A 48800-nucleotide genomic window follows, 5' to 3' on the forward strand; every position below is an offset into this window, starting at 1 on the left:
GTCAACTGACTTTCCCTAATCTATTTCGAAAGCCGAGTTTGCGTATTTGGAATTACTCTTTTCATTACCCCAAAGAAATCCCTTTTGAATTTGTCGTCCTAAATAAACCTTTTCAAGCTGTTGCGGGAGAAAACACAGAATTTCTCATTGAATTAAAAGGCAAAAATTTACCAAGTGAAGTGATTTTGCATTGGGAGGGAGAGCGAATACCTTTAAATCCCACCGAGAAAGTCAATCAATTTCGAGGACTAATTCCTGCCGTTCAAGTGGAGAAATGGCTACAGTTTGAGGCGGGGGGATATTTTTCTGAGCCTCAGCTTTTGCCCCTGGTGCACCGGCCAGGTTTAAAAGAAATGACCATGCAGTTGATTTATCCTAGTTATTTAAAGAAGCCAAGCGAAACGATACATCAAGCCATACCCTTGAAAATTCCTGAGGGAACTACCGTCCATTGGGAAATGACATCATCTGGTGCGGAGGAATTAGGAATACAGTTTCAAAATAAACTCTTGGTAGATTGGGCAAGTCCTAATTTGTTAAGAACAAGGTATCAATTGACCCGAATAATCAGCCAAAGTAGCGGCTATCAAGTTGTGGCAAAAAATGCCCAGATGCCTGTTCAAAAAAGTGTTATGCAAGCTATTGAGGTGATTTTGGATCAAAGACCGAGCCTGCAGACTCAGTGGCTGGATGATACGTTGTATTATCGTTTTAGGGTGTTGAATGCCTTGATAGAAGATGATTATGCTTTGGGTCAAATGCGGCTAGCTTATCAGATCAAGAGAAAAAGTGCCAAAGGTCTTTCTGTCAAAAAGACCCAATGGATTCCAATTCAGAAAGGAGCTAAGCGCTTGGAAGTGGAGTATATCTGGCGAATAGATTCATTGGCTTTACAACCAGGAGATCAGGTTCATTATCGAGTAGAGGTTTCAGATCAAGATGGGTTGCATGGACCTAAGTGGACACAGACTGGCCTCCAAATTTGGGAATATCCTGAGCTACAGCGTTTGGAAAAGAAAATGGATCAACAAGTGGATCAGGCTGAAAAACAAGTGTTGAATTCGCTTCAAAAGGCTCAAAATATGAAACAAGAAATCAACGAATTGACCAAACGAGTTCAGTTGGGGAAAGAAGTTGATTTGAAAGCTTTACAAGAAGTATTGGATAAAGAGGCGGCTTTGAAAAAGACTATTGAAGAGCTTAAAAAGATGCAAGAACAATGGATGGGTCAACAAATGAGTTTTCAGCAGGTGGACCAAGCATGGATGAAAAAGATGGAAAACTTGCAGAAAATGATTTCTCAGCTATGGGATCCTGACATGGAAAAACGACGAGACGCCTTGTTGAAAAACTGGGAAAAAGAATCGGCAACCCTATGGCAAAAACATTTGGATCAAATGCGTAACCAAGGGAAGAATATGGAGCGGGAATTGGAGAGATTGCAGCAGTTTTATCAGGAATTGAAAGTGGAAAAAATGATGGATGAATCCATTTCTCGTTGGAAGGAATTGGCTAAAAAGCAGGAGGAATTAAGTGAAAAGAACAATGGAAAAAATGAGCAAGAATTAGCTAAACAGCAAGAAGCCCTGAATAAGGAGGTGGCAGAGGAAAGGAAAAAATTGGACGAGATTGCTCAAGAGAAAAAGGAGATTCCCGGTGAACAGGATTTGGATAAGGAAGAGAAATTGCAGGAGGAGATGGAGGAAAATTTGGATAATGCAGAAGAAAATTTAAAGAATAAGCAGTCTAAACAAGCGGAAACCAATCAAAAGAAAGCGGCTGAGAAAATGAAAAAATTAGCCAAGAAATTGGAAGAGCAACAAGAGCAACAAGAATCCATGGAAGTGGCATTAAATTTAGCTCAACTTCGCTTGTTGATGGAGGATTTATTGCAACTTTCTTTTGATCAGGAACGCATCATGAAGGCCTATAAAAAGATTCCTACAGGGGACCTGGCCGTAAGACAAATTTCACAGGAACAAAACAAGTTGGGTGAGATGGCTACTATCTTGGAAGATAGTTTGATTTCATTGGGGAAAAAATTGATGCCTTTGTCCCAGACGATCACCAAGGAAACAACTAACATGAAACAAAGGATGCAAGAGGCTTCCCGAATGATGAAGGAGCGTAAATGGGATATTGTTCCGGTAAGGCAACAAGAAGCCATGGCAGCGACAAACCAGCTGGCAGTTTTGTTGTCAGATTTATTAAGACAAGTTCAAGATCAAGCAGCACAAGCCAAATCTGGAAAGAAAGGCAAGTCGAAAGGAAACTCAAAGGGGAATTGGGGGCAAAGGCAGCAGCAATTGAATCAAAAAGCCAGAAAAATGGGGGCGCAGTCCATGATGATTACCAATGAGGAATTGATTAAAATGGCAGAGGAGCAAGCGCAGATTCGCCAAGAAATGGAGCAGAAGATGAACGAATTACAAGGGCAGCCTGGTAGTCAAGGGTTGCAGAAATCCTTGTCAGACTTAATCAAGGACATGGACAAAAATGAGTCCGACTTGGTGAATAAACGCTTGAATAATTCGTTGCAGCAGCGTCAGGATCAAATGCTACCGCGATTGATGGAAGCAGAAAAGGCATTAAAAGAACAAGGGGAAGACCCTAAACGGGAATCAAAAACGGCCTTGCAAAAATGGAAGGAAAACCCTCCTCCCAACTTAGTTCCTTTCCTAAAAAGGCAGAAAGAGAATCGAGATTTATTTCAACAAGTACCAGTGGATCTTTTGCCTTATTATCAGCAAAAAGTGATGCAATATATGGAGAAGATTAAGCAAAAAATGAAGTGATTTTTTCCTAACGCTGGCAAGGTTCTAAACCTTGACAGCGTTGTCAAAACGAATAAGATTTTATACTTATTGTCCAATAAGTTGATATTCAAAAAGCAGGTAAATCTGACAGGAAATTTTATGATTTCTTTTTAAAAAGAGGCACCGTACTGCAAGGTTCACCAAAGAATAGGCTTTTCACCAAAGGCTGTAGTTTATGGGCAATTTGTACATAAGCATCGGTTGGAACCGATTCTTTCGAACAGCCTTTAATCACCACTCTGGCCCCTTCTAGATCTTGAGTGACTAATTCATCAATACTTTGTTTGAACAGAATTTTCTCTAAATCTTCCAAAGTGCCAAAAACAATGGTTTTGGCATACGGACTTAGGTGAATACTTAATAGCATAAAAGCCCATGTTGGTATAATGGCATCATTACTACACCCAACAGCCACATGTTTACCTTGATAGCTTGCCCAGTCATGTTCAGCAAGGAAATGACGAAAGTCTTTTTCTTTTAAAACTAGCTCCATGAATAACTGTGGCTTCATGTCCAAAAAGATTCGTTCACCCGGAATTCGCATTTCTTCTAGGTCCAATTGAATTAAACCACTTTGCTTTACTCGATTGACGATTTCCTCTTCCATTATACTACTTTATTTCTAGGCTGAGTGCCCATGAATTCTTTCAAATAATCAGGTTCTAAGCTAACCAAATCTTGGAAGTTTTTGTTCAAATATTCTTGAAAGGCTAAAGACCCCATGAATTGTGCTTCAGGAAATAATGGTTCTTTAACAAATTGAACATCAGGATGCTGGCAGATGCTTTGCCATTTTTCTGCACCATTACCAAAGGTAATTAAAAGCGTTTCTTGTAATTCAGCAAAGGAATGTTCATCCAAAATGACGGCTTTTGAAGCTTGTACCTCTTGCAAATCGTCTAGTTCATAGCAGGCCGCATAAACCTCCATTCTTCGGGCATCTAGCATAGGAAGTAGTCGGACTTGAGAATTGCTCCTTTGGGTCTGACGGAAACCTTGGGCTAATATTTTTAAAGTAGGTAGTGCTATTAATGGTATGTCCAATCCAAAACATAATCCTTTGGCTGTTGCTAAACCAATTCTTAAACCGGTATAAGAACCTGGTCCCATAGAAACAGCTATGGCTTCTACATGGGATAAATTCAATCCATTTTCTTGTAATAGTGATTCAATTAAAACCGTTAATTGTTTGGAATGACCACCCTCTTCTACAATTAATTTTTGAGCTACTAACTCTCCGTTTTGATGGATCGCCACGGAACATGTAGGGGTAGAAGTTTCTATACTAAGAATCAAATTCATATTATTTTCCTGCCAAAATCGATTGAAAACGATTATTCTGTTCAAATAATTTTAAAGCTTCGCGAATGGAAGGGTCCTTAGAAAAAGACCATTCATTCATACCTTTTTGTAGGTAATAATGTTGGACAATCTCCTGTTCCAATAAAGTACTTATGTCTGATTGGTAGGCCGTCAATTCACGGTCTATATTGGAAGACCAATCTTTTCTAAAATTCTGAAGTGCGGGTTCCATGCTAGCGTAGGATTTGTCCTTTTTGGCTAATTCACTGATCACATGGAATTGCTTCTCAATCTGACTTTCAAATTTGAAATTTTGTTTTTTCAACCAAGTACAAAAGGCTTGATATTCGCTTGGACTTAAACTGAAATGTTTCGCTGCTGAAATACTTGGATGTGTACTCCGGAAATAACAAGCATACAAGAATATCATGTGTTGCTTTTGGAGGGCATTGGTAAATGGCGAAGTACTGATTTTGTCCACCGTGATATCTGGAGTAATTCCACCTCCATCCACCACTTTACGGTGATTTTTGGTGAAAAATGTTTTACTATTTGAATCTTTTAAGGCCACTGCACTGCCATCCGGATTTCGATGTTGGTAGTCTATGGCTTGGATGCAACGACCGCTCGGAATATAATATTTAGCCGTGGTGATCTTCATTTTGGTTCTGAAAGGTAAATCTCGAGTTACTTGAACAAGACCTTTTCCAAAGCTTTTTTGACCAATTAAAACAGCCCGGTCATAATCTTGCATCACACCGGCTACAATTTCGGAGGCAGAAGCAGAATGATTATTGATCAAAATGATTAAGGGTAATTCAGGCTCCGTGCTCGGGTTGAGGGCATTGTACGTTTTATTCCATTCTTCCACTTTTCCACGAGTTGAAACCACTTCTGAGTCTTTAGGCAGGAATAAATTGCAAATGTCAACCGCCTGGGTCAACAGTCCACCAGGGTTTTCTCTCAAGTCCAAGATTAGTTTTTTCATACCCGCTTGCTTCAAGCTTTGCAAAGCATTTTTTAATTCTTTGGCCGCGGACGCATTAAAATCTTCTAATAAAATATACCCAACTCCTGATTGAATAATACCTGAATAAACGACATTTTTGATTTGAACTGTCTCTCGACTGACACTTATTTCTTGCGAAGTACTTTGGCCATTTTTTAAAACCTTGACTTGAATTTTTGTTCCAGCCTGTCCTCGCAACAGTTTAGAGGGATCGGCCTCAGGCTTGTCAGAAAGAGCGATACCATTTACTGCTATGATTTGATCCCCAATGCCCAACCCTGCTTTTAATGCGGGGCTATTTTCTTCAATGAAGGAGATGCGAAAAGTTTGATTGATTTCCGCAAGAATGATACCAATTCCTTGGTATTTTCCAGTAGTCATGGTTAAAAAATCCTCTAATTCATCTTCAGGATAGAAGACAGTATACGGGTCAAAGCTTTTTAGTAAGGCATCTATGGAAGTCTTTACTGCTTGATTAGGATTCACCTCATCCACATAAAACTTATTCAATTCCTTGAAAACAGAAGCGTAGATATCTAGGTTTTTGGCAATTTCAAAGAAACGATCTCCGGGGGTGCTAAATGCTAAGATGCATACGATACTGATTCCTGAAAGGGAGGCAATGAGCCATTTTTTAATGGACTTAGGAGATTTTTGTGGCATCTTTTTTGGTATTGCTAAATTCTTGCAAGACTTGCTGCATTTTCTTATTAATCCGATCAAAAGGCTCAATTGTAGAAGCAATATAAACAAAAGCCAGAAAATCTGGTAATTTCTCTTTCCCTTCTCCTAGATGAGAGGCTTTGTTCAGTCGATAAGCCTCTCGGATTCTTCTTTTGATGAGGTTCCTATCTACCGCTTTTTTAAACTTACGCTTAGGAACAGAAATGAGAATTTGAGGAAATTCCAATGGCTGTGGGCCAAATTGATATAAAACTCGAAAAGGATAGACAAACCGTTGTGCTACGATTTGACTATCCTTTTGGAATAGTGAATCTATGATTTTGACTTGCGTAAGCCGCTCGGATTTTTGAAAAGTAAACTTCACGTCATGAAACTTGTTGTACAACTAAGCTAACCTGAAATCTTCTTTCCTAAGATCTAAGGCTTATTTTCCTCTCTTCTCGTCAGAAACTGAAAGTTTGTGACGACCTTTAGCGCGACGTGCTGTTAACACACGACGACCATTAGCTGTAGACATACGCTCACGGAATCCGTGCTTATTTTTTCTTTTTTTAACCGAAGGTTGAAAAGTTCTTTTCATTTCTTTAACATTTACATATTCGAAACTGATTCGAATTGGGTTTGCAAAGGTACAAAAAAAATATTTTTAACAAAGCATTCGGTTTAAAAAATTAGAAAGAGTTTTTGAGTAGAGGGGCTGATGTATGTTTTATGAGCAAATAGATACAGAGATTAATGCCAAATGACCCAAAACCTCAGCTCACCCATGATATGTTTAGGAGAAATGTTATATTTGAGTTTACGCTGTGCAGTAGCGTCATTGCAACCATTGTTAGGTAGAGTTATCGCTATTATGTAGAGGGTATATATTAGTTATAGCTAAACTTTAAATGAAATCAGTTTAAAATATGGAAATTAAAGTAAATCATCAAAGTATTGAGGGAAATTGGATTAATCCTAATTCAATTAAAAATCCTCAGACTCTTGTATTAGGATCCTTTAACCCTTTTGAAAACCATTCTAAGTTAGTTGACTACTATTATGGTAGAAGTTCAAACCATTTTTGGAGGACCATAGCAATTAGCATCAATAAAAATGAAGATTATTTCTTTCAAAAGGGATCAGGATTTCAACGAAAAAAAGAAATCATGGATGATAGATTTTGCTGTCTTGACGTTATTAATTCAATCACTTTTTCCGCAACGAACAAACAAGTATTAGATTCTTATTTAAAAAAAGAAATATATTTCAATTTTAAAGACCAAAAAATATGGGCAGGATATACAGATTTTCAAAGAAAGGATAGAATACATCTTGTAAGAGAATATAATCAGAGTATTTTAGAATTTTTAAAAGAAAATAATTCAATAAAAAGGATTATTCACACTATGGGAGCAAACAGAGTTAACTCCAAAGGAGTTAAGCCAAGGGAAAAAAGACTAAATAATTATGGATTTGATGACTTTTTTAATGAACTAAAATCAATCTGCAATAAAAAGCAAATTACTATAAACTATGAATCATGGAGCCCAAGTGATTATGCGATTAAAAGGGGTAGCACTCCTAAGGGGAACCTCAAGAATTGGCTAGAATTAAATTTATATTTGACAGATTAGAAAACCAATTCCGCTGTTCCACACATTCTAAAGGATCAAGTAGAACCAAAGATTTACCAAATCTTCAAATTTGACAAATCTGTTTTTTTGATAAAAAGAGTCAGGTTTTTTTTATCAGTTAATCGATACAAATAATTCATTTTATCATAATTGAGAAGTAAACAAACCGCTAATTTGCTATTGAACAAGTTTTGCCTTTTAGTTAGATTCGTTGAAACGAAAAAATGTTGTTATTTTCATGGTATTAAATGCTATTAAACTGTTTGTTTCATCTGAGAGAAAATCCCCAAGATAGTTGTGAAAACACCTGACGGCATAGAAGAAATTATTTCATCTCGGAACAGCTCCCCAGAAGAAGATTTTTTGGGATATTCCCCTAATGAAATGGAGTATTTACTTTATGATGCATTAGGAGAAAATTCACCTGTTCAATTTCTTGATGATATTGATGATCGTACTCTAAATAAAATGCCCCTTTTTCGAATTGTGGAAGCATATATAAAAATCATTCAACGGGAAAAGCAAATTAAATTAACGCCACTGGGAGCCTTGCCCCGGAAGGTAATCACAGAACTTTATGATTTACGATTTTTACTGGACGATTTTATTGAAATCGGTTTATACAAGTTGTGGAAAGAGGAAGATTGTATTTCTATAAGAAGTGCAAGGCTAACCGCAGAATTGGCGGGGCTAGTTAGAAAAACAAATGGGAAATTGTCTCTGACTAAAGTGGCAATTAAATTATTAGAGACGAATAATCGGCAACAATTATTTCAATTTTTTTTTAAAGCTTTTGTTAATAAGTTTCCATGGAGCTATAATGATGGTTATCCAGAAGTGCCAGTTGGACAATTTGGTTGGGCATTTTCAGTTATTTTACTCGGCAAGTTTGGCAATGAGGTTCAAACCGGTAAGTTTTATGCAGATCTTTATGGTAAAGCTTTTCCGAATCTGTATACATTTTTTCAAGATGATTCTTCCAATGAAGATAGGCAGTTTAATCGTTGTTATTCTATTAGAACCTTCAATCGTTTTATGCTTTGGTTTGGATTTATAACCATGGAGAAAAAAGAGATAATCAGCACATGCAATGAGCCAATTCAAAGTACATACATTTTATCCAGTGTATTTAAAATTACAAGTTAAGAATTCACAATATGCCATGTATTAATTTCTTGCTGATTACCCTATTACTCTAAATCAGGTTGAAATAAATAAATGGATGAACCTCCATACGATTAAATTGATTCATTTCTGGTAGTGGCTTGAATAAATTCCGATTATTCTCTCCCCAATCCCAATTATTCCCAATTTCTTCCGACAATCTCTATCTTTGTGAAATCTATGAATTCACCTAAGGTTTCCATCATTACCGTTTGTTATCAGTCTGCGGCTACACTCCGACAAACCATCGAGAGTGTACTAGCTCAAGATTATCCTAATCTAGAATATTGGGTTATTGATGGCGGTTCCAAAGATGACAGCCTCTCCATTTTAAAGGACTACGAAGGTCGAATTTATTACATTTCAGAAAAAGATCAAGGCATATACGACGCCATGAATAAAGGCTTGGCGCGCGTATCGGGAGATATTATCGGTATGATTGGATCAGATGATTTTTATCCTGCTAACGATATTATTTCCTCTGTAGTTACTCGTTTTCAAGAAAAAGGCACGGACACAGTATATGGGGATATTCAGTTTGTGGATCCAATCAGTGGAGCTTTAGTTCGGTTTTGGTCGGCTGGTGAATATCAACGCAACAATTGGCTTTGGGGTTGGATGCCTCCGCATTTGTCCTTTTATGCCAAAAAATCGGTATATGATGAAATTGGGCCTTTTCGGACCGACTTCACTTGTGCCGGCGACTATGATTGGATGTTACGAGCTTTATATAAAGCCAAAAAAACGGCAGCATATTTGCCCAAAACGCTCATGACCATGCGCAATGGAGGTACTAGTACAGCCTCTTGGAAGCATCGGTTGGTGGCTAATCGGGAAGATCGACAAGCCTGGAAAGACAATGGACTTCAACCTTACTTTTTTACTTTATTCCTAAAGCCCGTTCGAAAGATTTTTCAATTGTTCAATTCAGAGAAAAAAGCAGGTAGAGAATTGTAAGTTATAATTTATAAATTATAGAAATGTGTATTATTTTTGAAAATGAAATGGCCTGTACAATCATTCATAATTTATCATTTATAAATTATAATTATAAAAAAAGGTCTTTGCATTGCTACAAAGACCTTTTTTTGTGGAATTCGAAATCATTAAACTTTGATTTCAACATCAACTCCTGATGGTAATTCCAATTTCATCAACGCGTCCACAGTCTTAGCTGAAGAAGAGAAAATGTCAATTAAACGCTTGTAAGTGCATAACTGGAATTGCTCACGCGCTTTTTTGTTCACGTGTGGTGAACGCAAAACAGTGAATTTCTCAATCTTAGTAGGAAGTGGGATAGGGCCAGAAACAACTGCTCCTGTAGCTTTAACCGCCTTAACGATTTTTTCAGCTGACTTGTCAACCAATGAATGGTCGAAAGATTTCAACTTGATGCGAATTTTTTGATTCATGTTGTTTGGTTCATTAAGTGAATAGGAAGCGAAAGAACCATTTACTCCGTTCCCCATAATATTCTTCGCAAAGGTAAGTCAAATTTTTAAACTAGCCAAGAGAGGTTAATGTAGAATGTAAAGTGTAGAATTAAGAATGAATGGAAGCAAAATCTATTCTAAATTCTTCATTCTATATTGACTAAAACTTCTGCCTATTGACCGCCTTTTCCTTAGCCATCGAGAATGCAGTAGCATGGGTTTGGTATAAAGCTGGATCTAATTTTTTCAAACGAGTCATTGCTTCTTCTGCATAGCTTATTTCCCCTTGTTGATATGCCTCCTGTATATACAAAGGATAAAATGCTGCTAAATCTTCGTTCCATTGTACCGCTGCCAAACTAGCCTGATAGGCTTCTTGGTGCCTATTGGCTTGATGCAATAACGGAAGGGCTTGCTGTAAAATGCCCACGCTAAATGGATAAGATTGAATAGCCGATCTAGCTTGTGAGACGTTTTCCAGTCGGACCTTGGCTTTTACCTCTAATAGTTCCTGTTTCCAATGCTGTAATATGAGGCGGTACTCTTGTGCCTTCGTTTCATTTTCCTTTTGAACTAGCAAATCCAACTTATTTAAAGCACGTAAGGGCTGTTGGTGATAATAATCCTGCCAAGCATCTAGGAATGCTATTTCTGGAAATTTCTGTAACCAATTCGGGTCCTTTATCCATTCTTGAATGGGGTAACTGGTCGACTGACCTTTAAAATACAGACTACTATTGTAAACTAAAGCAAAATCCCTTACATCCAGTTGAACATCAAATGCTTCTTGTGGGTATTGGGTCGGTAATTCATGTTTATTCTGCCAAAATAGGGCTAGTAAATTACTTTTGACTGCATGGTCTGAGCTAGTTGACCAGCTGGCTATTTCATCCTTTTTGCCTATTTGACTACCATGACGAACATCAAAATACAGTAGATTGGCCCAGGTAATCGGACTTGTGGAAGCCAATTCTTTGGCCATGACAACATAGTAAGCGGCGGAATCAATCTGCTTTAATTGCTCATAAACTCGACTTAATTGAGTGGAGATTTGCGGGCTTTCAGGAAATAATTGATGGGCTTTTTTGAGCGTAAATAAAGATTCAAACCATTGGTTTTCATTTCCATAGATGTTGGCTAGGGCTACAAAGTTTTTCTCCTTTGGATTTTTGATTTGACTGGTTTGTAAATAATAGGCTTGTTTCTCTATATCACCGGCAGCCTGTGACATACGAGCCAAACTCAAATTGCTTTTTTGATTCAGTTTGCTGTGAATCATGGCATTCTTATAGGACATTTGCTCCAGCATTCGATCGCCTACAAAATGCTCTACATCTCCTTGTTCATTATAATAAGCAGCCACGATTTGATGCCAGGCTGTTCCTTGTCGAGCGAAAACCCAAGAAACACATACAATAAATACCCCAATTTGTATTAAATAGATAGGGATGAAATGCGCCTTATGAATGACTTTATAGATGGCCAAGTTTTGTTGGATAGGCTCTTTGAAATTGGACCAAAGAAAAACGGGGAATAGCAGTGTCATGGCGATGTGCGTCATGAACCCCCAGCTTTCTAAAGCTCGAATGCCCACTTCATTATTATTCCATAAAAAGGGTATTAGAATGGAATGACTTAGCAAAAACAAGGCAGCATATAATCTTTGTTGGGGTTTTTCATCCAAACGAAGACGTCGAAACATACCTATAGCAAAACTAATTTCTAGGATGATAAAAGCAGGGACATACAAGGTGGAGGTCCAAAATCCCCACAGATTCCCCATACTTAAGATGAGATTGATCAAATAAAACAGCATGAAGCCCATAAATTTCTTCTGACTGGATGTTTTGTCTGGACTATGTGAAATTTCTAGGATTATAGAAGGAATAGCTGAGCTGCTTAAAATGCATAGCCATCCAGCGGAAATACAAGCAATAATCACCCATGGGCTATGCAAAAAGCTGAACCATTCCATGGCGCTTAATTGGACATTTCTCCAAAAGATAATGCCACACCACACAAGAAGACCTAACACAATTTGTCGCCATGAGACTTTGGCCCAGGACTGAACAAATTGTCCAAGGAGAGTTAAACCCAAAATAGCTAACAAGGCACCGAGTAACATGGGCCAAAATACAGGGGCTACTGATTGTACATAGTAATGCTGACGTACCAAAAATATGGAGGACTGGGGGGAGGTATTTGATTCTGGGAATAAAGAGATGCTTTGAGGGATTAATTCACTGACTTCTTTCCAAGCCAAACCTTCTATTCCTCCCCAAACGTATATTCCTAGGCAAAAGAGACTAAGTAGGGAAGAAAAGATAAACCAGATGGCAGGTATTTGATCAATTCGCTGTTTCATGCATGGGATAAAAATAGGCAGTGGGTATATAACGTAAATTTCTGCATAAACTTTAATTCATTCAAAGAAAAGGGCGGATATCGACAAAAAATAGCAAAAAAATACAAACTTCGGTTTTGCTAATTGGAATTTACCGACTAATTTTGCAATCCGAATGTCAATAGCATTCGATTCAATAACAATTCTTAGTTTTTAAGCTAACAAATTTATTTTTCAAATGGCAAACGCAGTTAATAAAGGAAAAGTAGCTCAGGTAATTGGCCCAGTAGTCGATGTAAGCTTTGAAGGTGAAGGCTCTCACTTACCAGCTATCCTAAATGCACTTTCTGTTACCAAAACCAATGGACAGGAACTTATCTTAGAAGTTCAACAACACTTAGGAGAAGATCGAGTAAGAACCATTGCGATGGAAGGTACAGAAGGACTTCAACGTGGACAAGAGGTAATTGACAAAGGAACACCGATGACAATGCCAACTGGCGATGGAATTAAAGGCCGTTTGTTTAATGTAGTAGGAGAGGCAATTGATGGTATTACACAGCCAAAATCAGCTGGAGGATTACCAATTCACCGTTCTGCTCCGAAATTTGACGAGTTAGCAACTACTACAGAGGTTTTATTTACAGGTATCAAGGTTATCGACTTATTAGCTCCATATGTAAAGGGAGGTAAAATCGGTTTGTTTGGTGGTGCCGGTGTAGGTAAAACAGTATTGATTATGGAGTTGATCAACAACATTGCGAAGGCATACGAAGGTTTGTCCGTATTTGCAGGTGTTGGAGAGCGTACTCGTGAAGGAAATGACTTATTACGTGAGATGATTGAATCTGGCGTTATTAAATATGGTGAAGAATTCAAGCACGCGATGGAAGCTGGTGAGTGGGATTTGACTAAGGTTGATGAAAACGAATTAGTAAAATCACAAGCTACTTTAGTGTTTGGTCAAATGAACGAACCTCCAGGAGCACGTGCTCGTGTGGCTTTGTCAGGTTTGACTGTTGCGGAACACTTCCGTGATGGAGATGGTGAAGGCCAAGGTCGTGATATCTTATTCTTCATTGACAACATTTTCCGTTTTACGCAAGCAGGTTCTGAGGTATCGGCTTTATTAGGTCGTATGCCATCAGCGGTAGGTTACCAACCTACTTTAGCAACAGAGATGGGAGCTATGCAAGAGCGTATTACTTCAACAAAACGTGGATCAATTACATCTGTACAAGCGGTTTACGTACCTGCAGATGACTTAACTGACCCAGCTCCAGCAACTACCTTTGCTCACTTAGATGCTACTACGGTACTTTCTCGTAAAATTGCCGAGTTAGGTATTTATCCAGCGGTGGATCCATTAGATTCTTCTTCTCGTATCCTATCGGCTGAAGTATTAGGAGAGTCTCATTACAATACAGCGCAACGTGTGAAAGAAATTTTACAACGTTACAAAGAGTTACAAGATATCATCGCGATCCTTGGATTGGATGAATTATCTGAAGAGGATAAATTAGTTGTATCTCGTGCTCGTCGTGTTCAACGTTTCTTGTCTCAACCATTTTTTGTGGCTGAACAATTTACAGGCTTAAAAGGCGTTTTGGTAGACATCAACGATACCATCAAAGGTTTTAATGCCATCATCGACGGTGCTTACGATCACTTGCCAGAGGCAGCGTTCAACTTAGTAGGTAGTATTGAAGATGCCATAGAAAAAGGTGAAAGATTGTTGGCAGAAGCTGCTAAATAAAAAATAGATATGTTTGTAGAAATTATTACACCCGACCGTAAAGTGTTTTCCGCAGAAGCTTCTGTGGTGACTTTACCTGGCGTTAATGGTTCCTTTCAAATTTTGAATGATCACGCAGCTTTAGTAAGTACTTTGAAAAAAGGTTTACTAACTGCTGATAAAGAATCATTTGAAATTGAGGGAGGAGTTGTGGAAGTATTAAATAATAAAGTGCTTATCCTTGCAGAAGGCGTTAATTAATTCCATGAAAAACTTAGCCATTGTATTGTTTGCTGTTTTCCTTTTAAGTAGTTGTTCTCAACAAGCTTATTTGACAGGGTCTTTGATGACTTTAATCAAAGAAAACCAACTTCCCCTAGAGAAGATTCAGTTTTACAATGACAATGCCCTTTTTCTGGAAAGAGAATTAAATGCCTCCGATGCCAATGTTAAATCGGGTAAGATTATTTTAATCAATGGTAAGTCAATTAACCGTGTGACACTAGAACAACAGACTCCTGGTGTGTTAGTGAAACAAGCCAATGATCAATTACTAATCTCCTTTGAAGCAGGAGCTGGTGAAGAAAAAAGTTTGCATTTCGGCCCAGTAGTAGGTGAAAGAGGAGAATATTATTATCAATTGGTGGATGATGCAGGAAGTCCTACTTTCTCTCGATTGAATTATGATGGAAATAAATACCTGCTTTATAATAAAAAGAAAGTACGTCTGATGATTATGAAGTCTTCATTCTCTGGTTTGAAGGTGAATAGCAAAAGAATGCGAGGTAATCGTGTGAGATAATCAGAAATATTTAGGAATTTTGAAAATAGGATGCTTGCATCCTATTTTTTTTTGTCTCATTTTTACATAATGGTATGCTTGCATACTAAATTAACTCCTTGATCATGAAAGCAGAAAGTACCTTTGATTTCCAAATTAAATCAGCTTGGTATGCCATCAGCCGGATGTATAATACCTATGCCGCACAATTTGATATGTCCATGGCCATAGGTTATGTGTTGCTGCATATTGATAAAGACGGAACTCCTGCTACCAAAATAGCACCTGCGCTGGGTCTAGAAGCCAGAAGTTTGACGCGCATGCTGAAAACATTAGAAGATAAAAAATGGATACGCCGAGAGACTAATTATGCCGATAAGCGCGTTGTTAAGATATTCTTAACTGATTTAGGTAAGAAAAAAAGAGATGTGGCTAAGCAAGGAGTTATATTATTTAATGAAAAGCTATTTGAACGAATTGGTGCCGAACAGTCCCATGAGTTCTTTAAAGTGATACAATCCATTAATCAGTTTTTGGAAGAAGATGCTACTGAAATTCTACAAACGCTGAATCAAAAGTCTTAAATACACTCATCAACAAATTTCAAAAAGTTATTACATTCATCAACATTTTAAACCCAATACCATGTCTACGAACAAAACAATGAAAGGGGGAGAGTTTTTAATTCGCCCACTCTTACCAGAGGAATTATTTATTCCCGAGGAGTTTTCAGAGGAGCAGAAGATGATAGGTCAGACTTGCATTGACTTTATCAAAACGGAGATTCAACCTCGTTTGGAAGAAATGGATGGGGCTAAGGACGGTTCTGTCATGGTGGACATGATGGATAAGGCAGGAAACCTAGGTTTATTGGGAACTTCTGTCCCCGAAGAGTATGGTGGATTTGGAATGGACTTTAATACCTCCATGTTAGTAGCAGAGGCTTGTGGTTCAGGTCATTCATTTGCTGTGGCATTATCTGCCCATACGGGCATTGGAACGCTCCCTATTTTGTATTATGGTACTGAGGATCAAAAACAACGCTATTTGCCTAAGCTAGCTTCTGGTGAATGGAAAGCTGCCTATTGTTTGACCGAACCAGATTCAGGTTCAGACGCTAATGCTGCCAAATCCAAAGCCGTTTTATCGAAAGAAGGAAAACATTATTTGATTACTGGTCAAAAAATGTGGATCACCAACGGCGGATTTGCAGATGTCTTTATTGTTTTTGCGAAAATAGCTGACGATAAAAACCTAACGGCCTTCATTGTGGAGAAAAGTTTTGGGGGCATTACCATGAATGAAGAAGAACGTAAAATGGGAATTAAAGGTAGTTCTACTCGTCAAATCTTCTTTAATGACTGTCCAGTACCAGTGGAGAATTTATTATTCAAACGCGAAGGTGGGTTTAAAATAGCGGTTAATATTTTGAATATCGGTCGAATTAAATTAGCTGCAGCCGTGATTGGAGCAGGTAAACGCGTCATCGATCAGGCTGTTCAATATGCCAATGACCGTAAACAATTTGGGCAATCCTTGCATCAGTTTGGTGCCATCAAATTTAAGATTGCTGAAATGATTGTAAAAAATTATGCCTGTGAATCAGCTTGTTATCGAGTAGGACAAAACATTGACGATACCATATCCGAGTTAAAAGCAGCCGGGATGAATGATTCCGAAGCGAAGTTAAAAGGAGTAGAGCAATTTGCGATTGAATGTGCTTTGTTAAAAGTACATGGTTCAGAAACGTTGGATTATTCGGTGGATGAAGGTGTTCAAATTTACGGAGGTATGGGATTTTCTGCCGAAGCTCCTATGGATAGAGCTTATCGGGACTCAAGAATCAACCGTATTTTTGAAGGAACCAACGAGATAAATCGATTATTGGCAGTAGGTACCGTCATCAAGCGTGCGATGAAAGGCGAGCTGGATATCATGACAGCAGCTATGGCCGTTGGGAAGGAGATATTAGGAGTGCCTGATTTTTCCTCATCGGTGCCAGAAGGTATTTTTGGAAAAGAATATAAAGTGATAGCCAACTTAAAAAAGGCTTTACTAATGTCCGCAGGAGGGGCCTTGCAGAAGTACACCACAGAAATCGAACAAGAGCAAGAAATCTTGATGTCTTTGGCTGATATGATGATCGAAATTTATGTGGCCGAGTCAGTTTTGGTACGAGTAGACAAATTAATTCTGCAATCAGGTGAAGCGGCAAATGAAATTGCTAAAGAATGTGCATTGGTTTATTTACATGAAGCTGTTGATAAAATTCATCATCATGGCAAGGAGGTAATTACTGGTTTTGCTACTGGAGATGAGTTAAACGTTATGTTAATGGGATTGAAGCGCTTTACGAAAATTGATCCTAAAAACTTGAAAGAGGCTCGACGTAAAATTGCGGAGGCTGCCATTCTTAAAATGGGCTATATTTTTTAAAAAAAAATGGTAATAAGGACAAGATTTAGCGATTTCATTCATACTTTTGTGGCAATTATATTTTAAACATTGAGTCATTAACCCCCAAACCGAATCATCATTATGAAAAAATTACTTTTAGTAATCGCTCTGATGCCGTTTTTCTTTTCTTGCGCAAGCAAAAAGAAAATTGCTGATTTGCAATCACGTTTAACAGAACTACAAGCTAGTAGTGACCAATCGCTTGCTAAATCAAGGGCTGATCTTGCTGATTGTCAATCTTTAACAGCTAGTTTACAAGCTGAGATTAAGAAGAGAGATGCTGAATTAGAAGCAAGAACTACTTCTTTGAAGAATTTACAAGAGCAATTGGATTACATGAAAAGAACTAATACCAATTTGTTAGATCGTTTGTCTGATTTGTCAATAATCAATAAATCAGGTGCTGAAAGTATCCGTAAGTCATTGGATGCCTTGAATGAGCAAGGTAAGTACATCAAAGATTTGAACTCTACTATCCAACGTAAAGATTCTATTAATTTATCATTAGTGATGAACTTGAAGCGTTCACTAGCTGATGTGAATGATGAAGATGTAACGGTAGAAGTGAAGAAAGGTGTAGTTTATATTTCTATTTCTGATAAGTTAATGTTTGCTTCTGGTAGCTCAGTCATTAATACAAAAGCGGAAGCTGTGTTGGCTAAAGTAGCTAAAGTAGTAAATGACCATAAAGATTTGGATATCTTAGTTGAAGGCCATACAGATAGTGTACCTATTTCTACAGATTGTATCAAAGATAACTGGGATTTAAGTGCTAAGCGTGCTACTTCGGTTGTTCGTTTATTACAAACTAAATTCTCAGTAGATCCTGAGCGTATGACTGCTGGTGGACGTGGAGAGTTTGAGCCACAAGCTGAGAACAAGAGCAAGTCTGGACGTAAGATGAATCGTCGTACTGAAATCATCGTTACCCCTAAATTGGATCAATTCTTTAATTTGTTAGCTCCTCCTTCTGGAAAGTAATCAAATGATATATAATTGAAAAGGGCCTCATGCGAGGCCCTTTTTTTATGCGAAATGTTTTTTGACTAAGTCGAGCTTTCGACGAGAAATGGGGATTTCATTACCCAGAATGGTAGTTAGCGTATTGGTGCCTTGGAAATTTTGTCCAGAAATATTTTCTCTATTTACTAAGTAAGATTTATGTGCCCGCAAAAACGGGTTCATACGTAATTGAGATTCAAATTTCTTTAGCGTTTTGGCTATGGTGATTTGTTTTTTGTTTTTTAGGAATACGATGCTGTAATTTCCTTTTCCTTCAATGAACACAATGTCGTCCACCGGGCATTGGTCAATGCTCGGCAATTTAATGTCTTTTTTCATAGGTTTATTATAGTTAAAATAGGTTTGCAAACTTACTCAACAAACTGTGATTATCTGTCCTGCATTTATCAAACGGTAAATAATCATTTTGAGTGGTTATCAAATTAAATTATAGAAAAGGATGATCATATTTTTCTGAATCGATTTTTATTAAGTGCTGACTATGAGTTAGATATAGGCAAATTGCCGATTTTTCCATAAACTAAACGCCTTTGATCCTTGAACCATCTTTTTATTATTTATATGTATTGAGGTCTTATCTATTCATCCTCTTATGCTTTCTTTCATAAGATAAAATGGTGCTTTGAATTTGGATCAAAATAACTCTTTATAAACGAGCAAATTAGGCAATTTTATATCTCTACTGACGGAAAATATATTATTCGATAATGAATGCTGAGAAATGGATGTATATTCCATAATTTGAAATGAAATATACATGAGGAAGAAATAGATAGAATCACTGCCTTTTGGATTGGCTATTGGAGATGCATTGGGAGTTCCAGTTGAGTTGATGAAATGGGAGGATATACGGAAAAATCCTGTTCAAGATATGCTAGGTAATGGAACGCATCTTCAAGCTCCAGCGACATTTTCTGTTGATGGTTCTTTGGCTTTTCATTGTGAGAAGCAAGTTGAATGATGGAGAAGAGAGAAAAAGAGGCATGAATTCATGGCGATAATAATTTATTACCAGAATTGGCGATTGCATATCGTGATCTGTAAGTCCGGTTGCCTTCGAGAGCCTAAGGCACCGGTTGAAAATAAATCGCAGCGGAAGCTATTTTTTCTAAGGTGGCTGAGGCTCTCTGAGTCGTTTGAGATTTTCTAAGGTGGCTGAGGTTCTCTGAGTCGGTTGAAACTTTCTAAGGTGGCTGAGACTCTCTGAGTTGTTTGAGATTTTCTAAGGTGGCTGAGGTTCTCGAAGCCACCTCAAATAAAAAAAGACAAACCATAAAGATCTGCCTTTTTACTTGTAGCGGGGGCCAGACTCGAACTGACGACCTTTGGGTTATGAGCCCAACGAGCTACCAACTGCTCCACCCCGCGATATATCGGAGTGCAAAGATGCAGGGTTTTGTCGAGAAAAACAAGTATCTTTGTATTTTAATATTCATTCCCTACTAACAGGGCATGTTTTTTCTTATGGCATCTCCTCACAAATCTGGATTTATTAGTATTATTGGTAAACCGAATGTCGGTAAAAGTACCCTAATGAATGCATTGGTAGGTGAGCGTTTGTCTATTGTTAGTTCCAAGGCCCAAACCACCAGACATCGTATTTTAGGGATGTTGAATGGAGAATTTGAAGGGACACCTTATCAAATTGTATATTCAGATACACCTGGAGTTTTGATGCCCAAGTATGAATTGCATAAATCGATGATGCAATTTGTAAAAAGTTCCTTGGAAGATGCAGACGTCGTATTATATGTGACGGATGTATTTGATGAATATGAAGATTTAGAATTTCTTACAAATTGGAAGGATCATACCGATACGCCCATTTTAGTTTTATTGAATAAAATTGATTTAGTCGGAACTGAAAAGCTTCAGGAGCGGTTGGATTATTGGCGACAAATATTTCCAGATAAGCCTATTTTGCCAATTTCTGCTTTGGAGGCTGTGCATTTAGATCAAATATTTGAACATATAGTGGCCAAATTACCTGTTCATCCTCCGTTTTTTGATCCGGAAGAATTAACAGACAAACCAGAAAAGTTTTTTGCTTCGGAGATTATCCGAGAAAAAATATTCATGAATTACAAGAAGGAGATTCCTTATTCTTGTGAAGTAGTAGTTACTTCTTTTAAAGATGAGCCTACTATTTTACGAATCGCCACGGAGATTTATGTAGAACGCGTCTCACAGCGTGCCATTTTAATTGGGCATAAGGGAGAGAGTATCAAAAAAGTAGGGATAGAAGCCCGCCAAGATTTGGAGAAATTTTTTGGTAAAAAAGTATTTTTAGAGCAATTTATCAAAGTGGAGCCAGATTGGCGTGCAAAGGCTGATAAATTGCGTTCATTCGGGTATTCGCTCGATTAATTTTAATAACATGTCAAATATAGTAGCAATTGTTGGGCGTCCCAATGTAGGAAAGTCGACCTTGTTTAATCGATTGATTGAACAAAAAAAGGCCATCATGGACAATGTGTCTGGGGTTACTCGGGATCGCCATTATGGCTATGGTCAATGGACGGGTAAGTTTTTTACTGTGATAGATACCGGTGGTTATGTGCATGGTTCTGACGATATGTTTGAAGGGGCCATTCGTGAGCAAGTTGAAATGGCTATGGAAGAAGCAGATGTTCTTCTATTTGTTGTCGACTGTCAAGTAGGTTTAACCGATTTAGATAAGGATTTTGCCAAAGTATTGCGTAAATCAAAAAAGCCCGTAATTATTGTAGCCAATAAAGCGGATACACATGATAAGGCATTTGTAGCGGCAGAATTTTATGAGTTAGGTCTAGGTGATCCTTATGCTATCGCGGCAGAAAGTGGTAGTGGAACTGGGGACATGTTGGATTTAATGGTTTCGCATTTTAAAGAAGAGGGTGTAGAAAACCCAGAAGCAGGTGTTCCCCGTGTGGCCATCTTAGGTAGACCTAATGTGGGAAAATCTTCATTCCTAAATGCATTGCTTGGACGTGAACGCTCCATTGTAACCGACTTGGCTGGTACAACCCGCGACGCCATTCAGAATCGCTATACCTTGTATGGAAAGGATTTCATCATCACAGACACAGCAGGTATTCGTAGAAAAGCAAAGATTGACGATAATATTGAATATTATTCTGTATTGCGCTCAATCAAGGCCATGGAAGAATGTGATTTGGCCATTATTTTAGTAGATGCCACGACCATTGATTTCAATACAGGCTTAGAAGCTCAGGATATGAACATCATTAGTATGGCAGATAAAGCTAAGAAAGGGATTGTTTTGATGGTTAATAAATGGGATTTAGTAGCCAAGGATACCAATACCGCTATCAAGCTGGAGAATGCAATTAAAGAGCGTTTAGCGCCGATTAATTATATGCCGATTATATTCACTTCGGTGATGGAAAAGAAGCGTATTTTCCAGGTGGTTGAAAAGATGTTAGAAGTGTTTGAGAATCGTTCTCAGAAAATTGCTACTTCTAAATTGAATGATGTGATGTTGGAAGTAATCAACAATTATCCCCCACCAGCATGGAAAGGTAAATACATCAAAATCAAGTATTGTACGCAAGTTTCAACACCTTATCCGACTTTCATCTTTTTCTGTAACTTACCTCAGTATATTAAAGAAAGTTATGAGCGCTATTTGGAGAATCAAATGCGTAAGGCATTTAAATTAGAAGGTACTCCTATTTCTTTATTTTTTAGAAAGAAATAATCGGTCCAATTCAGCTAAGGATATTTTAGCCAAAGTGCCTTTTGTGCCTACAGCGTATAAGTGTTTTTTGTGCAATATCACATTATGAAAGTGGGTTTCGCCAAGCGAAATCCACTTTTTAGTTTTAGGGGCATAAGCTGCGCTTTTAGATGGTCCTACGACGACCCAATATTTGCCTGTCCAAATTACCTTTTCCATATAGAAGCTCGGATAATCACTCAGTTTTTTCCAGGTCAACCCTGCATCTTTGCTTTCCAGAATGCCAATGTTATTTTCATTTAAACGGAGGTAATTACCTCCTACAATCCAATAATTGGTTTTATTTCTAGCTCCTATGGAAAAGAAACCGCTGCTACTATCTGCTGGAGTACTTTGGTTCATTTCCTGGAACTGTGTGAATGTTTCATCTAGACTTTGTAGGATTCTAGCATGAGTAGAGCCACCCGTCACTAAGTTTAATTTTCCATGAATCCAAAGTAAAGAAGATCCACTGGCCGCAAATGCGGCTTCTCGTTGTAGTAAAGTAGGGAAGGAGGATATCTTGATTTCTTCTACTTTTTCTTCCTGGGATTTGATTTTAAACAAAGGAAATTGTCCGTCCATTGGATCTGAAAGCATGATACCTTCTTGCTTTTTGTGATTCCAGGCAATAGCATCAAAGAAATAAGGACCCGATTTTTTCTCAAATAGGATGGACCAAGAATATCCTTGATCTTTACTGATGAATAGTTTTGCGGCACCTTTATCTGCAGGTCCAGCACTCATTAATAGTACTTTTTGCTGACCTACAATGGCCAAATCTCTAAAATCAAGCTTTTCAGCACCAGGTACTTGTGACTCTTGCCAAGTTATACCTCCATTTCTCGAATGGATTACTGTTCCTTGCGTTCCGCCAATCCAAATGTCATTTTTTAAGCTACGAATAGCTCGGAAGGAAGCTTTTGTCTGTAACGGAATATTTATCCATTGGGCAAAAGTTGAAAGATCAACTAACAAGCAAAAAATGAGTAAGAATAGTCGTCTTTTCATGGCATAAAAAAAGCCTCCCGAGTAAACGAGAGGCTTTTAATTAAGTTTTAAATCTTATTTGCTAACGATAATTTTACCAGTATAAGATTTGCTATTGTCAGCTGTGATAGTAACGATGTAGATACCGTTTCCTAATCCTGGCAATTTAAGAATGTTCGTTGGCTCAGGGTTAGCAGCGTTTAATGCTGGAATTTTACCTGAGTAAACTGGACGACCTACCATGTCATACAAAGTAACTATGGCATTAGTCCAGTCATCTAAGATTTGGATGTTAACACCATCTACATCTGGCTTAGTCACTGGGTTAGGGAAGATAGCGACTCCGTTAAACTCAGGATCTAACGTGTATGCATATTTAGTAAAGTCGGTGTAGCAAGTTAATGGGAAACCATCAATAGCATACAAATACTTTCTTCTAACACTGTAATCACCATTGGTTTTTACCTTAGTGATGTAGCTTTTAGATGGAAGAGCTGTAGTTCCAAATTTCCACTCATAATCACTGGCTGTACCACCTGTTACTGTAGCTGGGAAGTTCAATGCTTTCAAGGTATAAACACCTTCTTTAAGGATTCTAGCATCTGTAGCTACAGGGTTCAGCTGAACACTTACTTTAATCTTGTTAGAAGCAGGAGAGATACATCCGTAGATATCTGTTGCTCTAGTGTAGTAAGTATCAGATGTTTTAACACCTTCAAATACTTTTAATGTAGAAAGAGATGCATTGGCATTGCCATACCAGTTAACAATGCTATTCGATGTAGACGCAGTTAATGTTACAGCATTGAATGCACTGTAATCATCATCTTTTCTTGCACAGAAAGTAGTTGCACTACCAGCTGTAATGGTTGGTGCTGCTGGAAGCGCTAATACTTTAACTTCCACGGCCGCCGATGATTCAGAATAACATCCATTGGCGTTGATTGTTTTTACTGTATAGAATCCTACTTTATTGTAATCAATTAAGCTGGTCGTTAATGCATTGCTCCATTCCCATTTAGTAGTTTCCCCATTAGGTAATGAAGAAGCTTGCATTTGACCTGCAATTGGCGTTCCTTCGCAGAAACCTACTGTAGAATCTGTAACCAATGAACCATTCGCTGGTTTTAAAGCAGTGATTGTTGGCGTAACAGGCTTGTCGTAGTTCTTGACAGTAACTTCATCAGAAGCAGGAGATGGACAGTTGTAGTTGGATACATAATCCACTTTCACTTTTGCATTTTGTTTGAAAATGATGCTAGATAAACTACCTAAAGCAGCTGTTTCAACACCGTCTACATACCAACGGAATTTAGATGGTTTGGTTGGAGTTTTGTTTGCTGCCCATAAATAACCTTCGTTACGTACTAAAGAAGCCGAGTCTACTTTTAAGCTAGTTGAACCTTCGATGCAATAACCTAAATTTCCTGTGATAGGACCTGGCTTAGGTAATTCTACGTAAGTAATACGAACTTGGTTGGATTCTTTAGAACCACAAACACCAGCTCTATCCGTCATTTTTACGTAGTATAAAACCGATTTTTTCTCAGCAATAGCCGTTAATACACCTGAAGTGAAACCTGTCGCATTGAATCGATCTGCACCAAAATTATCAGAAGGCTTATATTCATCTTTTCCAAACCATTGGAATTCAAAATATTGATTGTATTGATTGAAATTTAAGGTATTATTTCTTTCAGGATTCGTGTAGATGCCTAAGTCTACTAAAGTACCCTGACAAACCTCTTTGGTATCATTATCTGGTAAAAGGCTTTTTACGCTATTCACAAAAACTGTAGGAACGGCATAACCTTTTCTCACATCGTAACCTGCAGCTCTAGAATATTCTTTTTTCGGGATATTTGTTCCTGTAAGAGCTGCTGTATTGTCTGAATAATTGATGATGCAACTAACGCTGTATCTACCAGAAATGTAATCTGTACCAGAGATCTTTATAGCATCCCAATTGGCAATTTCAACCGTTTTATTGTTTACTGGTAAATACCAAAGTGTTCCATCTGGGCAACCAGTAGCCTTCAAAGAAATGGAACCTGCGTTAGGGTCATTGATGTCTCCACAAACAATGCTACCTGCTAGAGCAGAAATAGCTGGAGCATACGTGGCAGGGTCTACTACTTGAATAGTTACCTTAGAGGCCATCGTTCCCGGAGCGATGGTGCTACCACCTGCTGTGGTGACACATTTTAACTCATATACATAAGGAGGAATGTTTCCACCAGGTCTATTATCCAAGGTTAAAGCTAAAGCTGTAACGCTTACACTTGCATCTCCATTACCAGAATATGCGCCATCCCAATCAGCCATTGGATAATAGGTTATGCCTCCGCCATTAGGTTCATTTTTATAAAAGCCCCAATCGTAATAAGTGCCAGCTGGACAGCCTGTTGCCACAAGGGCCTTTGCCTCACCATTTTTAACTAATGTAGTTTGATCACCTAGTTTTCCGTTGATAAGTTGAGCCGAGGCGGAATATGCCATTAAGAAAACTAAAATGGCGGATAAATTGAATTTGAAGAATTTGTTCATCATGTTAAGAACGAGTTTGAGTAGATTAATTAAACAATAAAGCTACCTATTGAATTAGGCACTAAATTAATTAAAATTATCTTATGTAGGGCAAGAAATTTATTAAATGGCATATAAAACAGTAATTAAATTTGAAAAGCAGAATATTCTATCAGCTTTCTGTTCGCATAGCTTAAATATTGCGTATTTTTGAAATTGAATTAATCATTTTCGACCCTAAAAACGACAAAATTGTCAAGAACGTATATTGAATGGAAGAATTAAAACCAAAATCCCTTAATTTTTTAGAAGAAATCGTACAGGTCGATTTAGCAGCTGGAAAATACCCTCAAGGAATTTTCACTCGATTCCCTCCTGAACCTAATGGATACCTTCACATTGGTCATGCCAAATCCATTTGTTTGAACTTTGGTTTAGCTCAAGAATTTGGAGGAAAGACTAATTTACGTTTTGATGATACCAATCCCATCACGGAAGAAACGGAATACGTAGAATCCATCAAGAAGGATGTGGCATGGTTGGGATTTAGTTGGGCTAATGAGCTTTATACTTCTGATTATTTTGAAACTTTATTTCAATATGCGGTACAATTGATTGAAAAATCATTGGCTTATGTAGATGATTCATCTGCCGAGGAAATTGCCGCTCAAAAAGGGACTCCCACCATTCCCGGTGTTCCAAGTCCTTTTCGCAATCGATCGGTAGAAGAAAATGTAGATTTATTTCAGCGGATGCGTGCGGGAGAGTTTCCCGATGGAGCCAAGGTTTTGCGGGCCAAAATAGATATGTCACATCCGAATATGCACATGCGTGATCCATTCATGTACCGTATTCGTCATGTGGAGCATCACCGTACGGGTAATGCTTGGTGCATTTATCCCATGTATGATTTTGCCCATGGTCAATCGGATTCCATGGAAGGCATCACACACTCCATTTGTACCTTGGAATTTGATGTGCACCGTCCTTTATACGATTGGTTTATCGAGAAATTAGAGATATTCCCTACCCACCAATACGAGTTTGCTCGTTTAAATTTGTCACATACTGTGATGAGTAAGCGGAAACTCTTGCAATTGGTGAATGAGAAAATCGTTCATGGATGGGATGATCCACGTATGCCGACTATCTCGGCATTACGTAGAAGAGGTTTTACGCCAGCCTCCATTCAGAATTTCTGTGAGAGAATCGGTGTGGCCAAGCGAGATAACCTAATTGACATCAGCTTGTTGGAATTCTGTATCCGAGAAGATTTAAATAAATCGGCTAATCGCTATATGGCGGTGCTGGATCCTGTGAAATTAGTCATCACGAATTATCCAGAAGGTCAAACCGAAGATTTGTTGATTGAAAATAATCCTGAAGATGAAAGTACAGGTAAAAGATCTGTACCATTCTCTCGTGAATTGTATATTGAAAGAGAAGATTTTATGGTGGATCCACCTAAAAAATTCTTCCGACTTGGCCCTGGTCTTAATGTTCGATTAAAAGGAGCTTATATTATTCAATGTGGGAATTTTGAATTGAACGAAGACGGTTCCGTCAAAGAAATTCATGCTACCTATATTCCTGAAAGTAAATCGGGTCAAGATACTTCTGGAATCCATGTGAAAGGAACGATTCACTGGGTTTCTATTCCTCATGCTGAAGTAGCTGAGGTGCGCTTGTTTGATCGATTATTGATAGTAGAAGATGCTTCTGAATTAGGGGATGATTTTATGAAATTCATCAATCCAGAGTCATTACAAGTGCTTGGTAAGGTTTATGTAGAGCCTGCTTTGCGTGAGGCACAAGTTGAAAAAGCTGTTCAATTTATGCGTAAAGGATATTTCTGTTTAGATAAAGACACGAAAGACGGGCATTTGGTATTTAACCGTACAGTAACCCTGAAGGATACCTGGGCCAAACAGCAAAAATAGAGAAGAGGCGATGCTTCGTCTAAACATGGTCGAGGCATAGCACTGCACAGTCGGCACCATCTCTTAAAGTGTGTAAGTAGAAAATAGTGTTGGTTTCGGCCTTCACTATTTTTTTTTACATTTAAACACTTATTAAGATGGAAATGGACACAAAAGATTCATTAACCGATGCTTTCTTAAAGCAATTAAAAACTGGAGATGAACTCCAGGCCTTTCTTCGAGATATTCACAAGCGAGGCTTGGAGAAGATTTTAGAAGGAGAACTTGATGCACATTTGGGTTATGACAAACACGAGAAAACACCCAGCTCTAATGCTCGTAATGGAACCCAGAAAAAGGTGATTAAAACCGAGTTTGGTGAAACACCTATTGAGGTTCCTAGAGACAGAGAATCAAGCTTTGATCCTGTTCTAGTTCCCAAACGAAGTAGGTACTCAACAGGCGTTGAAAACCTCATTGTTTCTCTTTATTCGAAAGGGATGAGCGTAAGTGATATCGAGCAAGAAATCAAAGAAATCTATCAATTCGAACTATCTAGCTCAGCTATCTCACGGGTAACCCAGCGTATTATGGAGGATTCGATTGCCTGGCAGAATCGACCCCTTGATGCGGTCTATTTGGTGGTCTGGATGGATGGGATTGTCTTTAAAGTCAGGGAGAATTCCAAGGTCGTCAACAAAACAATCTACTTATCCATCGGATTAAATCGAGAGGGTAGAAAAGAGGTCTTAGGAATGTGGTTAGGTAAAAGCGAGAGCTCAAGCTTCTGGATGGGTGTATTAACTGATTTGAAGGCACGGGGTGTAGAGGACATTCTGATTACAGCCACGGACAATTTAAATGGCTTTACGCAAACCATTCGTGCCGTATTCCCTGAATCACAAACTCAAATCTGTGTGGTTCATCAAATCAGGAATGCTTGTCGATATGTGGTATGGAAAGATAAGAAAGAGTTCACAAGGGATATGAAGCAGATATATGATGCTCCTACCAAACAAGCAGCAGAAGCGGCATTGAAAGATTACGGGGCTAAATGGGGCAAGAAATATCCTTATGCCATTCGATCATGGGAGGATAACTGGGAAGAGTTGACCGTTTTTTTTGATTTTCCGCTCGAGATTCGTAAGATTATTTACACGACGAATCTGATTGAAAACCTGAATGGAAAGATTCGCAAATACACGAAAAACAAGCTCTCTTTCCCAACGGATGATGCCCTGATGAAATCAGTATATTTGGCCATAAACGAAGCAACCAAAAAATGGAGCCTGCCAATTCAGAACTGGGGAATTATATTGAATCAGTTTTTGGCTATATTTGAAAAAAGGGTCCGAATTTAAAAGCAAATCCGAACCCGCTATTTTTTACTTACACACTTAATGGGATAGTGTCGCACAGTCGAAGCATTGCTTCGTCTCTACTTTTTTGCAAAAAGGGATTCGACAAATGTGCTGCGATTGAATACCTGTAAATCGGAAATTTTTTCCCCGACACCAATGTATTTCACTGGAATTTTGAACTGATCGGAGATTCCAATCACCACGCCTCCTTTGGCTGTGCCATCTAATTTAGTAATGGCTAAGGCGGTAACCTCAGTCGCTTTAGTGAATTCTTGAGCCTGAATGAAGGCATTTTGTCCCGTAGATCCATCTAGAACTAAAAGCACTTCGTGAGGAGCATCAGGGATGAATTTTTGAACAACACGTTTGATTTTGGTCAATTCTGTCATCAAATTTACTTTCGTATGTAATCTGCCCGCTGTATCAATGATCACGATGTCGGCATTCATTTCTACTCCTTTTTTAACAGCATCATAGGCTACCGAAGCGGGATCAGTATTCATACCATGATCAATCACAGGAACCCCCACCCGTTCACCCCATAACTTTAATTGGTCCACAGCGGCCGCACGAAAAGTGTCTGCTGCACCTAGAACCACTTTTAATCCATTTTGATGAAATTGAGAGGCCAATTTACCTATGGTGGTCGTTTTGCCCACTCCATTGACACCTACCACCATAATGACATAGGGCTTTTGTTTAGGCTCAGCAAAGGCATGTTGTAAATCGGCCGATTGGTTTTCTTCTAATAAAGCGGCAATTTCTTCTCTTAAAACTTGATCTAGTTCTTCGGTAGACACGAATTTGTCGCGCTCAACTCGGCGTTCGATTCGGTCAATGATTTTTAAAGTAGTGGGTACTCCGACATCGGAACTTAATAGAATTTCTTCTAATTCATCCAATACCTCTTCATCAACTTTGGACTTACCTAGAACGGCTCTACCCATTTTGGATAGAAACCCTTCTTTGGTTTTTTCTAGTCCTTTCTCCAAGGCCTCCAGTTCCTCCTGTTCTTGTGGTGCTGGTTTCTTTTTAAAAAAATCGAATAGTCCCATGGCTGTGAATGAAAATAAAAACGAATGTAACAAAAATAAAAAAAGTCCCTCACGAAGGGACTTTAATATCTAAGCGAAAAAAGGTACCCCGCTTGAAAATTAGTTTTTCAATGCAGCATTTACCTCATCTTGAAGAATAATTTCTTCTTTGAAGGTATAAGCTCCTGTGGTTGGATTTTTAACCGCTTTAATGATTTTAGCGTATTTTACGCCTCCTTCTTTTTTTAACGTTGCAACTACTTTCTTAGCCATATTTCTTAGGTATTAAAACTATTTGATCTCCTTATGAAGTGTAACTTTCTTCAATACCGAATTGTATTTTTTCAATTCGATACGAGCAGTCGTGTTTTTACGATTCTTAGTCGTGATGTAACGCGACATTCCTGGTAAACCAGATTCTTTGTGCTCAGTGCATTCTAGAATTACTTGAATGCGATTTCCTTTCTTTGCCATAGTATTAAAATCTTTTTTCGCCTCATTTGAAACGGACTGCAAAGGTAGAAGAAATATTTTTTTTCGCAAAGTCTTTAAATAAAATATGTCGTAAAATTTCAAACATATTGGTAAGTCGCCCTTAAATCCCTCTATTAGGCTTTTATTTACTGTCCTTTTTTCCCATTTTTGTTTCATGAAGCCCCTTCAATATCATTATCAAGCCGAGAATTTTACTTTATCTGATCCCAATCGGTATTCGCTTGAAAATTTGAAATCGGAAGAAATGATCATTTCTTTGGGGCCTCAGCATCCATCTACTCACGGTGTACTACGTTTGGAATTGATATCAGACGGCGAATTGGTCGTGGATGTAGTTCCACATTTGGGTTATTTACATCGTTGTTTTGAGAAACACGCAGAAGCATTGCCTTACAACCAAATTATACCATACGTGGATCGTTTGGATTATATGGCCTCGATGAATTCCGAGCACGCCTATGTGATGGCAGTGGAGAAAATGTTGGATTTGGAAGGCAAATTACCTCCGAGAACTGAATACATCCGTGTCTTGGTGGCTGAGCTGAATCGCATTGCTTCCCATTTTGTAGCGGTAGGTACATATGGATTAGATATTGGAGCCTACACTCCTTTTTTGTGGCTGATGCGTGACAGAGAGCATATTCAGCGGTTATTGGAATGGTTGTCTGGTGCTAGAATGCTGTATAATTATGTGTGGATTGGAGGCTTATTTTATGATTTACCTATAGGCTTTGAGGAGCGAGTAAAGGAATTGCTCCCCGTTTTAAAAGGGACTATCCAAGAAGTGAAAAAATTAGTGGAGGAGAATAGTATTTTTATCAAAAGAACGGCCAATATTGGCGTATTGCCTTTGTCAACCGCTATCAATTATGGTTGTACAGGTCCTGTGTTACGCGGTTCAGGATTACCCTTTGACCTTCGTCGGGTGGATGCCTATTCTGTTTACCCGGATTTGGAATTTGATATTCCTATTGGCGAGGGGGCTATGGGTCAGACGGGAGATTGTTGGGATCGAAATCATGTTCGAATTAGAGAATGTGAAGAATCTATTCGGATTGTAGAACAATGTTTGGAGAAATTAGTTGGGGACTGTAAAAGAACCAAAGACTTCCAACCTCAGGCCATGGTTCCTAAGAAAATTAGGCCCGCAGCTATGGATGTGTATGTCCGGGCAGAAAATCCAAAAGGTGAGTTAGGCTTTTTTATTCGGGCTGATGGTAAATCAGATATACCTAGTCGAATGAAAGTACGAGCCTGTTCATTTCACCATTTGTCGGTATTACCCACTTTAGCCAAGGGAGTCTATTTGGCTGATTTAGTGGCGATTATCGGATCTTTGGATTTAGTCATGGGGGAAGTTGATCGATAAATTATGACAAAAGAATTTTTGCAAGTCTTAGATAGTGAAATAGATCGCATGGAGCAGGGGAAACAACCTGTGGAATTGTATGAGCCTATTCAGTACTTAATGGCTTTAGGTGGGAAGCGTATTCGTCCAGTGATGTGTTTAATGGCATATTCTTTATTTCGGGATGATTGGAAGACGCAAGTAAAACCTGCCTTATCCATTGAAGTATTTCACAATTTCACTTTGATGCATGATGATATCATGGACAAAGCCCCATTGAGAAGAGGAAAGCAAACCGTACATGAGAAGTGGAACGATAACATTGCGATACTTTCAGGGGATGTCATGTTGGTAGAAGCGTATCAGTTTTTAAATCAAATTGAAGGATTAAGTCTAGCTCAATTTCAACATCTCTTAAAACGCTTTAGTCGAACTGCGGCAGAAGTTTGCGAAGGACAGCAATGGGATATGAATTTTGAAGAAAGGAAAGATGTACAAATTGCCGAGTATATAGAAATGATCCGATTAAAGACCTCGGTGTTGTTAGGTTTTTCTATGGAGATGGGCGGCTTATTGGCCCAAGTAGATGTTGGTGTAGCTCGGCAATTGTATCAAATAGGGGAGTTTGTGGGTTTAGGATTTCAATTGAAAGATGATTTATTGGATGTTTATGGTGATCCTGAGAAATTTGGGAAGCAAGTAGGTGGAGATATATTAGCGAATAAAAAAACTTATTTATTGATTCGTGCTTTGGAGTTATCTCAAGGAGAAGTTCGTGATCAATTGGCCTATTGGATCAATCAAAATCAGTTTGATGCTGCGGAGAAAGTTAAAGCAGTCACGGAGATTTATACTCAGTTGGGCTTGAAAGAAGAGGTCGGTTTGCAAATTCAATCGTATTTTGATCGGGCATTTACTGGAATGGAAGCATTGCCTTTGCCTCAGGAAAAGAAAAATACCTTATTGGGTTTTATGAAGGGGTTGGTTGATCGGGAAGTTTAATGTAGTTTTGTGGCAATTATATAGCTTCATCACGAAGCTTTTTGTTTTATGGGGGATTCTATCAGTTTTATCATCATTATCATTACCGTCTTGGTGTCATTGTTGTGTTGGCAAAAGCCGGCACTCATGGACAAACTGACGATGAATCCATATAAAATCAACCAAAGGAAGGAGTATTGGCGTTTTATAACTTCAGGATTCATTCATGCTGATTTTACGCATTTGTTTTTCAATTTGTTCTCCTTCTTCTTTTTTGGTTTACAACTAGAAAATATTTTTACTGTATTATTCCCTGAATCAGGTCAAATCCTATTTGTGATATTTTACATTACAGCCATAGTCGCAGCTGATCTACCCACCTTTTTTAAGCAAAGCAAAAACCCCCATTTTAACTCTTTGGGAGCATCAGGTGCTGTTTCGGCTGTTATTTTCGCGGGAATATTGTTTTTCCCCACAGAGAAAATCTATTTATTTGGCGTCTTAGGAATCCCAGGCTTTATTTATGCCGGTTTGTTTACTTGGTATTCCATAGCTATGGATCGAAGAGGAAGGGATTATGTGAATCATTCGGCACATTTGTATGGTGGATTATACGGTTTAGTTTTTGTGACTTTATTGTATCCAAAGGTGTGGTTGACGTTTGTTGAACAAGTAAAAGCCATGCTTTGGTAGTAGATCAAAAACATATTGCTATCCTAGGTTCTACAGGTTCCATTGGTACTCAAACCTTGGAAGTAATCTCATTGCATCCAAAGCAGTTTAAAGTAGCTGTACTGACAGCTCAGTCGAATGCTACCTTATTAATTCAACAAGCACTACAGTATCTACCTAGTCATGTGGTGATTGGAGATGAAGGCCAATACCATCAGGTGAAAGAGGCTTTAGCGCATTTACCCATTGAAGTACATGCTGGCGTCAAGAGTTTGGAATATGTGGTTTGTTTGGAGGAGGTAGATGTTGTGTTGACAGCATTGGTGGGTTATGCCGGATTGTTACCAACCGTTCGGGCTATTGAAGCCAAAAAGCCAATAGCACTAGCCAATAAAGAAACGTTAGTCGTTGCTGGGGCATTGATTATGCCATTAGCGGCAAAGATGGGTGTGCCAATTTTACCCGTTGATTCAGAGCATTCAGCGATATTTCAATGCTTGATGGGTGAATCCCACAATCCTATTGAGAAAGTGATATTGACTGCTTCTGGAGGGCCATTTCGGTCTTGGAAGAGGGAACAATTAGCCAAAGTGACGAGGGAGCAAGCTTTAAAGCATCCTAACTGGACCATGGGCGCCAAGATTACTATTGATTCAGCTAGTCTGATGAATAAAGGTTTGGAAGTCATTGAAGCTGCTTGGTTGTTTCAGGTAAAAGCAAGCCAGATCGATGTGGTTGTCCATCCTCAATCCATCGTTCATTCTTTAGTTCAGTTTCAAGACGGATCTATCAAAGCCCAACTGGGTTTACCCGATATGAAATTGCCTATTCAATTTGCCTTGGCTTATCCGAATCGTTTGGAAGCGGACTTTCCTCGCTTCAATTTTGCCGCTTATCCCAATTTGACTTTTGAAGCACCTGATATGGCTACTTTTAGGAATCTGGGCTTGGCTTTTGAGGCTTTAGACAGAGGAGGTAATATGCCTTGTATATTGAATGCAGCCAATGAAATAGCAGTGGCTGCTTTTTTAGAAGATAAAATTGGCTTCTTAGAAATGTCTGATTTGATTTCCGAAACTATGGAATGTGGAACTTTTTTAGCAAATCCGACATTAGAAGACTATGTTCAAAGTGATCAATTAAGTAGAGAATTAGCTACCCAATGGGTGGTAAACAATAGTAAATAGCAATTAAAGCAAGATTATGGAAGGTTTGATTATGGCGGGGCAATTGATTTTAGGATTGTCCATATTAGTAACATTGCATGAGTTTGGTCATTTCATTACAGCGAAATGGTTTAAAATGCGCGTAGAAAAATTTTATCTGTTTTTTGATTTTCTATTTCCAATTCCCTCTTTATTAAACTTTGCTTTATTTAAGAAAAAAATTGGAGATACAGAATATGGGTTAGGTTGGTTCCCTTTAGGTGGGTATGTTTCTATTGCTGGTATGATTGATGAAACGCAAGATGCCGCTACCCTAGCCAAAGATCCTGAACCTTGGGAATTTAGAGCTAAACCAGCTTGGCAGCGATTGATCGTGATGCTGGGAGGTGTGATTGTGAATGTTATCACGGGTGTGGTTATTTTCATCTCATTGACTTATTCCAATGGAAATAATTATATCTCCAAAGAGGAATTAAATAAAAATGGGATTGTTGCTTTGGATTTAGGCAAGCATATTGGGCTAAAAACAGGGGATAAAATTATCCGAGTAAACGGTGCTGATTACAAGCAATTGTCCGATTTACGCTCGTCGGATGTGTTACTTGGAGATAATTCGTATTACACGGTTTTACGTGATGGGAACGAAGTAAACATTCAAATTCCAGCCAATTTTATTGGTCAATTAAGTGATAAGAAGTCGGCTTTTATTGAGCCAATGACGAAATTTAAAGTCTTGGACGTGACAGCCCCTAATCCGCCAAGTTTATTGGATAAATGGTTAGGCAAAGAATCCGAGGAGATGTTACCAGCTTTGGCTGCTGGATTGAAAGCTGGAGATTATATTACGGCTGTCAATCAAACGCCGATTCATTTTTATCACGAGATTCGCGAAGTGTTAAGTAAAGAAGCTGGCAAACCCATTCGTTTGGCTATACTTCGTCAAGGAAAAGCAGACACCTTGGATATGGTGGTTGGCAAATCTGGACAAATTGGTTTTCAGGCAGATATTTTAATGAAAATGTCGCATGAAGATTACAGTTTTGGACAATCGGTGGGCATTGGGTCTAAGCGCGCATTTTCAGTCATAACTGACAATGTTCGTGGATTCAAGAAAATAGCTACAGGTGATGTCTCTGCTTCAAAAGCATTAAGTGGACCCATTGGAATCGCACAAATGTTTGGTGGGGTTTGGGATTGGACACGATTCTGGATGTTAACAGGTTTGTTATCCATGGCTTTAGCATTCTTTAATGTATTACCTATACCTGCTTTAGATGGCGGACATGCTATTTTCTTAATTTATGAGATGGTCACAGGAAAACCAGCTTCGGATAAGGTTATGGAACGTGCACAGCAAATCGGCATGATTTTGTTGTTAGGTTTAATGGCTTATACTTTTGGTAACGATATTTTTAAGTCCTTCTTTTAAACATTGAAAAAACAACTAGTTTTCGTTCTTTTTTTTATGTTCTTATCTGTAGAAAGTATAGGAAGAGAAGAACGGCACCCTTTTCATACTAGTGTGACGGAATGTGTTTACAATGAAAAGGAAAAATCTTGGGAGATAGCTATTCGCTTATTTCAAGATGATTTAGAACAAGGTCTCAGTGGATTTCACGGGAAAAAGGTGAGCTTTGGCAAAGCGTCTAACATGGATGAGTTGTTGGAACCCTATATTCGCAAGCATTTTGGTCTCCAAGTGAATAAGCAATTACAAACTCCCTATCGCTGGATTGGTTGGGAGCCTAACCCTGATGTGATTTGGGTATATGTGGAAATACCTTCGGATCAAGATTTAGCGGGGGTATTTATTATGAATGATCTTTTGGTTGAACAATTCCCTGACCAAACAAATTTGTTACATTGCGCTAAAGGAGTAAAAAAGAAATCGTTTTTATTTCAAAAAAATCAAGTTCTCCATCAGATTGTGTGGTAAATTTTCTGCCAACTTGTCTTATGGCATGAAATTTGTTTAAGCTCCATACGTCTTTCAAGATTGGAGGGTAAGATTAAATATATGTGTGTATGAATAATCCAAATGACCTTTTTAAGCATTTGAGCCTGTCGGACATTTCCGATTTCGAGAATATTGAGTTGATTCCTATTGGAGCAGAGGGCTTAGAAAACAATGACAAAATGAGTGTTTTGTCAGATGAACTTCCTATTCTGCCAATTCGTAATATTGTTTTATTTCCGGGTATGGTGATACCCATTACGGTAAGTCGCCAGAAATCTGTACGATTAGTCAAAAAAGCCTATAAGGGAGATCGGACCATTGGCGTATTAGTACAAGCTAATAATTCGAAAGAAGAGCCTCAGGCAGATGATTTATATAAAGTGGGTACAGTAGCGCACATCGTCAAGATGTTTGTTCTTCCAGGAGGAAACACCACGATCATCGTACAAGGACGTAAGCGTTTTGAGGTGAGGGAATTCATTAAAACAGACCCTAACTTAATTGCGAAAGTGAATTATTTGGAAGACAATTTCCCCAAGAAATTAAACAAAGAAAATAAGGCACTGGTATCTACTTTAAAGGAATCAGCACTTAAAATATTGAATTTGAACCCCGAGATTCCGAGGGAGGCACAGATAGCTTTGGATAATATTGACTCTTCTGCTTTTTTAGTGCACTTTCTTTCTTCCAACATCAATGCGGAATTAAAGGACAAGCAAGAATTACTGGAGACCTTGGATGGTATAGAGCAAGCTACGCATCTGTTGGAATACATGATGAAAGAGATTCAGCATTTGGAGTTAAAGCGGGAAATACAAAGTAAAGCGAGTAGTGATATTGACCAGCAACAGCGTGATTATTACATTCGTCAGCAAATCAAAGTATTACAGGAGGAGTTAGGGGTAGAGAGTCCAGAGCAAGAATTGGATGGTTTACGAGCTAAGGGAGCCAAGAAAAAATGGTCAAAGGAAGTCAATGAGTTTTTCTTGAAAGAGCTTTCCAAACTTCAAAGAACTAATTCCATGTCGGGGGAATATCCGATGTTGATGAATTTTGTGGAATTATTGGTTGAACTTCCATGGGCAGAATATACCAAAGATCATTTTGATTTGATTAAAGCTAAAAAGATATTGGATGCCGACCACTTTGGACTGGAAAAAGTCAAGGAGAGGATTATTGAATATTTGGCAGTATTGAAAATGAAGGGGGACATGAAAGCACCAATTTTGTGTTTATATGGACCTCCAGGTGTAGGAAAGACTTCTTTAGGGAAAAGTGTAGCCAAGGCTTTGGGACGGAAGTATGTCCGCATGGCCTTAGGGGGCTTACGTGACGAGGCTGAGATTCGGGGCCATAGAAAGACCTACATTGGCGCTATGCCAGGAAAAGTTATTCAGAATATCAAGAAGTCTGGTTCTTCCAATCCTGTATTTATATTAGACGAAATAGATAAAGTAGGTTCTGACCATCGGGGAGATCCGTCTTCTGCTTTATTGGAAGTATTGGATCCAGAGCAAAACAATAGTTTTTTAGATAATTACTTAGAGGTAGAATTTGATTTATCTCGGGTGATGTTCATTGCCACGGCTAATAACCTAGATACCATTCATCCTGCTTTGCGTGATCGTATGGAGATTATTGAAGTGAGTGGTTATACCATGGAAGAGAAGGTGCAAATTGCTAAAAAGCATTTGTTACCTAAGCAAAAGAAAGAACATGGGTTGGAAAAGGCAGATTTCACCATGACCGATGCCGCTATTCAGAAAGTAGTGGAGGGTTATACGCGTGAATCTGGTGTTAGAAAATTAGAACAAGAACTGGGGAAAGTGGTGCGCAAAATCACCAAATCCATTGCCATAGGAGAGGAGTATTCTCATAAAATACAAGCGGCAGATGTGGTTCGTTTATTAGGTCAAGAAAATTTTGAGAACGATTCCTATGAGAGTAATGAATATGCGGGTGTCGTGACGGGTTTAGCTTGGACTCCAGTGGGAGGAGATATTTTATTCATCGAAACTTTGTTGAATCGAGGTAAAGGTCAATTGACCTTATCAGGTCAGCTGGGAGATGTGATGAAGGAATCTGCCATGGCGGCATTGAGTTTTTTGAAAGCTCATGCGGATTTATTGGATATTGATTACCGGATTTTTGACCAGTATAATTTACATATTCACGTACCTGCAGGAGCTGTTCCTAAAGATGGTCCTTCGGCAGGGATAACCATGTTGACTGCTATTGCTTCGGCATTAACACAAAGGAGGGTAAAACCAAATTTGGCTATGACTGGAGAAATAACCTTACGTGGAAAGGTACTTCCAGTAGGAGGAATTAAGGAAAAGATATTGGCTGCCAAGCGCGCAGGCATTAAGGAAATTATCCTGTGTCATAAGAATAGAAAAGATATAGAGGAGATTGAACCTCGGTATATTACGGATCTAAATTTCTATTATGTAGAGAATGCCATGGAGGTATTGACCTTGGCCTTATTGCATGAGAAAGTAAAAAATCCGGTGCATTTTGTGCTTCAGGATGAGGTTAAGCCTAATTCATCGGTAGCGGTATAGGTGATTTCGCCAATATCCAAAGCATATTGGATGATTCGGATGGCTTCGTCTTTGGAAAGAGGACGGAGGCAATCTACTAAATTGGACAAGCTTAAAGAACCGTGTTGGAGGTAATGTAAAATCAGTTTGCGTTCACTTTCATGACTTTCAGGATAGGCCTTCCCCGTGGAGGCTTTTTTTTGTGCTATACAGGTATCACAGATTCCACATTTTTTATCCAAATTTTCGCCAAAATAGGCTACTAGTAAACGAGTTCGACATATTTTGTTATCACGAACATAATGTTCTACAGCCTTGATTTTGCTTAGGCTTCGGTCTTTCTTTTTATGGTAAGAGGTCCAGTCGATCGGTAACTGAGATGCGGAGGCTCTTGGACAGAGAAGCGTTAATTTTGGTAAGCCATTTTGTTTGTCATAATCCAAAATTTCAAATTTTTCAAGCAGAGCTAAGCTTCGCTCTACTTCAGCGATGGGTGCTTTGAATTGTTGGGAGATAGCTGTTTCAGAAATGGGGACAAATTGCTGGAATAAATTTCCACCAAACATTCTTAATAAACACTTGATAAACGATTCAAAGCGTTCATTACGAATTTGAAAATCGTATAATTCTGTGGCGGAAACATTGATTTTAATTTTGGATGGATTTTGGTAGGCTTCATTCAGCAAAATTAAACCTTCATTTTCCAGTGTTTTAAGGGCAAAAAAAGTTTCCGAAGGAGGAAGATTGAAACGCTTTGTCATGTCTGACCATTCAAAATCATAGTGCATTAATTCGCCACTACCTTCAGGTATTTGCAAATAATTGCTGATGGCTTGATATACTTTTTTAAGAACATCTGCTTCAGGATAGGATTTAGACCACTGCGTACTTAGTTCTATAACATCTTTTTCCTCTACCAAAATAGCCGCATAGGCTTTCTTTTCATCTCGTCCGGCACGACCAGCCTCTTGATAATAGGCTTCTAATGTATCGGGTAAATCTAGGTGAACAACTAGGCGCACATCCGCTTTATCAATCCCCATTCCAAAGGCATTGGTGGCTACTATTGTCTGAATTTTACCTTCAATCCATTCTTTTTGTCGAGAGCTTCTTTCCTTGGGATTTAGGCCAGCATGATAAAAGGTACTGGCGATTCCATTTTGTTGGATCAAGTTACTGATTTGCTGGGTCTTTTTTCTGTTTCGGACATAGACAATAGAAGATCCAGGGACACGTTGAAGCATTTGAATCAACTTTTTCTCTTTATTTTCCTCCCAGATAACGGAATAAGAAAGGTTAGCCCGACTGAAGCTCTTTTGGAATATCTGCGGTTTTTTGAAATCCAGCTTTTGTAAGATGTCTGCTTTGACTTCTGGATTTGCACTTGCCGTTAAGGCCATGCAAGGAGTATTAGGGAATACGTTTTTGAAAGAAAGAATTTCTAAATAGGAAGGCCGGAAATCATACCCCCATTGAGATATACAATGTGCTTCATCCACAGCAATGAGCGAAATGTTCATTTGCTTAGCTCTTTCTAGGAACAATTCTGTTTTAAGTCTTTCTGGGGAGACATATAGAAATTTGATATTGCCATATATACAATTGTCGAGCAGTATATCGATTTGCCTAGGATGCATGCCTGAAAAGAGGGCTTCGGCAGCTATGTTTCGTTGTTTTAATTGGTTTACTTGATCTTGCATTAATGCAATCAAAGGAGAAATAACGAGGCAAATACCTTCCATGGCCATGGCTGGAACTTGAAAGCAAATGGATTTTCCTCCACCGGTTGGTAATAAAGCCAGTGTGTCTTTTTTGTCCAATATGGAACGGATAATCTCTTCTTGAAGGGGTCGAAAAGAGTCGTAATTCCAGTATTTTTTCAGAATGGCGTGGATATCCTGCATAGCTAATTCAAAGCTACCAAAAAATTAGGCAAGGAGTTCATGCGCTCGTTGGAGAAAATTTGAGTCTTGAATAGAATTAATGAGCATTTGATGGTGAATTTTAGACGATTCCAATTAAATTTAGGAATAAATATGTACGTATGTTGACAGAAAAGGACAAAATACAACTAAGTAAACGAGGTATCAGTGAGCAAGAAGTAAATCAACAAGTTGATTATTTTAAGCAAGGATTTCCCTGGATGAAATTAGACTGTGCAGCTAGCATTGGTAACGGAATTATTCATTTGTCGGATGCGGATGTGGATCGTTATGTCAAGCGATTTGAAGATGCCAAAAAGACTTTGTCCATATTGAAAATGGTACCTGCCTCAGGAGCGGCAACCCGTATGTTTAAATCATTGTTTGAGCATTTGTCGGAATCAAAACCGAATAATGAATCATCGGCATTTTTTGATCGACTAAGTGAATTTGCCTTTGCTCCTGAATTGAAGAAATTGTTGCCAGAATGGTCTACGGAGCAAGAGATTTTGGAAAATTTATTGTTGAGTAAGGGCTTGGATTATGGTTCTTTACCTAAGGGCCTATTGTCATTTCACTATTATGAAGATGGGGTAAGAACGCCTTTGGAGGAGCATTTGGTGGAGGCAGTGGAATATGCTTCCGATGGGAAGGATGCTTATTTGCATTTTACTGTTTCTCCTGAGCATCGTAGTCGTTTTGATGCCTTGGTGAATCAAGTTGTACCTAAGTTGGAGAAAAGATATCAAGTGAAGTTTCATATTAGTTTTTCGGAACAAAAACCTAGCACGGATACTGTGGCGGTTGATATGGATAATGATTTATTCCGAGAGACTGATGGGTCGATGTTATTCCGACCAGCCGGACATGGGGCTTTATTGGAAAATTTGAATGATTTGGATGCGGATTTGATCTTTATTAAGAACATTGACAATGTAGTTCCGGATCAATTGAAAGATAGCACCATTGTTTATAAAAAGGCCTTGGGAGGTTTACTTGTGGAGATTTTAGATAAGATTAAAGTATATGATAAGGTTTTGGAAGGAGAAGTGAGTGCTTCTGTCATGCAAGAAATTCAGGATTTTGCCTCTACCTATTTGGGAATTCAGCCAGGTAAAGCTTGGGATGCTCATACACAAGCAGAGAAATTAGCCTTATTCAAAATGATTTTTAATCGACCGACCCGCATCTGTGGGGTGGTAAAAAATACAGGAGAACCAGGAGGTGGGCCATTTTGGTGTCGGGATCAAGAGGGAAATAGTACCCTACAATTGGTAGAGTCAGCGCAGGTGGATATGTCCAATGAATCACAGAAAGCAATTTTTACAGGTTCTACACACTTTAATCCAGTGGATTTGGTTTGTGCCACCAAAGATATAAATGGAAAGTCCTTTGATTTACTTCAGTACCGTGACATGAGTACTGGGTTTATTACTGAAAAAACGAAGGATGGTAAGAAATTAAAGGCTCAGGAATTGCCTGGTTTATGGAATGGTGCCATGGCTTATTGGAATACGATATTTGTGGAGGTTCCATTGGATACCTTTAATCCAGTAAAAACGGTGAATGATTTATTGAGGCCAGCACATCAAAATTAGGGGATGTTTTGTTCCTGAATAAAAAGGCTTTAATTTTGCGGCCTTTGAAAGCGATAGATATTAAAGAAAGTATATAAATGCTTGATTACAAAAACCTTGCTTGGTGTCCAGGCAAGGTTTTTTTTGTCCAATAACTTGGTCAAAATTATCAAGTTTTTTATCAAATTTTGAGTAGGAAAAGCTAATTTTGTACTCTTATTCCCACGATGGATTTTGTTAGAATGATTGATATAATTTGTTAATAAGTTTTGTCAGGAAGATTTGTCAACTTTTTAAAAGTTGACAAATCTAAGCGGCAGAAAGCGATTGTAAATGGCGAAGTGAAATCAATATTTAGTATTAAGTGGAAAATTAATAAGGCAAAAGTTCAAAAAAGGTAGATACTGAAAGAAATAAACTATGGCATTAGAACAAACTTGGCGATGGTTCGGACCCAGTGATCCGGTAAGCTTATCGGACGTCCGACAAGCTGGCGCAACGGGCATTGTGAACGCATTGCATCAAATTCCCAATGGAGAGGTTTGGGAGTTGGACGATATTTTAGAGAGGAAGCAAATCATTGAGTCGGCTGGTCTTAGTTGGTCCGTGATTGAGAGTATTCCCGTTCACGAGACAATCAAAACTCGTTCGGGCGATTTTAAAACATATATAGAGCATTATAAGCAGTCGATTCGCAATCTGGCCAAAGCTGGCTTGGATACGGTTTGTTATAATTTCATGCCTATTTTGGATTGGACTCGAACAGATTTGGATTTTGAATTACCAGATGGTTCAAGAGCTTTACGATTTGATGCAGCTGAATTTGCCGCATTTGAATTATTTTTATTGAAAAGACCGGGTGCTGAAAATCATTATAGTTCGGAGCAAATCCAGCGAGCAAAGACTTGGTTTGACCAGTCGAGTCCTTCTCAAAGAGAGAAACTGATACGTAATGTCATAGCAGGATTACCTGGGAGTGAGGAAAGTTTCACTTTGGTTTCTTTTCAGGAGGCTTTAGATACTTATGCTCAGGTGGGGGAGGCAGAATTAAGAGAACATTTGTATGAATTTATTCGGGAAATCACTCCTGTGGCTGAAGAAGCAGGGCTTAACCTATCCATTCATCCAGATGATCCGCCTTATCCTATTTTAGGTTTACCGCGTGTAGTCAGTACGGAATCGGATGCTAAGCAATTGTTGGCAGCCTATGAAAGTCCGAATAATGGATTATGTTTCTGTACGGGTAGTTATGGAGTGCGGGAGGATAATGATTTGGTCGGTATGGTGGAGCGAATGGGAGATCGGATTAATTTTATTCATTTACGGGCTACTCGTCGTGATGAATTTGGGAACTTCTATGAAGCAGACCATTTAGATGGGGATGTAGATATGTTTGGCGTGATGAAAGCCTTGGTATTGGAGCAAAAAAATCGAATTGCGCAAGGGAGAAAGGATGTTAGAATGCCTTTTAGACCAGATCACGGGCACAAAATGTTGGATGATTTGCAAGTAGGTAAAAAGACTAATCCTGGGTATACGGCCATTGGTCGTTTGAGAGGATTAGCAGAACTAAGAGGACTTGAATTGGGCATCGAAGGATTTTTGAAATAAAATTCCAAAATGATGTTTTGAATTCTATTTCTAATTGCTAACTTTGCACCCCCGTTACTATGGCATTACTCTATCCAAATGAGTTTAAGCTATTTAAGGGAATAAAAAAGATTTAAAATTTAAACGGTAATTATTTAAAATGCCAACTATTCAGCAATTAGTGCGCAAGGGCCGTGAGCAAATGACTTGGAAATCTAAGTCACCAGCTTTGGATTCTTGCCCACAAAGAAGAGGAGTTTGTACACGTGTGTACACAACTACTCCAAAGAAACCAAACTCAGCTATGCGTAAGGTAGCTCGTGTTCGTTTAACCAACCAGAAAGAGGTGAATGCCTACATTCCAGGTGAGGGTCACAATTTGCAAGAGCACTCGATCGTACTGATTCGTGGTGGTCGTGTGAAAGACTTACCAGGTGTACGTTATCACATCATTCGTGGAGCATTGGACACAGCCGGTGTATCTGGTCGTTTACAATCTCGTTCTAAGTATGGTGCTAAGCGTCCTAAACCAGGTCAAGTAGCAGCTCCAGCTAAGAAGAAGTAACATTTTTTAACACAAAGATCCAGTATGCCTCGGTGAAGGCAGAAGGTTGGGTCGACATTAAACATTAACACCATGAGAAAGGCGAAACCAAAAAAGCGCTATTTATTGCCAGACCCTAAATTTAGGGATGTATTAGTAACTAAGTTTGTAAACAACTTGATGTATGACGGTAAAAAATCAGTGGCATTCACTATTTTTTACGATGCTTTAGACAAAGTAGAAGAGCGTACTAAAGAGAATGGATTAGAAACTTGGAAAAAAGCATTAAACAATGTAATGCCATCTGTAGAAGTAAAGAGCCGCCGTGTAGGTGGAGCTAACTTCCAGGTTCCAACGGAAGTGCGAGCTGAACGTAAAGTTGCGTTAGGAATGAAGTGGTTAATTGGATATGCAAGAAAAAGAGGTGACAAAACAATGATGGATCGCTTAGCGAATGAAATCATTGCTGCATCAAAAGGAGAGGGAGCTGCTGTGAAGAAGAAGGATGATACACACCGTATGGCGGAAGCGAACAAAGCGTTCTCACACTTCCGTTTTTAATGATTGATTTTATGGAAGGGCCAACCGAAAGGTTGGCCTTTTTTATTTGAGCTGATTTTTATCACAATTTGAGAATTTGGCAAATCTTGATAAAATGTTTAGCTTTGGTCAGTTCCCTATTTAATCCCTATTGACAAATGATTTCTAAGAAGGCAAAGTATGCTTTGAAGGCGTTAAAAGTGTTGGCTCAGGCTTATGAAAAAGGCCCATTGTTGATCTCACACATTGCAGAATCAGAGAATATTCCTAAAAAGTTTTTAGAGGCCATTCTATTGGAGTTGAGAAATCATGGAATTCTTCAAAGTCAGAAGGGCAAGGGGGGAGGATATTATTTACGTATTCCTCCAAGTCAAGTGACTTTTGCCAAAATTATCCGAATTGTGGATGGTCCTATTGCGCCTGCACTTTGCGTATCCTTGCATTTTTATGGCAAGTGTGATGACTGTGCCAATGAGGAAACCTGTAAGTTGCGCTCCGTTTTAGCCAAATGGCGCGATGCCAATTTATCTGTTTTGGAAAAGACGACCTTAGAAGAGCTAATCTAGGCTATTCGTACAGGTGATCTAAATTCTTTTCTTTTACTTCTTCCGGATCAAGTTCTAGGAATTCTTCCCAGAATGGATTGTTCGGTACCGCTGCTTTGCAAATAATGGGAGTTTTCTTGATGGGATGAACAAAATATAATCTGCGTGCATGTAAGTTGATACTAGCATCAGGATTCGGACGGTCATAACCGTATTTGATATCTCCTCGGATGGGACATCCCAAAGTAGCCAATTGTACGCGAATTTGATGAGGTCTTCCGGTGATTGGTTCTACTTCAATCAAATAATGTAAATTAATTTTTCCTAGTAACTTATAATTTAATTCGGCTTTTTGGGCTTTGTCTTCTGGGTAATCGTAGGCAGTCGTGGTATTTTTGGCTTCATTTTTCAAAAGCCAATGCGTTAACTTTCCTTTGATAGGATCAGGTTTTCTGCGGGTTACTGCCCAATAAGTTTTTTGAATTTCTCTTTTACGAAATAGTTCCATCATACGTTCCAAAGCTTTGGAAGTACGAGCAAATACAACTAAGCCACTCACAGGGCGGTCTAAACGGTGCACAGGATGCAAGAAAACCGCACCTGGTTTTTGGTATTTTTCCTTGATGTAATCTTTCAGTACATCGGTCAAAGTACGGTCGCCAGTGCTATCTCCTTGAACCAAAATTCCTGCCCTTTTATTCACTATTAGCAGGTGATTGTCTTCGTATATGATGTGGTAGTCTTTCATTTTAATCCTTCTGCAAGGCCTGAATTGGCTCAGACTTGCTATCACAAAGGTAGGACAATTAATTTGTAAAATTTTTCAGAGGTAGATTAGAAAAGCGTATTCACAAGTAAAATGCACCAATTCTATGCCATAAGTTGTCTTTTAAATCATTTTTTTCGTATTCAAATTTCTGATTTAATTCGATTCAATATTTCCTTTTTTTAAGAATATACTCATTATGCCTAAGTTGATAATGGCAAATAGAATTCATTCTGTTTGCCATTTTTCTGTTTTATTAACTCCAAAATATATTTGTATAATAATGATGCTTACAAAATAGAGGCTTGATACATAACTATTAGGGTATTTAAAATGGAAGTTTTTGTTAATCTTTATGATAATTATTGCTAGAATTAAATAAATAACTATCGAGATAAGAAGCTTTATCCAATAAGATGTGTCAAAAAAGAGATTGGAACTTACATTATAAAGATGTTTGCCGAGGAAAAAGAGGGTAAGATTGAAAGAGGCTAGCCAAGGAATTTTAGGTATGTTCATATTACTTTAACTTGAGTTTTGTATGGAAAATGGAGCCTAAACGGTAATTTATTATACTTGAGAGTAAATTTGGATTAAGTGGGTAGGAATCATTTTATTATCTTTTAATTTTTTTGCATTGGTTATAATAATCGTCTGCGGCTTGTTCGTAATTATAATAATTCATTATTGATTGAATTGTAATTGTAATACCAGCTCCAATTGTGAGAAATGGAATAGATATTGCTGCACTAGCAGCTGCTTGTTGTTGTAAATATGCTATGTAGTAGTCAATCCCATACGTAAATCCTTGAGCAAGTAAACTATTTATAGCTCCTCCAAAAAAGTTTGAAGAACATTGTGCTAATTGACTTTCGCGAATAGCAAGACAATCTGCTGAGCTAACTAAAACTTGTCGTTTGACTAAAATCTCATTAATTAGTTTTTCTTTAAATTCCGAGCTGTTAAGTTTATAAGTTAAAGTGTTATTTTTTCTTATAATAAGGTGAAATTGATTTATAGCTTTATTAAGCTCTGTTAGCTCAATGTTTGACTTATATTAAACAATAGTACGTCGCCATTAAACTGAGTTTTTATTAGATCTTCATTTTCAATAATATAGGTTTTATTTTTATCTGTTACATTTTTCAAAACATACAGAAGATTCGATAATTCATTTTTTGCTAAACTCAAATCATTTTCGAAATTACTATTATCTGTCATTGATACATCTGAAATTTCAAATTTAGAGCAAGATATGCATAGGCAAACTAATACGGTTGCACTTATTAGTTTGTAAAAATATCATAGTTTCATTATCACAAGTGATTAATTTTCCTCCCTACTCTTTACTGGTTTTTCGGGATCCACCAAGTTTGGCCAACTTGATGTAAAGCTCTTGTTTTTTTTAAAGGCCATTGTAGGGAATGAAGTCCTATTTTTCTCCTATTAAATAGTATTTTATTGGTTTTTTATTGAACAAAATATATCCAGATTCAGGTTTTGAAATTCCTGATGAATCTTCTGAATTCTTTTTTCCCATGACTTCCGATTTTCCGGGCGATATTTTCTCTGTGTTTTTTGATGGTAAATTCGGAGAGGTTGAGTTTTTCTGCAATTTCTTGGGAGGTATTACCTTGTTGAATTAGGGAAATAAGCTCGAGCTCACGGAGGGTAAAATCTCCTATTGGGATATGAGATGGCATGTAGGTATTGTATTAGGGTTAGGTCAATTGATTGGGCAATTTTATGATAACTTATCAAATAAAGAAAGCAAGATATATTTTTTCAAGATTTTTCTCTTTGATATTCAGTGAATTAGGGGGATAAGTAATTTTTTTTTGTGGAATGATTTGGAATAAGGAAAATAAACCTACATCTTTGCACTCCGATTTAGCGACTACAACGGCAGTCGTTCGAAGTACAGAGGCCTTAAGGCTTAAAAAAGAGAAGGAATAAAAAGAGAGGAACTTGTTAGAGAGTTCAATTTTTTTTGCCTGAAAATTTTTAAGGAATTTAAGGAATGAAGTACACAGAGTTCTTTGACGTGTTGATAAAAGGAAAAAGTTTGTAACCATTTAAAGTGGTTATGAAGAGAAAAAATAGCATTCAAGACAAGGATAATGACAATTCTTATTTTAATAGTAAGAGCAAAGTCAAACATCCAAAGAATATTTACAATGGAGAGTTTGATCCTGGCTCAGGATGAACGCTAGCGGCAGGCCTAATACATGCAAGTCGAACG

General features: G+C 38.3%; 43 protein-coding genes, 1 tRNA gene and 1 rRNA gene (2 of these 45 cut by a window edge). 28 read left to right on the forward strand and 17 right to left on the reverse strand.

All coding sequences use genetic code 11. The features are described 5' to 3' along the window. On the forward strand, positions 1-2795 hold the 3' portion of the coding sequence (locus tag EWU23_RS05720; protein WP_166229718.1) for a hypothetical protein. It extends 499 nt beyond the left edge of the window; the window shows 2795 of its 3294 coding nt (coding positions 500-3294); its start codon lies off the left edge, out of view; it ends in the stop codon at positions 2793-2795. Between the two features lie 118 nt (positions 2796-2913). On the opposite strand, the gene EWU23_RS05725 is transcribed toward EWU23_RS05720, so the two are convergent. The 5 genes from EWU23_RS05725 to rpmH are packed head-to-tail and all read right to left on the reverse strand — an operon-like array spanning position 2914 to position 6391. Next, on the reverse strand, positions 2914-3423 hold the full coding sequence (locus EWU23_RS05725; protein WP_166229719.1) for a DUF2480 family protein: 510 nt from the start codon (positions 3421-3423) through the stop codon (positions 2914-2916). Then, the gene (tsaB, locus tag EWU23_RS05730) at positions 3423-4118 is read right to left on the reverse strand and encodes a tRNA (adenosine(37)-N6)-threonylcarbamoyltransferase complex dimerization subunit type 1 TsaB (protein WP_166229721.1); all 696 of its coding nucleotides are present in this window, start codon (positions 4116-4118) and stop codon (positions 3423-3425) included. Before tsaB ends, EWU23_RS05725 begins: the two co-directional genes overlap by 1 nt. Position 4119: 1 nt before the next feature. Then, entirely contained in the window at positions 4120-5790 is a 1671-nt protein-coding gene (locus EWU23_RS05735) for a S41 family peptidase (RefSeq protein ID WP_205753088.1), read from the reverse strand. Next, positions 5771-6175 carry a ribonuclease P protein component gene (gene rnpA, locus EWU23_RS05740; protein WP_166229722.1) on the reverse strand — a complete coding sequence of 135 codons (405 nt, stop codon included), beginning with the start codon at positions 6173-6175 and terminating at the stop codon, positions 5771-5773. The genes EWU23_RS05735 and rnpA overlap by 20 nt, the downstream gene beginning before the upstream one ends. A 60-nt stretch (positions 6176-6235) precedes the next feature. Continuing rightward, entirely contained in the window at positions 6236-6391 is a 156-nt protein-coding gene (gene rpmH / locus EWU23_RS05745) for a 50S ribosomal protein L34 (RefSeq protein WP_109324196.1), read from the reverse strand. 328 nt (positions 6392-6719) lie between these two features. On the opposite strand from rpmH, the gene EWU23_RS05750 reads away from it, so the two are divergent. From EWU23_RS05750 to EWU23_RS05760, 3 genes are all read left to right on the forward strand, one after another. Continuing rightward, positions 6720-7427 carry a uracil-DNA glycosylase family protein gene (locus tag EWU23_RS05750; protein ID WP_166229724.1) on the forward strand — a complete coding sequence of 236 codons (708 nt, stop codon included), beginning with the start codon at positions 6720-6722 and terminating at the stop codon, positions 7425-7427. Positions 7428-7724: 297 nt separating this feature from the next. Next, the gene (locus EWU23_RS05755) at positions 7725-8573 is read left to right on the forward strand and encodes a hypothetical protein (protein WP_166229726.1); all 849 of its coding nucleotides are present in this window, start codon (positions 7725-7727) and stop codon (positions 8571-8573) included. Between the two features lie 198 nt (positions 8574-8771). Next, positions 8772-9548, forward strand: coding sequence for a glycosyltransferase family 2 protein (locus EWU23_RS05760; RefSeq protein WP_166229728.1), 777 nt, complete (start codon positions 8772-8774; stop codon positions 9546-9548). A gap of 149 nt (positions 9549-9697) precedes the next feature. On the opposite strand, the gene rpsJ is transcribed toward EWU23_RS05760, so the two are convergent. Both rpsJ and EWU23_RS05770 read right to left on the reverse strand, forming a co-directional pair. Beyond that, positions 9698-10003 carry a 30S ribosomal protein S10 gene (gene rpsJ / locus EWU23_RS05765; protein ID WP_130895342.1) on the reverse strand — a complete coding sequence of 102 codons (306 nt, stop codon included), beginning with the start codon at positions 10001-10003 and terminating at the stop codon, positions 9698-9700. A gap of 181 nt (positions 10004-10184) precedes the next feature. Next, positions 10185-12389 carry a tetratricopeptide repeat protein gene (locus EWU23_RS05770; RefSeq protein ID WP_166229730.1) on the reverse strand — a complete coding sequence of 735 codons (2205 nt, stop codon included), beginning with the start codon at positions 12387-12389 and terminating at the stop codon, positions 10185-10187. Between the two features lie 217 nt (positions 12390-12606). Between EWU23_RS05770 and atpD the strand changes: the two genes are divergently transcribed. From atpD to EWU23_RS05800, 6 genes are all read left to right on the forward strand, one after another. Then, positions 12607-14124, forward strand: coding sequence for a F0F1 ATP synthase subunit beta (gene atpD, locus EWU23_RS05775; RefSeq protein ID WP_166229732.1), 1518 nt, complete (start codon positions 12607-12609; stop codon positions 14122-14124). A gap of 9 nt (positions 14125-14133) precedes the next feature. Next, positions 14134-14364, forward strand: a complete 231-nt coding sequence (locus EWU23_RS05780; protein WP_109324192.1) for a F0F1 ATP synthase subunit epsilon — start codon at positions 14134-14136, stop codon at positions 14362-14364. Between the two features lie 4 nt (positions 14365-14368). Beyond that, positions 14369-14905, forward strand: a complete 537-nt coding sequence (locus EWU23_RS05785; RefSeq protein ID WP_166229734.1) for a hypothetical protein — start codon at positions 14369-14371, stop codon at positions 14903-14905. A 104-nt stretch (positions 14906-15009) separates the two neighbouring features. After that, a complete protein-coding gene (locus tag EWU23_RS05790) occupies positions 15010-15468 on the forward strand; it encodes a MarR family winged helix-turn-helix transcriptional regulator (RefSeq protein WP_166229736.1) in 459 nt (152 codons plus the stop codon). 61 nt (positions 15469-15529) lie between these two features. Further along, positions 15530-17320, forward strand: coding sequence for an acyl-CoA dehydrogenase family protein (locus EWU23_RS05795; protein ID WP_166229738.1), 1791 nt, complete (start codon positions 15530-15532; stop codon positions 17318-17320). A gap of 102 nt (positions 17321-17422) precedes the next feature. Continuing rightward, a complete protein-coding gene (locus EWU23_RS05800) occupies positions 17423-18322 on the forward strand; it encodes an OmpA family protein (protein WP_166229740.1) in 900 nt (299 codons plus the stop codon). A gap of 45 nt (positions 18323-18367) precedes the next feature. Here the strand turns inward: EWU23_RS05800 and EWU23_RS05805 are convergent, their stop codons facing one another. Next, positions 18368-18682, reverse strand: coding sequence for a LytR/AlgR family response regulator transcription factor (locus EWU23_RS05805; protein WP_109324178.1), 315 nt, complete (start codon positions 18680-18682; stop codon positions 18368-18370). Positions 18683-19157: 475 nt separating this feature from the next. On the opposite strand from EWU23_RS05805, the gene EWU23_RS05810 reads away from it, so the two are divergent. Then, complete coding sequence (locus tag EWU23_RS05810) at positions 19158-19325, forward strand: ADP-ribosylglycohydrolase family protein (RefSeq protein ID WP_205753090.1); 168 nt, start codon at positions 19158-19160, stop codon at positions 19323-19325. Positions 19326-19659: 334 nt separating this feature from the next. Here the strand turns inward: EWU23_RS05810 and EWU23_RS05815 are convergent. Continuing rightward, a tRNA-Met gene (locus EWU23_RS05815) sits at positions 19660-19732 on the reverse strand. A 96-nt stretch (positions 19733-19828) separates the two neighbouring features. On the opposite strand from EWU23_RS05815, the gene era reads away from it, so the two are divergent. Continuing rightward, positions 19829-20731, forward strand: coding sequence for a GTPase Era (gene era, locus EWU23_RS05820; protein WP_235942155.1), 903 nt, complete (start codon positions 19829-19831; stop codon positions 20729-20731). A gap of 10 nt (positions 20732-20741) precedes the next feature. Next, positions 20742-22064 (forward strand): ribosome biogenesis GTPase Der, encoded by a 1323-nt coding sequence (gene der, locus EWU23_RS05825; RefSeq protein ID WP_166229744.1) that lies wholly within the window; start codon positions 20742-20744, stop codon positions 22062-22064. On the opposite strand, the gene EWU23_RS05830 is transcribed toward der, so the two are convergent. Both EWU23_RS05830 and EWU23_RS05835 read right to left on the reverse strand, forming a co-directional pair. Next, positions 22044-23093, reverse strand: a complete 1050-nt coding sequence (locus EWU23_RS05830) for a WD40/YVTN/BNR-like repeat-containing protein (protein WP_166229746.1) — start codon at positions 23091-23093, stop codon at positions 22044-22046. The two genes, der and EWU23_RS05830, sit on opposite strands and share 21 nt — an antisense overlap. Before the next feature lie 54 nt (positions 23094-23147). Next, positions 23148-25622 (reverse strand): T9SS type A sorting domain-containing protein, encoded by a 2475-nt coding sequence (locus EWU23_RS05835; RefSeq protein ID WP_166229748.1) that lies wholly within the window; start codon positions 25620-25622, stop codon positions 23148-23150. A gap of 248 nt (positions 25623-25870) precedes the next feature. On the opposite strand from EWU23_RS05835, the gene EWU23_RS05840 reads away from it, so the two are divergent. Next, the gene (locus tag EWU23_RS05840) at positions 25871-27538 is read left to right on the forward strand and encodes a glutamine--tRNA ligase/YqeY domain fusion protein (RefSeq protein ID WP_166229750.1); all 1668 of its coding nucleotides are present in this window, start codon (positions 25871-25873) and stop codon (positions 27536-27538) included. Positions 27539-27681: 143 nt separating this feature from the next. After that, positions 27682-28878: an IS256 family transposase gene (locus tag EWU23_RS05845; protein ID WP_166229819.1), complete on the forward strand. Its 1197-nt coding sequence runs from the start codon at positions 27682-27684 to the stop codon at positions 28876-28878. Between the two features lie 77 nt (positions 28879-28955). On the opposite strand, the gene ftsY is transcribed toward EWU23_RS05845, so the two are convergent. The 3 genes from ftsY to rpmG all read right to left on the reverse strand — a co-directional run bounded on the left by ftsY (position 28956) and on the right by rpmG (position 30386). Next, positions 28956-29933, reverse strand: coding sequence for a signal recognition particle-docking protein FtsY (gene ftsY, locus EWU23_RS05850; protein WP_166229752.1), 978 nt, complete (start codon positions 29931-29933; stop codon positions 28956-28958). Positions 29934-30032: 99 nt separating this feature from the next. Continuing rightward, positions 30033-30185, reverse strand: a complete 153-nt coding sequence (locus EWU23_RS05855; RefSeq protein WP_109324168.1) for a DUF4295 domain-containing protein — start codon at positions 30183-30185, stop codon at positions 30033-30035. An 18-nt stretch (positions 30186-30203) separates the two neighbouring features. Then, complete coding sequence (gene rpmG / locus EWU23_RS05860) at positions 30204-30386, reverse strand: 50S ribosomal protein L33 (RefSeq protein ID WP_166229754.1); 183 nt, start codon at positions 30384-30386, stop codon at positions 30204-30206. A gap of 175 nt (positions 30387-30561) precedes the next feature. On the opposite strand from rpmG, the gene EWU23_RS05865 reads away from it, so the two are divergent. From EWU23_RS05865 to lon, 7 genes are all read left to right on the forward strand, one after another. Next, positions 30562-31776: an NADH-quinone oxidoreductase subunit D gene (locus tag EWU23_RS05865; RefSeq protein WP_166229756.1), complete on the forward strand. Its 1215-nt coding sequence runs from the start codon at positions 30562-30564 to the stop codon at positions 31774-31776. Between the two features lie 3 nt (positions 31777-31779). Beyond that, positions 31780-32757, forward strand: coding sequence for a polyprenyl synthetase family protein (locus EWU23_RS05870; protein ID WP_166229758.1), 978 nt, complete (start codon positions 31780-31782; stop codon positions 32755-32757). A 48-nt stretch (positions 32758-32805) separates the two neighbouring features. After that, the gene (locus EWU23_RS05875) at positions 32806-33429 is read left to right on the forward strand and encodes a rhomboid family intramembrane serine protease (protein WP_166229761.1); all 624 of its coding nucleotides are present in this window, start codon (positions 32806-32808) and stop codon (positions 33427-33429) included. Beyond that, a complete protein-coding gene (locus EWU23_RS05880) occupies positions 33423-34595 on the forward strand; it encodes a 1-deoxy-D-xylulose-5-phosphate reductoisomerase (protein ID WP_166229763.1) in 1173 nt (390 codons plus the stop codon). The genes EWU23_RS05875 and EWU23_RS05880 overlap by 7 nt, the downstream gene beginning before the upstream one ends. A gap of 16 nt (positions 34596-34611) precedes the next feature. Next, complete coding sequence (gene rseP, locus EWU23_RS05885; RefSeq protein WP_166229765.1) at positions 34612-36003, forward strand: RIP metalloprotease RseP; 1392 nt, start codon at positions 34612-34614, stop codon at positions 36001-36003. Positions 36004-36039: 36 nt separating this feature from the next. Next, a complete protein-coding gene (locus tag EWU23_RS05890; protein ID WP_166229767.1) occupies positions 36040-36510 on the forward strand; it encodes a DUF6702 family protein in 471 nt (156 codons plus the stop codon). 89 nt (positions 36511-36599) lie between these two features. Then, positions 36600-39095: an endopeptidase La gene (gene lon / locus EWU23_RS05895; protein ID WP_166229769.1), complete on the forward strand. Its 2496-nt coding sequence runs from the start codon at positions 36600-36602 to the stop codon at positions 39093-39095. Here the strand turns inward: lon and EWU23_RS05900 are convergent. Next, positions 39056-40978 carry a RecQ family ATP-dependent DNA helicase gene (locus tag EWU23_RS05900; RefSeq protein ID WP_166229771.1) on the reverse strand — a complete coding sequence of 641 codons (1923 nt, stop codon included), beginning with the start codon at positions 40976-40978 and terminating at the stop codon, positions 39056-39058. The genes lon and EWU23_RS05900 overlap by 40 nt on opposite strands. Positions 40979-41118: 140 nt before the next feature. On the opposite strand from EWU23_RS05900, the gene EWU23_RS05905 reads away from it, so the two are divergent. The 5 genes from EWU23_RS05905 (at position 41119) to EWU23_RS05925 (ending at position 45813) form a co-directional block, all read left to right on the forward strand. Beyond that, positions 41119-42594, forward strand: coding sequence for a DUF4301 family protein (locus tag EWU23_RS05905; RefSeq protein ID WP_166229773.1), 1476 nt, complete (start codon positions 41119-41121; stop codon positions 42592-42594). Positions 42595-42993: 399 nt separating this feature from the next. Then, positions 42994-44184, forward strand: coding sequence for a mannonate dehydratase (gene uxuA / locus EWU23_RS05910; protein ID WP_166229775.1), 1191 nt, complete (start codon positions 42994-42996; stop codon positions 44182-44184). A gap of 139 nt (positions 44185-44323) precedes the next feature. Further along, entirely contained in the window at positions 44324-44728 is a 405-nt protein-coding gene (gene rpsL, locus EWU23_RS05915) for a 30S ribosomal protein S12 (RefSeq protein ID WP_166229777.1), read from the forward strand. A 72-nt stretch (positions 44729-44800) separates the two neighbouring features. Further along, the gene (gene rpsG, locus EWU23_RS05920; RefSeq protein ID WP_109324129.1) at positions 44801-45268 is read left to right on the forward strand and encodes a 30S ribosomal protein S7; all 468 of its coding nucleotides are present in this window, start codon (positions 44801-44803) and stop codon (positions 45266-45268) included. Positions 45269-45405: 137 nt separating this feature from the next. After that, positions 45406-45813, forward strand: a complete 408-nt coding sequence (locus EWU23_RS05925) for an RrF2 family transcriptional regulator (RefSeq protein ID WP_109324128.1) — start codon at positions 45406-45408, stop codon at positions 45811-45813. A 1-nt stretch (position 45814) separates the two neighbouring features. Here the strand turns inward: EWU23_RS05925 and EWU23_RS05930 are convergent, their stop codons facing one another. Beyond that, positions 45815-46546, reverse strand: coding sequence for an RluA family pseudouridine synthase (locus tag EWU23_RS05930; protein ID WP_166229821.1), 732 nt, complete (start codon positions 46544-46546; stop codon positions 45815-45817). A 1505-nt stretch (positions 46547-48051) separates the two neighbouring features. Continuing rightward, positions 48052-48261, reverse strand: coding sequence for a response regulator transcription factor (locus EWU23_RS14335; protein WP_166229779.1), 210 nt, complete (start codon positions 48259-48261; stop codon positions 48052-48054). A 471-nt stretch (positions 48262-48732) separates the two neighbouring features. Between EWU23_RS14335 and EWU23_RS05940 the strand changes: the two genes are divergently transcribed. Then, a 16S ribosomal RNA gene (locus tag EWU23_RS05940) occupies positions 48733-48800 on the forward strand; it runs 1438 nt beyond the window's last position.

The organism is Aquirufa beregesia, from assembly GCF_011090385.1.
Classification (GTDB): domain Bacteria; phylum Bacteroidota; class Bacteroidia; order Cytophagales; family Spirosomataceae; genus Aquirufa; species Aquirufa beregesia.

What these genes read in the sequence shown, in the direction of transcription:
- EWU23_RS05725 (WP_166229719.1), bottom strand. Translation starts at nt 3,423, where the DNA reads ATGGAAGAGGAAATCGTCAATCGAGTAAAGCAAAGTGGTTTAATTCAA.
- tsaB (WP_166229721.1), bottom strand. Translation starts at nt 4,118, where the DNA reads ATGAATTTGATTCTTAGTATAGAAACTTCTACCCCTACATGTTCCGTG.
- EWU23_RS05735 (WP_205753088.1), bottom strand. Translation starts at nt 5,790, where the DNA reads ATGCCACAAAAATCTCCTAAGTCCATTAAAAAATGGCTCATTGCCTCC.
- rpmH (WP_109324196.1), bottom strand. Translation starts at nt 6,391, where the DNA reads ATGAAAAGAACTTTTCAACCTTCGGTTAAAAAAAGAAAAAATAAGCAC.
- EWU23_RS05750 (WP_166229724.1), top strand. Translation starts at nt 6,720, where the DNA reads ATGGAAATTAAAGTAAATCATCAAAGTATTGAGGGAAATTGGATTAAT.
- EWU23_RS05760 (WP_166229728.1), top strand. Translation starts at nt 8,772, where the DNA reads ATGAATTCACCTAAGGTTTCCATCATTACCGTTTGTTATCAGTCTGCG.
- rpsJ (WP_130895342.1), bottom strand. Translation starts at nt 10,003, where the DNA reads ATGAATCAAAAAATTCGCATCAAGTTGAAATCTTTCGACCATTCATTG.
- EWU23_RS05770 (WP_166229730.1), bottom strand. Translation starts at nt 12,389, where the DNA reads ATGAAACAGCGAATTGATCAAATACCTGCCATCTGGTTTATCTTTTCT.
- atpD (WP_166229732.1), top strand. Translation starts at nt 12,607, where the DNA reads ATGGCAAACGCAGTTAATAAAGGAAAAGTAGCTCAGGTAATTGGCCCA.
- EWU23_RS05780 (WP_109324192.1), top strand. Translation starts at nt 14,134, where the DNA reads ATGTTTGTAGAAATTATTACACCCGACCGTAAAGTGTTTTCCGCAGAA.
- EWU23_RS05785 (WP_166229734.1), top strand. Translation starts at nt 14,369, where the DNA reads ATGAAAAACTTAGCCATTGTATTGTTTGCTGTTTTCCTTTTAAGTAGT.
- EWU23_RS05790 (WP_166229736.1), top strand. Translation starts at nt 15,010, where the DNA reads ATGAAAGCAGAAAGTACCTTTGATTTCCAAATTAAATCAGCTTGGTAT.
- EWU23_RS05795 (WP_166229738.1), top strand. Translation starts at nt 15,530, where the DNA reads ATGTCTACGAACAAAACAATGAAAGGGGGAGAGTTTTTAATTCGCCCA.
- EWU23_RS05800 (WP_166229740.1), top strand. Translation starts at nt 17,423, where the DNA reads ATGAAAAAATTACTTTTAGTAATCGCTCTGATGCCGTTTTTCTTTTCT.
- EWU23_RS05805 (WP_109324178.1), bottom strand. Translation starts at nt 18,682, where the DNA reads ATGAAAAAAGACATTAAATTGCCGAGCATTGACCAATGCCCGGTGGAC.
- era (WP_235942155.1), top strand. Translation starts at nt 19,829, where the DNA reads ATGGCATCTCCTCACAAATCTGGATTTATTAGTATTATTGGTAAACCG.
- der (WP_166229744.1), top strand. Translation starts at nt 20,742, where the DNA reads ATGTCAAATATAGTAGCAATTGTTGGGCGTCCCAATGTAGGAAAGTCG.
- EWU23_RS05830 (WP_166229746.1), bottom strand. Translation starts at nt 23,093, where the DNA reads ATGAAAAGACGACTATTCTTACTCATTTTTTGCTTGTTAGTTGATCTT.
- EWU23_RS05835 (WP_166229748.1), bottom strand. Translation starts at nt 25,622, where the DNA reads ATGATGAACAAATTCTTCAAATTCAATTTATCCGCCATTTTAGTTTTC.
- EWU23_RS05840 (WP_166229750.1), top strand. Translation starts at nt 25,871, where the DNA reads ATGGAAGAATTAAAACCAAAATCCCTTAATTTTTTAGAAGAAATCGTA.
- EWU23_RS05845 (WP_166229819.1), top strand. Translation starts at nt 27,682, where the DNA reads ATGGACACAAAAGATTCATTAACCGATGCTTTCTTAAAGCAATTAAAA.
- ftsY (WP_166229752.1), bottom strand. Translation starts at nt 29,933, where the DNA reads ATGGGACTATTCGATTTTTTTAAAAAGAAACCAGCACCACAAGAACAG.
- EWU23_RS05855 (WP_109324168.1), bottom strand. Translation starts at nt 30,185, where the DNA reads ATGGCTAAGAAAGTAGTTGCAACGTTAAAAAAAGAAGGAGGCGTAAAA.
- rpmG (WP_166229754.1), bottom strand. Translation starts at nt 30,386, where the DNA reads ATGGCAAAGAAAGGAAATCGCATTCAAGTAATTCTAGAATGCACTGAG.
- EWU23_RS05865 (WP_166229756.1), top strand. Translation starts at nt 30,562, where the DNA reads ATGAAGCCCCTTCAATATCATTATCAAGCCGAGAATTTTACTTTATCT.
- EWU23_RS05870 (WP_166229758.1), top strand. Translation starts at nt 31,780, where the DNA reads ATGACAAAAGAATTTTTGCAAGTCTTAGATAGTGAAATAGATCGCATG.
- EWU23_RS05875 (WP_166229761.1), top strand. Translation starts at nt 32,806, where the DNA reads ATGGGGGATTCTATCAGTTTTATCATCATTATCATTACCGTCTTGGTG.
- rseP (WP_166229765.1), top strand. Translation starts at nt 34,612, where the DNA reads ATGGAAGGTTTGATTATGGCGGGGCAATTGATTTTAGGATTGTCCATA.
- EWU23_RS05890 (WP_166229767.1), top strand. Translation starts at nt 36,040, where the DNA reads ATGTTCTTATCTGTAGAAAGTATAGGAAGAGAAGAACGGCACCCTTTT.
- lon (WP_166229769.1), top strand. Translation starts at nt 36,600, where the DNA reads ATGAATAATCCAAATGACCTTTTTAAGCATTTGAGCCTGTCGGACATT.
- EWU23_RS05900 (WP_166229771.1), bottom strand. Translation starts at nt 40,978, where the DNA reads ATGCAGGATATCCACGCCATTCTGAAAAAATACTGGAATTACGACTCT.
- EWU23_RS05905 (WP_166229773.1), top strand. Translation starts at nt 41,119, where the DNA reads ATGTTGACAGAAAAGGACAAAATACAACTAAGTAAACGAGGTATCAGT.
- uxuA (WP_166229775.1), top strand. Translation starts at nt 42,994, where the DNA reads ATGGCATTAGAACAAACTTGGCGATGGTTCGGACCCAGTGATCCGGTA.
- rpsL (WP_166229777.1), top strand. Translation starts at nt 44,324, where the DNA reads ATGCCAACTATTCAGCAATTAGTGCGCAAGGGCCGTGAGCAAATGACT.
- rpsG (WP_109324129.1), top strand. Translation starts at nt 44,801, where the DNA reads ATGAGAAAGGCGAAACCAAAAAAGCGCTATTTATTGCCAGACCCTAAA.
- EWU23_RS05925 (WP_109324128.1), top strand. Translation starts at nt 45,406, where the DNA reads ATGATTTCTAAGAAGGCAAAGTATGCTTTGAAGGCGTTAAAAGTGTTG.
- EWU23_RS14335 (WP_166229779.1), bottom strand. Translation starts at nt 48,261, where the DNA reads ATGCCATCTCATATCCCAATAGGAGATTTTACCCTCCGTGAGCTCGAG.